Annotated in this window: 41 protein-coding genes and 1 riboswitch; of the genes, 21 read left to right on the top strand and 20 right to left on the bottom strand. The window is 69.6% G+C overall.

Annotated elements, in window-relative coordinates:
• Positions 1–548: IS30 family transposase (locus PUT80_RS40100; protein WP_275295258.1), on the top strand; the 548-nt coding region annotated here is incomplete at its 5' end.
• A gap of 65 nt (positions 549–613) precedes the next feature.
• On the opposite strand, the gene PUT80_RS40105 is transcribed toward PUT80_RS40100, so the two are convergent.
• Both PUT80_RS40105 and PUT80_RS40110 read right to left on the bottom strand, forming a co-directional pair.
• Positions 614–2,677: a phospholipase C, phosphocholine-specific gene (locus tag PUT80_RS40105; RefSeq protein ID WP_275295259.1), complete on the bottom strand. Its 2,064-nt coding sequence runs from the start codon at positions 2,675–2,677 to the stop codon at positions 614–616.
• Positions 2,678–2,814: 137 nt separating this feature from the next.
• Positions 2,815–3,780, bottom strand: a complete 966-nt coding sequence (locus PUT80_RS40110; RefSeq protein ID WP_275295260.1) for an AsnC family transcriptional regulator — start codon at positions 3,778–3,780, stop codon at positions 2,815–2,817.
• A gap of 111 nt (positions 3,781–3,891) precedes the next feature.
• Between PUT80_RS40110 and PUT80_RS40115 the strand changes: the two genes are divergently transcribed.
• Together PUT80_RS40115 and PUT80_RS40120 are read left to right on the top strand one after the other, a co-directional pair.
• The gene (locus tag PUT80_RS40115; protein ID WP_275295261.1) at positions 3,892–5,289 is read left to right on the top strand and encodes an FAD-dependent monooxygenase; all 1,398 of its coding nucleotides are present in this window, start codon (positions 3,892–3,894) and stop codon (positions 5,287–5,289) included.
• Position 5,290: 1 nt separating this feature from the next.
• Positions 5,291–5,926 (top strand): class I SAM-dependent methyltransferase, encoded by a 636-nt coding sequence (locus tag PUT80_RS40120; protein ID WP_275295262.1) that lies wholly within the window; start codon positions 5,291–5,293, stop codon positions 5,924–5,926.
• Between the two features lie 2 nt (positions 5,927–5,928).
• Here the strand turns inward: PUT80_RS40120 and PUT80_RS40125 are convergent, their stop codons facing one another.
• Both PUT80_RS40125 and PUT80_RS40130 read right to left on the bottom strand, forming a co-directional pair.
• On the bottom strand, positions 5,929–6,333 hold the full coding sequence (locus PUT80_RS40125; protein ID WP_275295263.1) for an SRPBCC domain-containing protein: 405 nt from the start codon (positions 6,331–6,333) through the stop codon (positions 5,929–5,931).
• Entirely contained in the window at positions 6,330–6,647 is a 318-nt protein-coding gene (locus PUT80_RS40130) for a metalloregulator ArsR/SmtB family transcription factor (protein WP_037820108.1), read from the bottom strand. The genes PUT80_RS40125 and PUT80_RS40130 overlap by 4 nt, the downstream gene beginning before the upstream one ends.
• Before the next feature lie 348 nt (positions 6,648–6,995).
• Here PUT80_RS40130 and PUT80_RS40135 point away from each other — a divergent pair, with 348 nt between their 5' ends.
• A complete protein-coding gene (locus PUT80_RS40135; RefSeq protein ID WP_275295264.1) occupies positions 6,996–7,721 on the top strand; it encodes a trypsin-like serine protease in 726 nt (241 codons plus the stop codon).
• Here the strand turns inward: PUT80_RS40135 and PUT80_RS40140 are convergent.
• The gene (locus PUT80_RS40140; RefSeq protein ID WP_275295265.1) at positions 7,711–8,799 is read right to left on the bottom strand and encodes an ROK family transcriptional regulator; all 1,089 of its coding nucleotides are present in this window, start codon (positions 8,797–8,799) and stop codon (positions 7,711–7,713) included. The two genes, PUT80_RS40135 and PUT80_RS40140, sit on opposite strands and share 11 nt — an antisense overlap.
• A 101-nt stretch (positions 8,800–8,900) precedes the next feature.
• On the opposite strand from PUT80_RS40140, the gene PUT80_RS40145 reads away from it, so the two are divergent.
• Positions 8,901–10,172, top strand: coding sequence for a YbiU family protein (locus PUT80_RS40145; RefSeq protein WP_275295266.1), 1,272 nt, complete (start codon positions 8,901–8,903; stop codon positions 10,170–10,172).
• A gap of 24 nt (positions 10,173–10,196) precedes the next feature.
• Here PUT80_RS40145 and PUT80_RS40150 read toward each other — a convergent pair whose 3' ends face one another.
• Positions 10,197–11,108, bottom strand: a complete 912-nt coding sequence (locus tag PUT80_RS40150; protein ID WP_275295267.1) for a LysR family transcriptional regulator — start codon at positions 11,106–11,108, stop codon at positions 10,197–10,199.
• 72 nt (positions 11,109–11,180) lie between these two features.
• Here PUT80_RS40150 and PUT80_RS40155 point away from each other — a divergent pair, with 72 nt between their 5' ends.
• On the top strand, positions 11,181–12,965 hold the full coding sequence (locus PUT80_RS40155; RefSeq protein ID WP_275295268.1) for a gamma-glutamyltransferase: 1,785 nt from the start codon (positions 11,181–11,183) through the stop codon (positions 12,963–12,965).
• Between the two features lie 142 nt (positions 12,966–13,107).
• Complete coding sequence (locus PUT80_RS40160; RefSeq protein ID WP_275295269.1) at positions 13,108–15,651, top strand: DUF5127 domain-containing protein; 2,544 nt, start codon at positions 13,108–13,110, stop codon at positions 15,649–15,651.
• A 6-nt stretch (positions 15,652–15,657) separates the two neighbouring features.
• Here the strand turns inward: PUT80_RS40160 and PUT80_RS40165 are convergent, their stop codons facing one another.
• Positions 15,658–17,154, bottom strand: a complete 1,497-nt coding sequence (locus PUT80_RS40165) for a long-chain fatty acid--CoA ligase (protein WP_275295270.1) — start codon at positions 17,152–17,154, stop codon at positions 15,658–15,660.
• 84 nt (positions 17,155–17,238) lie between these two features.
• Between PUT80_RS40165 and PUT80_RS40170 the strand changes: the two genes are divergently transcribed.
• Both PUT80_RS40170 and PUT80_RS40175 read left to right on the top strand, forming a co-directional pair.
• Complete coding sequence (locus PUT80_RS40170; RefSeq protein ID WP_275295271.1) at positions 17,239–17,898, top strand: TetR/AcrR family transcriptional regulator; 660 nt, start codon at positions 17,239–17,241, stop codon at positions 17,896–17,898.
• Positions 17,899–18,094: 196 nt separating this feature from the next.
• Complete coding sequence (locus tag PUT80_RS40175) at positions 18,095–21,577, top strand: ATP-binding protein (RefSeq protein WP_275295272.1); 3,483 nt, start codon at positions 18,095–18,097, stop codon at positions 21,575–21,577.
• 4 nt (positions 21,578–21,581) lie between these two features.
• On the opposite strand, the gene PUT80_RS40180 is transcribed toward PUT80_RS40175, so the two are convergent.
• Positions 21,582–23,156 carry a succinic semialdehyde dehydrogenase gene (locus tag PUT80_RS40180; protein WP_275295273.1) on the bottom strand — a complete coding sequence of 525 codons (1,575 nt, stop codon included), beginning with the start codon at positions 23,154–23,156 and terminating at the stop codon, positions 21,582–21,584.
• A gap of 16 nt (positions 23,157–23,172) precedes the next feature.
• On the bottom strand, positions 23,173–24,801 hold the full coding sequence (locus PUT80_RS40185) for a GMC family oxidoreductase N-terminal domain-containing protein (RefSeq protein ID WP_275295274.1): 1,629 nt from the start codon (positions 24,799–24,801) through the stop codon (positions 23,173–23,175).
• A 180-nt stretch (positions 24,802–24,981) separates the two neighbouring features.
• Between PUT80_RS40185 and PUT80_RS40190 the strand changes: the two genes are divergently transcribed.
• The 7 genes from PUT80_RS40190 to PUT80_RS40220 all read left to right on the top strand — a co-directional run bounded on the left by PUT80_RS40190 (position 24,982) and on the right by PUT80_RS40220 (position 30,477).
• Positions 24,982–25,170, top strand: coding sequence for a hypothetical protein (locus PUT80_RS40190; RefSeq protein WP_275295275.1), 189 nt, complete (start codon positions 24,982–24,984; stop codon positions 25,168–25,170).
• 138 nt (positions 25,171–25,308) lie between these two features.
• Positions 25,309–25,364: riboswitch (cobalamin riboswitch) on the top strand.
• Positions 25,365–25,420: 56 nt separating this feature from the next.
• Positions 25,421–25,630: a CbtB-domain containing protein gene (locus PUT80_RS40195; protein ID WP_009077103.1), complete on the top strand. Its 210-nt coding sequence runs from the start codon at positions 25,421–25,423 to the stop codon at positions 25,628–25,630.
• Between the two features lie 25 nt (positions 25,631–25,655).
• Positions 25,656–26,495: a CbtA family protein gene (locus PUT80_RS40200; protein WP_037820127.1), complete on the top strand. Its 840-nt coding sequence runs from the start codon at positions 25,656–25,658 to the stop codon at positions 26,493–26,495.
• The gene (locus PUT80_RS40205) at positions 26,492–27,157 is read left to right on the top strand and encodes a (2Fe-2S)-binding protein (protein ID WP_275295276.1); all 666 of its coding nucleotides are present in this window, start codon (positions 26,492–26,494) and stop codon (positions 27,155–27,157) included. Before PUT80_RS40200 ends, PUT80_RS40205 begins: the two co-directional genes overlap by 4 nt.
• Before the next feature lie 89 nt (positions 27,158–27,246).
• On the top strand, positions 27,247–27,447 hold the full coding sequence (locus PUT80_RS40210; RefSeq protein WP_037820131.1) for a hypothetical protein: 201 nt from the start codon (positions 27,247–27,249) through the stop codon (positions 27,445–27,447).
• A 111-nt stretch (positions 27,448–27,558) separates the two neighbouring features.
• Positions 27,559–28,020, top strand: coding sequence for a nuclear transport factor 2 family protein (locus tag PUT80_RS40215; RefSeq protein ID WP_275295277.1), 462 nt, complete (start codon positions 27,559–27,561; stop codon positions 28,018–28,020).
• A gap of 84 nt (positions 28,021–28,104) precedes the next feature.
• A complete protein-coding gene (locus tag PUT80_RS40220) occupies positions 28,105–30,477 on the top strand; it encodes an HAD-IC family P-type ATPase (protein WP_238607039.1) in 2,373 nt (790 codons plus the stop codon).
• A gap of 2 nt (positions 30,478–30,479) precedes the next feature.
• Here the strand turns inward: PUT80_RS40220 and PUT80_RS40225 are convergent, their stop codons facing one another.
• From PUT80_RS40225 to PUT80_RS40235, 3 genes are all read right to left on the bottom strand, one after another.
• A complete protein-coding gene (locus PUT80_RS40225) occupies positions 30,480–32,309 on the bottom strand; it encodes a DUF4236 domain-containing protein (protein WP_275295278.1) in 1,830 nt (609 codons plus the stop codon).
• Positions 32,310–32,367: 58 nt separating this feature from the next.
• Positions 32,368–32,637, bottom strand: a complete 270-nt coding sequence (locus PUT80_RS40230; RefSeq protein WP_275295279.1) for a DUF1918 domain-containing protein — start codon at positions 32,635–32,637, stop codon at positions 32,368–32,370.
• A 138-nt stretch (positions 32,638–32,775) separates the two neighbouring features.
• Positions 32,776–33,315 (bottom strand): MarR family transcriptional regulator, encoded by a 540-nt coding sequence (locus tag PUT80_RS40235; RefSeq protein ID WP_275295280.1) that lies wholly within the window; start codon positions 33,313–33,315, stop codon positions 32,776–32,778.
• 116 nt (positions 33,316–33,431) lie between these two features.
• Here PUT80_RS40235 and PUT80_RS40240 point away from each other — a divergent pair, with 116 nt between their 5' ends.
• The 4 genes from PUT80_RS40240 to PUT80_RS40255 are packed head-to-tail and all read left to right on the top strand — an operon-like array spanning position 33,432 to position 37,067.
• Complete coding sequence (locus PUT80_RS40240; RefSeq protein ID WP_275295281.1) at positions 33,432–34,352, top strand: ABC transporter substrate-binding protein; 921 nt, start codon at positions 33,432–33,434, stop codon at positions 34,350–34,352.
• A gap of 31 nt (positions 34,353–34,383) precedes the next feature.
• Positions 34,384–35,352, top strand: coding sequence for an aldo/keto reductase (locus tag PUT80_RS40245; RefSeq protein WP_275295282.1), 969 nt, complete (start codon positions 34,384–34,386; stop codon positions 35,350–35,352).
• Positions 35,353–35,409: 57 nt separating this feature from the next.
• Positions 35,410–36,303 (top strand): amino acid ABC transporter permease, encoded by an 894-nt coding sequence (locus PUT80_RS40250; RefSeq protein ID WP_275295283.1) that lies wholly within the window; start codon positions 35,410–35,412, stop codon positions 36,301–36,303.
• Entirely contained in the window at positions 36,300–37,067 is a 768-nt protein-coding gene (locus PUT80_RS40255; RefSeq protein ID WP_134736045.1) for an amino acid ABC transporter ATP-binding protein, read from the top strand. Before PUT80_RS40250 ends, PUT80_RS40255 begins: the two co-directional genes overlap by 4 nt.
• Positions 37,068–37,095: 28 nt before the next feature.
• On the opposite strand, the gene PUT80_RS40260 is transcribed toward PUT80_RS40255, so the two are convergent.
• The 8 genes from PUT80_RS40260 to PUT80_RS40295 all read right to left on the bottom strand — a co-directional run bounded on the left by PUT80_RS40260 (position 37,096) and on the right by PUT80_RS40295 (position 43,939).
• Entirely contained in the window at positions 37,096–37,833 is a 738-nt protein-coding gene (locus tag PUT80_RS40260; RefSeq protein WP_051729799.1) for an alpha/beta hydrolase, read from the bottom strand.
• The gene (locus PUT80_RS40265) at positions 37,830–38,255 is read right to left on the bottom strand and encodes a nuclear transport factor 2 family protein (RefSeq protein WP_037820151.1); all 426 of its coding nucleotides are present in this window, start codon (positions 38,253–38,255) and stop codon (positions 37,830–37,832) included. Before PUT80_RS40265 ends, PUT80_RS40260 begins: the two co-directional genes overlap by 4 nt.
• A 67-nt stretch (positions 38,256–38,322) precedes the next feature.
• Positions 38,323–39,315: an AraC family transcriptional regulator gene (locus PUT80_RS40270; RefSeq protein WP_275295284.1), complete on the bottom strand. Its 993-nt coding sequence runs from the start codon at positions 39,313–39,315 to the stop codon at positions 38,323–38,325.
• Positions 39,316–39,333: 18 nt separating this feature from the next.
• Entirely contained in the window at positions 39,334–40,800 is a 1,467-nt protein-coding gene (locus tag PUT80_RS40275; RefSeq protein WP_275295285.1) for a serine hydrolase, read from the bottom strand.
• A complete protein-coding gene (locus PUT80_RS40280; protein WP_275295286.1) occupies positions 40,797–41,609 on the bottom strand; it encodes an amino acid ABC transporter permease in 813 nt (270 codons plus the stop codon). The genes PUT80_RS40275 and PUT80_RS40280 overlap by 4 nt, the downstream gene beginning before the upstream one ends.
• Positions 41,606–42,244, bottom strand: a complete 639-nt coding sequence (locus PUT80_RS40285) for an amino acid ABC transporter permease (RefSeq protein WP_051729800.1) — start codon at positions 42,242–42,244, stop codon at positions 41,606–41,608. The genes PUT80_RS40280 and PUT80_RS40285 overlap by 4 nt, the downstream gene beginning before the upstream one ends.
• Positions 42,245–42,257: 13 nt before the next feature.
• Entirely contained in the window at positions 42,258–43,178 is a 921-nt protein-coding gene (locus PUT80_RS40290) for a transporter substrate-binding domain-containing protein (protein WP_275295287.1), read from the bottom strand.
• Positions 43,179–43,192: 14 nt separating this feature from the next.
• The gene (locus PUT80_RS40295) at positions 43,193–43,939 is read right to left on the bottom strand and encodes an amino acid ABC transporter ATP-binding protein (RefSeq protein WP_043837532.1); all 747 of its coding nucleotides are present in this window, start codon (positions 43,937–43,939) and stop codon (positions 43,193–43,195) included.
• 94 nt (positions 43,940–44,033) lie between these two features.
• Here PUT80_RS40295 and PUT80_RS40300 point away from each other — a divergent pair, with 94 nt between their 5' ends.
• The gene (locus PUT80_RS40300; RefSeq protein ID WP_051172918.1) at positions 44,034–44,906 is read left to right on the top strand and encodes a MurR/RpiR family transcriptional regulator; all 873 of its coding nucleotides are present in this window, start codon (positions 44,034–44,036) and stop codon (positions 44,904–44,906) included.
• The last annotated feature ends 280 nt before the right edge of the window (positions 44,907–45,186 follow it).

Below are 45,186 nucleotides of genomic sequence, written 5' to 3' on the forward strand. Positions count from 1 at the left end.
GCGAACAACGCCGGCCCCGCTTCGCCGAACCCATGGTCATGATCAGCGACCGGCCCGCCGAAGCCGCCGACCGCGCCGTCCCCGGCCACTGGGAAGGCGACCTGATCATCGGCAAGGACAACGCTTCCGCCATCGCCACCCTCGTCGACCGCTCCACCCGCTACACCCTGCTCGTCGCGCTGCCCCACGGCCGCGGCGCCGACGCCGTCCGCGACGCCCTCGCCGACACCGCCGCGACCCTGCCCGCACACCTGCGCCGATCCCTGACCTGGGACCAGGGCAGCGAAATGGGCCGCCACCACGAATTCACCGTCGCCACCGGCATCCCCGTCTACTTCTGCGACCCCCACAGCCCCTGGCAACGCGGCAGCAACGAAAACACCAACGGCCTGCTGCGCCAGTACTTCCCCAAAAGCACCGACCTCTCAGTCCACACCCCCGAACACCTCGCCGCCGTCGCCGCACAACTCAACCGCCGACCCCGCAAAACACTCAACTGGGACACCCCAGCCGAACGCCTCGCTACACTCCTCGCCGAAACCAGTTGAACCACCCGCGTTGCAACAACCCCTCGAATCCACCCAGATTCCCTGAGGGTTCCCCTCACGGACGATCAACTGGTCGCGATAGCCGGGTCGCTTGTTGAGGCCTGGCCGGTCTCCGCGTGGCCAGCGAAGCGCCGGACGTACTTTCCGTCGTGATCCGCCTTGACCGTGATGTCGTACCAGCCGTTCGCGACGCCCCACTTCGGCACCGCGCGCGAGGTGCCCGGGGCCAGCGTGTACCGGTAAGCCTCCGAAGGCGCGTATGCGTCCACGCCGGTGAAGGTGACCGTCCGGCTGGTCGGGTTCTTGAACGTCACCGTCACATAGCCCGCGTCGTGCCGTGCGGTGACTTCCGGGCCCAAGCCGCCGATCGTCCCGGCCTGTTCGCGGAGCCAGCCGTTGGGACCGAAAACCGAGTACTGGTACCAGTCTCCCGCGCCGCTCGGCAGATGCCAGCTGTCGGTGACCGACTTGCGGCCTTCCACCGTGTACGGCCACGGCCCGTCCGAACGCATCCGGGACGTCACGTGGAATCCGGCTCCGGCGTCGCCGAGGTTGGCGAAGGTGAAGTACATCCGGCCGTCGCGGGCTTCGGTGTCCGCGGCCAGGTCGTACGGCAGTGCGCGGGCTTTGCGGGTGCCGGGTTCCTGTTTCGGCAGCGAACCGTTCGACGGCGGCACCGGGTGGTAGGTCGGCGGGGTGCTGTGGTCGGCGGGCGGCTGGTAGTCGCCGGTGCCGGGCAGGGACGGGACGCCGCTGTTGGCTCCGGTGAAGTCGAACGCCGACGTGAGGTCCCCGCACACCGCGCGGCGCCACGGCGAAATGTTCGGATTGTGCACGCCGAAACGCTTTTCCACGAACTGGATCAGCGAGGTGTGGTCGAAAGTTTGCGAACAGACCCAGCCGCCGGTGCTCCACGGCGAAACGGCCAGCAGCGGCACGCGCGGGCCGAGTCCGTAAGGCATTGCTTTGGTGTACGACGCGGCCGCGCCGCCTTCGTACCATTCCCCGGCGACGCTCGCCGTCGATTTGCCCCAGTTCGCGTCGCGCGGCGGGTACGGCGGGACGACGTGGTCGAAGAATCCGTCGTTCTCGTCGTACGTGATGAGCAGGACGGTTTTGCTCCACACGTCCGGATTCGACGTGAGCGCGTCGAGCACGCCGGAGACATACCAGGCGCCGTAGTTGGCGGGCCACGCCGGATGCTCGCAGTACGCTTCGGGGGCCACGATCCAGGAAACCTGCGGCAGGCGGTTCGCTTTGACATCCGCGGTGAGGTGGTCGAAGAAACCGTCGCCCGCGCTGGCCTTCGTGCCGGTGCGCGCCTTGTCGTAGAGCGGCGTGCCCTGCGTGGATTTCTGGTACTGGGTCAGGTAAAGCAGCGAATTGTCGCCGTAATTGCCGATGTACGCGTCATCGGTCCAGCCCCACTTGTGCTCCTTGTCGAGGCCGTTGCCGACGTCCTGGTAGATCTTCCACGAAACCCCGGCCTTTTCCAGGATTTCCGGGAAACTGGTCCAGCCGTATCCGGATTCTTCATTGCCCAGCACCGGCCCGTTTCCGGAACCGTCGTTCCCCGTCCAGCCGGTGTACATGTAATACCGGTTCGGGTCGGTCGAGGACAGCATCGAGCAGTGGTAGGCGTCGCACACGGTGAACGCGTCGGCGAGCGCGTAGTGGAACGGGATGTCCTTGCGCGTCAGATACGCCATCGTGGTGCTGGTCTTCGCCGGGATCCACTTGTCCCACCGGCCGGTGCTCCACGCGGTGTGCGTGCCGTTCCAGTCGTGGTTGAGGTCCTCGATGAACGTGAGGCCCAGGTTGTCCTCGGCGGGCCGGAACGGCAGCGTCTCGGCGCCGGAGGAGTCGGCCTGGTGCCACACCGGTTTCCCGCTCGGCAGCGAAACCGGGCGCGGGTCGCCGAAGCCGCGGACGCCGTTGAGGGTGCCGAAATAGTGGTCGAACGACCGGTTTTCCTGCATCAGCACGACAACGTGCTCGACGTCCGCGAGGGTGCCGGTGCGCACGGCGGCCGGCACCGAAGCCGCCCGCGCGATGCTCGCGGGCAAAGCCGTGCCGGCCGCCGTGGCCGCGGCGAGGTGCATGAATCTGCGACGGCTGACCGATGACATCGATGTCTCCTCGAAAAGGCGGGGACAGTTTCGCGGACGCGTTCGGGAATTTCCCACCGGGAAAGGCCGAACGCATCATCGACGGATGATCCGCGCGCTGTCAACCGCCGACCGGGATGGCGCCCGTTCGTACTGCGTCACCGCCGGTTCGCTGCCTGTTTCACCGTCTTGATCACCGGTGCCGTTTCCACGTGGGTGACCGCGGGGAGCGCGGCGACGCTGGTGGTGAGGTAGCGGTACAGCTCTTGGTGGCTCGCGCACACCACCGTCGCGTACAGGTTGGTCGGGCCGGTGGTCGCGGCGGCGTACGCGACTTCCGGGTGCGCGGCGAGCGCGATGCCGGTTTCCTCCAGGGCCGCCGGGGCGACCGAAAGCCACAGCAGTGTCCGGATTCCCTTGCCGTACAACCGCCAGTCGAGGTCGAGGTCGAAGTACAGCACGTCCCGTTCGCGCAGTTCCGCCATGCGGCGGCGGACGGTGGTCGGGGACCAGCCGGTCGCGGCGGCGAGCTGTTCGAATCCGGCGCGGCCGTCGTCGGCGAGGGCGGCGAGGAGCTTGCGGTCGCCGTCGTCGAGTGTCGCCGGGCCACGCCGGCGGGGGAGCGGTGGCGGACGCAACCGGGCGACGGCGGCGTCGTCCAGCGTGCCGATTTTGGCGACCACGCTGTCGGACCCGCCGTAGAACGCGTGCAGCACCGAATGCGCGGTTACGCCTTCGACGCGTGGCGTGCGGGGCAGTTTGGCCAGCAGCAACGCTTCACTGTCGGCTGCGTTTTCGAGGCGGACCGTGCAGGTGATTTCGGTGCCGCCGGACGTCAGGCTCACCCACGCGGTGTCCGGCCGCCGCGCGAGGGCCTCGGCGACCGCGCCCGCTGCGGTGGGTGCGCACCGGATGCGCAGGAACCATTGCACCGCACCGGAAGCCGCCTCGTTGACGCCGCCGATGACCCGGACCGCTCCGGTCGACCGGAGCCGGGCGTAGCGGCGGGCGACGGTGCGATCCGACACGCCGAGTGCCTCGGCGATCGCGCTGAACGGAGCCCTGGGATCGATCTGCAGGGCGTGCACGAGCTGCCGGTCGAGATCGTCGTAGTCGGAATCCACCCCGCTGAGCGTACTCGTGTCGGAATCCGCCGCTATCCGGTCGCTTTCTGGCTCGCGGGCTCCTGGCAGGCCGAGAGTCGGTTCCGAACACCGACCCACGAGGGAGAGATCATGACTGCCGAGGTGCTTGTCGTCGGCGCCGGTCCGACCGGGATGACGATGGCGAACGAACTCCAGCTCGCCGGCGTGTCCTGTGTGCTGGCGGACCGGCTGCCGCGGGCCAGCGAACTGTCCAAGGCCGGCGGGCTGCAGTCCCGCACGCAGGAGGCGTTCGACCAGCGCGGCCTGCTCGAACCGCTGCTCGCCACCGGCGACTATCCGGTCACTACCGCGCATTTCGCGGGCACTCTGCTGCCGCTGGTCCGCGGGCGGCACCGGTTCCCGTGGCGGTCGGTCCCGCAGGTGGCGATCGAGGTATTCCTGGAGAAATACCTTGCGGCGCAAGGAATCCTGATCCGGAGAAACCACGAGCTGGTCGGTCTGGCCCAGGACGCGGACGGCGTCACCGCGACCTTCGCCGGCGGTGCGGTGATCCGGGCCCAGTACCTGGTCGCCGCCGACGGCGGGCGCAGCACGGTCCGGAAGCTGCTGGGCGCGGAGTTCTCCGGCCGTCCGGGGACGGCGACCACGGTGGCCGCCGACGTGCGGCTGAGCGCCGAGGTCCCGATGCACACGATCACCCCGGAGGGCTACCGCGCACAGGTGTTCCCGCTCGGCGTCGACGCCGAGGGACGGCCGCTGCGCCGGCTCACGCTCGGCGGACCCGGCTGGTCGCTGGAACGGGACGTCCCGGTCACCGAGGACGAACTCCGCACCGGGCTGAAGACGGTCTTCGGCGACCGGGTGGAGCTGGTCGAAGTCCGTTACGCGCGCCGGATCACGAACGCCGCGCTGCAAGCCGCGCAGTACCGCCACGGCCGCGTTTTCCTCGCCGGCGACGCCGCGCATGTGCATCTTCCCCTTGGCGCGCAAGGGATGAACACCGGAATCCAGGACGCGATGAACCTCGGCTGGAAGCTCGCCGCGGCCGTGCGCGGCACTGCGCCCGAGGGGTTGCTCGACAGCTACCACGCGGAACGGCATCCGGTCGGCGCGGCGGTGCTGCGCAACGTCCAAGCGCAGTCGCTGCTCCTGGACGACGGCCCCGACTCGGCCGCCGCCCGGTCGTTGTTCGCGGATTTGGTGGGGCTGCCTGAAGTTCAGTATCTGCTGGACGACCTGTTGTCCGGCATGGGAATCCGCTACGCCGTCCCGGGCAGCGAGGAGCATCCGCTGGTGGGGCTGCCCGCGCCCGACCTCGGCCCGGAACTGCGAACCGGACGCGGCGTTCTCGCCGACCCGGACGGACAATTCGGCGATCTCGCGACGCGGTGGGCGGACCGGGTGAACCGCGTTGAGACGGGTGCCGAAGCGATGCTGGTCCGTCCGGACGGATATGTGGCGTGGGCCGGTGATCCGGACGGTCTGGAGCCCGCGATTCGGCAGTGGTTCGGCGCGCCGGTGGGCTAGCGTGGCCGTCGTGCAGACGTGGCTGACCGACACCCGGACCTCGTACGACACCGTCGCAGCCAGCTACGCCGACCGGTTGCGCGACTCGATTGCCCGAAGCCCGTCGCTGCGCATGACGTTGGGATTGTTCGCCTCGCTGGTGCGGGAAACCGGCCCGGTGGCCGACGTCGGCTGCGGCACCGGGCACGTCACCGCGCACCTGAACGGCCTCGGTCTGGACGCGTTCGGCCTCGACCTCTCGCCCGGCATGATCGAGGTGGCGCGGCGGGACCACCCCGGGCTGCGGTTCGCGGTCGGTTCGATGACCGCGCTTCCGCTGCCCGACGCTTCGATGGCCGGGCTGTTGTCGTGGTGGTCGCTGATCCACGTCCCGAACGACGAGGTGCCCACCGCCCTCGCGCAGTTCCACCGCGTGCTGCGGCCCGGAGCGCCGGTCGCGATCGGCTTTCACGTCGGCGACGTGGCCCGGCTGAAGACGCAGGGGTACGGCGGGCATCCGATGCAGGTGCACGTCTATCGCCGGCGTCCCGCGCAGGTGTCGGAGTGGTTGCGCGAGGCCGGGTTCAGCGTCGAGGCGGAGTGGGTGGAGGAGCTGGACAGCGAAGTGCCGCAAGCGGTTGTCTACGCTCGCCGCTGAGTTCAGCCGAGGTTCAGTTTCGCCAGCCGCGGCAGCACGCCGTCGCGCCAGCCCGGGCCCATTCGCTCGCACGCGTCCGCCTGGCGTTCGTCGTCGAGGTCGAAGCCGGAGTGGTTCAGCAGGAGCCGGGTGCCCTGGCCCTCGGCGACGAGCGTCCAGGTGAGGGTCCAGTCGCCGTTGAAGGTGTAGACGAACTTCGACGGCGGCTCGGATTCGAGGACCCGGCAAGGGATCGAGCCGAACCCGGGCATGTCCAGGTGGAACTCGTGGCCGACGTCCGGGCCGATGCCGCCCGGTGCCCACCACTTGGCGTGCAGTTCGGGATCGGTGAGCGCGCGCCAGACCTTTTCCGGCGCGGCGGCGATGAACTGGTCGACCGAGATGCTGCCGATCCGGGCGTACGTCACGGGGTTTCCTCCTCGTTTTCCAGCAGGTCGGCCATGCTGCGCAGGCGGCCGCGCCAGAACCGTTCGAACGGGTGCAGCCATTCGCCGACCTGCTCGAGCGGATCGCTCTTCAGGTGGTAAAAACGTTGCCGCCCAACGGGTTCGTCGCGGACCAGCGAGGCGTCCCGCAATACCTTGAGATGCTCGGCGACCGCGGGACGGCTCAACTCGAACCGCGCCGCGAGGTCGCCGGCCGTGCACGGGCCGTCCGCCAGGATCTCCAGCAGCCGCCTCCGGACGGGACTGGCGAGAGCGAGGAAGACGTCGTCGGGCATGACGCTACGTTATGTCGGGAGTTTCCGACATGTCAACCAACGGGAGCGCAAACCTCGCGCGATCAGGTCCGCGACCCCGGGGAACTCGTCGAGAAAGCTCAAGTCCCAGTCCGGTCCGGGGCCCACTGCCCGGGCGAGTTCCTCGAACCGGCGGAACTCCTCGTCGGCGGACGTCATGGGCGGGTCACCTTCGCGGCCGAGAGTCTGATGAGCGACCAACGTAGGAGAATCCGCGTGCCCGCCGCAAAGGTTTTCCGGTTCCGGCCCGATCGGGTCACCGGGCAACCCCTCGCCAGCCGACGCGTCTTGCTGTTGTCACCGCGAAGCTGCCGAAAGGACGTCCTCCCCATGCACCTCCGCCGATGGGCCGTCCTGGCCTCCGCCGCCGCACTGATCGCCGTCGCGGCAGCGGCTCCGGCAGCGGCGGTGATCGGCGGTTCGGTCAGCCATTACGGACCGTGGGCGGTGCGGATGCTGGTCGACGGCAAGCCTGAATGCACCGGTACCGCGATCAGCCGGGAGTGGATCATCAGCGCCGACCACTGCTTCGCCGAGGCCGCGCAGCCCATCGCCGATTCCCGGATCGAGTTCCGCGTCGGCAATCTCGACCAGCGGCTCGGCACCGTGGTCAAGCCGGTCCCGGGGAGCCGCAACAACCACACGCTCGCCGACCTCATGCTGATCAAGGTCACCCCGATGGACGTCACCCCGGCGAAGCTGCCGGCAGGCGGACCGGTGCGGCCGGGCGAGACGGTTCGGCAGCTCGGCTGGGGCGCGACCTGCACCGGCGACGAGAACAGCTGCCAATCCGACGTGCTCAAGCAGGTGGACGCGAAGGTCATCGACCCCGACGATCCGCGCTGCGAGGGCATGACCGTCTCCGGCGGCACCGATTTCTGCGCGCTGACCACGACCGGCGTCACGGCGGGCGGCGACTCCGGCGGTCCGGTCATGTCCACTGCCGATCGCGACACGCTGGTGGGGGTCACCAGCAAATCCGACCGCAGCAGCCTCGCGGCCGACGGCGACGTCTTCGGTCAGCTGGACTGGATCGAGAAGACCATCAAGGGCTGACCGTCAGAACGGCGCTCCGCAGAGCGCGCACCGCCTCGTCGCGCGCGCCGGTCAGGGCGGGGGAGTCCGTGGCGCGCGGGGCGCGAAGCGGGACATGGCGCGGCAGTCGCGCGAAGCGGTCTGACACCGCGTCGAGCACGTCGGGGCCCCATGGACCGCCCAGCACGATGAGTTCCGGGTCGGACACCGTCACCAGAGCGAGCAGCACGCCGCAGATCGCCTCGGCGAGGGTCTCGAGGACGTCGTCGGATTTGATCGCGGTTCGCAGGGCGGCGACGTCGATCGTGGTCGAATCCGGTTGGCGGACACCGAGATCCGCGAAGACGTCGATGAACGTCGTCGCCTGACCGCCAGTGCCGCGCGTGAGGACGTGCGCGATTTCTCCGGCGAGACCGGCGTGTCCCCGCCGCACTTCGCCATCGGCGACGACCGCGCAGCCGAGACCTTCGCCGAGGAAGAGGTAGGCGAAATCGCCGGCGGCCTGTTCGGTGCGGGCGGCCCAGTTGACGTCGTTGTCCACGGTGACCGGGCCCGCCACCGCCGGCGCGAGGACGTCGGCGGGGGAGAGTTCCCCGAGCAGGAACGGGGAATCGGGCAGGTGGACGAGTTTCCCGGTGGCCCGGTCGACCGGATCGGCGGCGCTGACGACCGCGAGCCGGAGCGGTCCCGCGCCGGCGGCGACCCGGGCGGCGGCCTTGCGCAGCGCCTGGGCGACCTTCCGCGGACGCACCGGGCGGCCGAGGTCTTCGACGTGCCGGGCGAGCACCTCGCCGAAAACGTCGACGGCTTCGGCGACCGCGCCGTCGTGGCCGATGCTCACGACCAGGGCCGTGCCGAGGTCGTCGGCCAGTGCGTAGTAGGTGCCGACGCGGCCGCGGCCGGTGGTGCGTTCGCCGGTGTCGCGCAGCAGGCCGGCCTCGGCGAGCCGGGCGACGCTGTCGCCGACCGCGGGCTTGGAAATGCCGGTGCGGGCGGCGATTTGCGCGCGCGTCAGCTGCCGTTCGGCGAGCAGCGCCCGCAGGACGTGCTCGTCGGTCAGCGACCGGAGCAGGTCGAGGGAGGGCTTGGCCGGGGTCATCGGCGCGAGTCTAGCCGATTTAGTCAGGACTGTTGCCTGAATCCGCGCGGGCGCCTTACCGTCGAATCAGTAAGGAGCCCTTCCTGAATGGAGCGAGCGTTATGCAGCTTCCCCCGTTGCCGCACTGGGAGACCGCGCCGGACGACCTCCCGGCCGCGATTCGCGAGACCAAGACCGCGCTGCGGGCGCGGATCGAGGCGTCCGGGCGCACCGTGGAAGAGGTGTTCGCGGTGATCGAGGCTCGCGTCGCCGCCGCGGTCGAGGAGATCGAGGCGGCGAAAGCACGCGGCGAAGAGATCTGGCCGGTGCTGGAGTACGCCGACATCGAGGCGGGCCGGGTCTCCGAAGACGACCTGCACCGGATCCGGAAGCGCGGCTGCCTGATCGTGCGCGGGCACTTCCCGCGCGAGCAGGCGCTGGCGTGGGACAAGGGGATCGTCGACTACGTCGAGGGCAACCGGTTCTTCGAGAACTACCGAGGTCCCGGCGACAACTTCTTCGGCAGCCTGGTCTCCCGGGCCGGGATCTACCCGATCTACTGGTCGCCGGCGCAGATGGAGGCGCGGCAAAGCGACCGGATGGCGCGCGTGCAGGCGTTCCTCAACGCGCGGTGGAAGTCGGAATCCGACGGCGTCCGATGGTTCGACCCCGGCCGGGATTCGCTGTACCCGGACCGCATCCGCCGCCGTCCGCCGGGGGCGGATTCCGGCGGTCTCGGCTCGCATCTCGACCCGGGCACGCTCGACCTCTGGATGACCGAGGCGTACCAGCGGGCGTTCCGGCATCTGTTCGACGGCACCGTCGAGTCCTACGATCCGTGGGACGCCGCGCACCGCACGGCCGGGCCGCAATTCGAGGGTTCGACGATGTGCTCGGTTTTCCGCACTTTCCAGGGCTGGACCGCGCTGTCGGACATGAAACACGACCAGGGCGTGCTGCACGCGGTGCCGATTCCGGAGGCGATGGGCTATCTGATGCTGCGCCCGCTGCTGGCCGACGTGCCCGAGGACGACATGTGCGGCGTCCTGGTGAACCACGTGTTCGCGGCCAGCGAGAAGTGGCATTCCTTGCTGCTGCGGGCTTCCAGCGGAATTCCGGACGTGCGGGCCGGGGATTCCGTGTGGTGGCACTGCGATCTGATCCACAGTGTCGCGCCGGTGAAGAACCAGCAGGGCTGGGGCAACGTCATGTACATCCCGGCCGCGCCGTGGTGCCCGCGGAACGAGGCGTACGCCGGGGCGGTGCGGGAGGCGTTCGAGACCGGTTCCAGTCCGTCGGACTTCCCACCCGAGCATTACGAGCGCTCCTGGCCGGACCGGTTCGCCCCGGAACAGCTGAACGCGACCGGACGGCGCGGCCTCGGGATCGGGTGAAAGCGGTCTAGTCCATTAGGGGCGTCATGGACGTTCAGGGCAAGACGCGCCGATGCTGGCGGTCCCGCCTGTGGCGATGTCCAGAAATGCTTGAGTCGCCGCGGTAATCGGCCCGGACCGGTAGATCAGCCACTGCGGGAGTGTTTCCGGCGGCGAAAACCGGAGCACCTCCGCACCGGCCCGGCGGGCCAGTTCGGCCCAGCCGTCCGGCATCAGGCTCGCGCCGATCCCGCGCAGCACCATTGGCAGTACCACGCTCCGGTCGCCCACCTCGGCCGCGATCGACAGATCCGGCACGGTCGCCGCGAGCCGGTCGAAGAAGCCGCGCACCGCGGTCGGCGACGTGGTGACCACGAACTGCATCCCGCTGAGCTCAGCCCGCTCCACGGCCCCGTCCGAGCCGATTCTCGTACCGGGCGGGGCGACCAGCAGCAGTTCCTCGTCCCGCAGGTGGTGCGCGATCAGACCCGGCCCGACCGGGCGTTCCGCGCTCCCGCACACCCCGGCCTCGCACCGGCCCTGCACCACCATCGCGACCACCTCGGCCGCCGACAACGCCGCCGACGTGCTCACCAGCACGCCCGGATACCGCGTGCGCATCTCGGAGACGATGCTGATCACCGGCTCCAGCGCGGACGACGACGTGGCCGCGACGTCGATCCGCCCGGCTGGTCCGTCGCCCGCCATCCGCGCGGCAGCGCGCAGGGCGTCCAGGTCGCGCAGCACCAGCCGGGCGCGTTCGGCGAGCAGTTCGCCGGCGTTCGACAGCACCGCGTTGCGCCCGACCCGGTGGAACAGCTCGACGCCCAGGTCCTGTTCCAGCTTCGCGATCGCCCGCGACAACGACGGCTGCGCCACCCGCAACGCCCGCGCCGCGTGCGTGAACCCGCCGTGCTCGGCGATCGCGACGAAGTACTCCAGCTGGCGGCGTTCCATAGCGATACGCTATCGGACTGGTGTCTCAGATGTCTTTGACGTACTGCCAGCCCGCGCGCGACGATAGGGCCCATGGTCCAGACGCGCCCGACGTTGCAGGGCACCTTCGGCATGGTGTCGTCCACCCACTGGCTCGCCTCGGCGGCCGCGATGGCGGTTCTCGAGGACGGCGGCAACGCCTACGACGCGGCGGTCGCGGGGGCGTTCGTGCTGCACGTCGTCGAACCGCACCTCAACGGGCCGGGCGGCGAGGTGCCGATGATCCTCGCCCCGGCAGGCGGCGCGCCGAAGGTGCTGTGCGGGCAGGGGCCCGCGCCGGCCGGCGCGACGATCGAGCACTACACCTCGCTCGGCCTGGACCTCGTCCCCGGCACCGGCCCGCTCGCCGCCGCGGTGCCCGGCGCGGTCGAGGCGTGGCTGCTCCTGCTGCACGACCACGGCACGAAGTCGTTGCGCGAGGTCCTCAAGTACGCCATTCACTACGCGGCGGACGGCCATCCGGCAGTCGAGCGCGTCGGCGCGACGGTGGAGACCGTTCGCGAACTGTTCGAGAACGAATGGACGACGTCGGCCGAGCTGTACTTGCCCGGCGGGGTCGCGCCGAAACCCGGTGGGCTGCTGAAGAATCCCGCGCTCGCCGAGACCTGGCGACGGCTGATCGCCGAAGCGGAGGCGGCCGGGAGCGACCGGGAAGCGCAGATCGAGGCGGCGCGGAAGGCGTGGCGCGAGGGGTTTGTCGCGGAAGCGCTCGCCGCCTTCGCCGCGAAACCGGCGATGGACTCGTCCGGCGAACGGCACGCGGGCACCCTCACCGCCGACGACATCGCCGCGTTCCGGCCGACGTACGAGGACCCGGTCACCTGCACCTGGAACGGCTGGACCGTCGCGAAAGCCGGGCTGTGGAGCCAAGGTCCGTCCTTCCTGCAGCAACTCGCGCTCCTGCCGGACGAGCTGGACTACGCGACGCCGGAGTACTACCACCGGCTCATCGAGGGCACGAAGCTCGCGATGGCCGACCGCGAGGCCTGGTACGGCGACAGCACGGAAGTCTCCATGGAGGCGCTGCTTTCCCCGGAGTACACCGAGACCCGGCGCAAGCTGATCGGCGAGCGCGCGTCCTTCGACCTGCGGCCGGGAAGCCCGGAAGGCCGCACGCCCCGGCTGAGCAGGCACGTGCACTACGTCGCGGGCGGCGGGGTCACCGCGTCGGCGATCGGGGCGGGGGAGCCGACCGTCGCGAAGGACGGCCTGACCCGCGGCGACACCTGCCACCTCGACGTCGTCGACCGCTGGGGCAACATGATCGCCGCGACCCCGAGCGGCGGCTGGCTGCAGTCCAACCCGGTGGTGCCGGAGCTGGGTTTCCCGCTCGGCACCCGGTTGCAGATGGCGTGGCTCGACCCGGGCCTGCCGAACTCGCTCGCCCCGGGCAAACGGCCGCGCACCACGCTCTCGCCGTCGCTCGCCCTGCGCGACGGCGTCCCGGTGATGGCGTTCGGCACCCCCGGCGGCGACCAGCAGGACCAGTGGAACTTCCACTTCTTCCTCGGCACCGCGCTGCGCGGCAAGGTCCGCGGCGGGCTCGATCTGCAAGGAGCGATCGACGCGCCGAACTGGCACACCGACAGCTTCCCGAGCTCGTTCTACCCGCGCGGCATGGCGGCGGGCAGCGTGACGGTGGAGTCGCGGATCGGCGCGGAGGTGATCGCCGCGCTGGAAAGCCGGGGGCACGACGTGACGGTCGGCGAGCCTTGGTCGGAGGGGCGGCTGTGCGCGGTGGCGAAGGACCCGGAAACCGGGGTCCTGTCGGCGGCCGCGAACTCGCGCGGGGCGCAGGGGTACGCCGCGGGGCGGTAGCGGGGATTGACAAGCGCTGTCCCGAAAAGGACAGCGTTTGTCAGTGCTTTCGGCAGATTTACAACGTTGTATCGCGGTGCCACACTGAGGTCGCTCGGTTTCTTCTTTCCCGTGTCCGGTAGCCGACCGAAAGAAGCTGTCGATGTCCTCCTCCGCATCTCCCCGCGAAGTCAGCCGCCGCGCCGCCCTGCGCTGGGCGGGCACCGGCGCGGCCGCCGGGGTCGCGCTCTGGTGCCTTCCGGAACTGGTCCAGTCCACCGCCGCCGCGGCTCCGGCGGGCACGCTGCGCCCGCCCGCGACGCCGCTCGTGGTGCGCTCGCCGTATCTCTCGACCTGGCAGGCCGCGGACACCCTGCCCGGCACCTGGTCGACGTTCTGGAACGGGCACATCACCGCGCTGTGCGGCATCGCCCGGATCGACGGCACCGCGTACGTGTTCGCCGGTGCGCCGCAGCTGCCGTCCGGTCCGAGCCTGACCCCGATGACGCAGAACTCCTTGCAGGTCACCGCGACCCGCTCGATCTACGAACTCACCGGCGGCGGCGTGGCCCTCACCGTCACCTTCTTCTCGCCGGTAGACCCCGGCAACCTCCAACGGCAATGCGTGCCGTTCGGCTACATCACCGTCGCCGCCGCGAGCACTGACGGCCGGGCACATAGCGTTTCGCTGCATTTCGACTCGTCGGCAGAGTGGCTGCAATGGGATTCGGCCACTCCGGTCGGCTGGCAGCACCAGGAATCCGGCGGCATCACCTCGCTCAGCGTCCAGGCCGCTTCGCCGACTGCGCTCGCCGAGGACGGACACGACCAGCCGCGCTGGGGTTCGCTCGTGGTCGCGGCGCCTTCGGCCGGGGTGACCTGGCAGATCGGGCAGGACACGGTCGTGCGCGCGGCGTCGGCGAACGGGGCAGCGCTGCCCGGGACGAGCGATCCGGACCAGCCGAGAGCGATCAACGACCGCTGGCCGGTTCTCGCGTTCGCCAAAGACCTGGGCACGATCCAGCCGGGCGCGGCAGCCGATCCGCTGGTGGTGGCGATCGGGCACATCCGCACGCCTGCGGTCAGCTACCTCGGTGCGCAACTGGCACCGTGGTGGACGCATTACTGGTCCTCCTGGCAGGACATGGTCGCGTGGTTCCACGCCGACTACCCGGCCGCGCTCGCCGCGGGGATCGCGCTGGACCAGCGGATCGACAGCGAAGCGTCCGCCGCGGCCGGCGACCATTACGCGGCGATCTGCGCGCTCGCCCTGCGCCAGGCGTTCGGCGGCACCGAGCTGGTCGACCGGAACGGCTCGCCGTGGGCGTTCCTGAAGGAGATCTCATCCAGCGGCAATGTGTCCACAGTGGACGTGATTTATCCGGCGCTGCCCGGCTACCTCCATCTCTCGCCGGATTTCGTGCGGCTGCTGCTGGAACCGGTGCTAGATTACGCGGAGCACGGCGGCTGGCCGATGACGTTCTCGGAACACGACATCGGCGCGTCCTATCCGAACGCGGCCGGGCACAACGACGGCAACGAGGAAAGCATGCCGGTCGAGGAATCGGCGAACATGCTCATCATGTCCGCCGCGGTCGCGCAGCGCCTGGATTCCTCGGCGGGAAAGGCATTCGTCAGCGCTCATTACGGAATTCTGCGGCAATGGGCCGAATACCTGGTGGGCAACACTCTCGATCCGGGCAACCAGAACCAGACCGACGACTTCACCGGCTGGATCGCGCACAGCGCCAACCTCGCGTTGAAAGGCATCATCGGGGTCGGCGCGATGGCCGTTCTCGCCGATGTCACCGGAAATTCCGCCGATGCCCTGCGGTACCGCTCGATTTCGCGGTCGTACATCAGCCAATGGACAACCTTGGCCGACGACGGCTCGCACCTGCGGATGGCGTACGACCAGCCGGGCACTTGGAGCCTGAAGTACAACGGTTTCGCGGACCGGCTGCTGGGCCTCGACCTGGTGCCGCTCGGCACTGCCGCCCGGGAAGCCGCCTGGTATCAGTCGAAACGAGGCGCGCACGGCGTCCCGCTGGACCTCCGCCACGACTACACGAAGGCCGACTGGGAACTGTGGACGGCTGCTTGGCTGACCGACCACACCGACATCCGCACGACGCTTGTCGAAGGCGTCTACAGTTTCGCCAACACCACTGGTTCGCGGGTTCCGTTCTCAGACTGGTACTTCGTCGCCGACGCCCGGCAATCCGGATTCCAAGCACGCCCGGTCGCCGCTGGATACTTGACTTTGCTGCCGCGCCCAGCCGCTTCGACGACGTCGTGGCGGCGAATCCAGAACCAGCGTTCCGGGAAACTGCTGGCGGTGCAGGACATGTCGCTTTCGGACACTGCCGATGTGACGCAATGGCAGGACAACGGCACGGTTGATCACGTGTGGACAGTCGTGGACAGCGGTGACGGAACGGTGCGGATCATGAACCGCAACAGCGGCAAAGTGCTCGCGGTGCACGACCAGAGCCTGGACAACGGCGCGCACGTGCAGCAGTTCCAGGACAACGGAACGCCGGATCACCTGTGGCGCATCGTGGACGCGGGCGGCGGCTGGTGGAAACTGGTGAATGTCCACAGTGGAAAGGTGATGGCGGTCGACCAGCAGTCCACTGCGGACGGTGCACAAGTGACTCAGTGGGACGACAACGGGACGCCGGATCACCTGTGGCGGTTCATCTGAGCCGGGTTACCGGGAGACGGAAGCGGCGGAGTCCGTGTATCGCGCGCGAAGTTCTCGCTTGAGCAGCTTCCCGGTGGCATTGCGCGGAAGCTCGTCCACCACCTCGACCCGGCGGGGACACTTGAAAGCCGCGATCCGTTCCCGGCAATAAGCGATCACCGCGTCCCCGTCGAGCGAGTCTCCGGCAGGAACCACCACCGCGATCACGGTTTCGCCCCACTGCGGATCCGGCGCGCCGATCACCGCGACGTCGGCGATGTCCGGATGCCGGTGCAGCACCTGCTCGACCTCGATCGGGTAAACGTTCTCGCCGCCGGAAATGATCATGTCCTTCTTGCGGTCCACCAGCGTCACGAAACCGTCGGCGTCGCTGCGGGCCAGGTCGCCGGAGTGGAACCAGCCGCCGCGCAGGGTTTCGGCGCTCGCTTCGGGCAGGCCCCAATAACCGGCGAAGACGTTTGGTCCGCGAAGCACCAGTTCGCCGACCGTCCCGATGGGCACGTCGTCGTCGCGTTCGTCCACGATCTGCGCCTCGACGTGCAGGAAGGGCCGTCCGACGGACCCGGCGTGCGAGCGCACGAACGCCGATTCCAGCACCAGTGCGGCGGGGGAGAGCTCGGTCATCCCGAAACCCTCCACAAAGGTCAGTCCTTTGCCCTCGTAGAATTCGATCACCGGCAGCGGGCACGGCGCGCCGCCGCACAGCAGATACCGCAGCCGCGACAGGTCGTAGGAATCGAAATCCGGGACCTGCGTCATCGCCGCCCACATCGCGGGCACCATGAAGTGGACGGTGACCTTCTCCCGCTCGATCAGCGCGAGTGTCTCTTGTGGATCGAACTTGCCCGCGACCACCACGGTGCCGCCCGCGTACAGCAGCGGCAGGGTGAACAGCGCCAGGCCGCCGATGTGGAAAAGCGGGGCGACCGTCAGCGTGATGTCCGAGGGGAGGATGCCTTCCCCGGAGGTGAGCACGTTGATCGCGTTCGCCTCGAGGTTGCCGTGCGTGAGCATGGCACCCTTGGGGCGTCCGGTGGTGCCCGAGGTGTACATCAGCACCGCGACGTCGTCCGGCCCGGTCGGTTCGGGCGCGACACGCCCCTCCTGGGCGAGTTCACTGTTGTTGACCAGCGTCCGAGCGCCGGAGGCCCCCTTCGCGAGCGCGGCGAAGGTGTCGTCGTGCACCACGACCACCGGCCGGGCGTCGTCGAGCAGATACTCGACTTCGGCCGCCGCGAGCCGGAAATTGATCGGCAGCGTGATCGCGCCGAGCCACGCCACCGCGAAAAGCGTTTCGAGGTAGCCGGTGGAATTCAACCCCAGCAAGGCCACCCGGTCGCCCTTGCGCACGCCCAGCTCGCGCAGCGCCGCCGCCCGCCCCGCGACCCGGCGTTCGAGATCGGCGTACGTGATCCGTTCGCCGGTCTCGGCGGCCACGAGCGCGACCGACTCGGGGGTGACGGTGCTGCGCCGGGCAATCCACTGCGCCAAGCTCGATGCCATGCCGAGACTCCTTCGTCGCCGGGGACCACGACGAAGGTAACCGTACGGACGGTCAGTGGTCAAACCTTCGGTTACAGTGGGCCGATGCCACCCAAAGGCCGCGCCGGGGACATCCTGGCGACGTTCACCCGCTACGTCGCCGAACGCGGGTACGACGCCACGAACTTCTCCGACATCGCCGGCGAACTGGGGCTGTCGAAGGGCACGATCGTGCACCACTTCGGCACGAAGGACCGGCTGCTCGCCGCGCTGCACGAGTCGTACATGCGCCGCAGGCTCGTTGAGGCCGCGCTGATCCGCGACCGCCTCCCGACCCCGACCCGGCAACTGGCCGGGCTGCTGTACGCGTTCGTGCTGTACCAAGTGGTGGACCGGGAGGCGACCGTCGCGTTCCAGCGCGAGGTCGTCCGGCTAGCCGACCACGAAGCGATGGCCGAGGGCCGCCGGATGCGCGCGGAATACCTCGACCTGGTGCGGGCGGTGCTGTCCGCGGGCGTCGAGTCGGGGGAGTTCCGCCCGTGCGACGTCGAGGTGCAGAGCCTGCTGATCTTCGGCTCGGCGCAATGGGCGTGGACGTGGTTCGAGCCGACCGGCCCGGTGTCGGCGGAGCAGGTGGGCGCGCAGTTGGTCGAGCTGGTATTGGGCGGCCTGTTGACGCGCCGCGCCCGGCTCAACGGGCTGACCGAGGCGGACGGCAAGGTGGTCCAGGTCGTGCGTCAGTCCATTGCGGCGGCGAAGGCTTGACCGGTGTCGGCGATCGAACTTGCCGAGTCCGTTCCGTTGAATTCGTAGTAATTCCGGATTCCTGCCCCTGAAATCGCAATTGACAAGCGAATCATTGCGGTTCGGCGAGTTGGAATATTCCACGGAATGGCCGCCGGAAAAGCAGATGATCGTCGCGGGTACAGTCGCGTCCGGGCAAGGGAACGAGGGGGTCTTGGTGGGCGACGGCGCTCGCGCGGCGGAAATCGTGCGATTCTGGCGGATGGTCGAAATGTTCACTCCGCAGGACGTGCCGAAGAAACCGAACACCCGGCCGGGCGCCGACAGCGATCAGGTGGTGTTCGACCTTTCTCCGCGCGGCCTGGCGCCCTGGGAAGAAGGCCATCCGGTGTGGCGCCTTCCGGTGCGACCCCGGACGACCTGGCAGTTCGCCGTGTACGGCGGCTTGTACGAACTGTCGGCGGTCCGGGACGAGCTCGTGCGGGTTCTGGGTCGCGACGCCAAGGAACCGGACGGGCGGCTCGACGGGAACACCGCGCTGCTGGCGTTCACCGTGGACGACAAGGGCTGCCTGGTGGAGAACTCCGCGACCTTGTCCGCCTGCGCATGGGCCGTCGGCCGCACGCGCTCGCCGGGGCCGGGCGCGCGGAACTGGCTGGACGGATTCGAGGCGGAGGAACGCGAGTTCGCCAGGCAGCTGGACCGGTTGGTCCCGCCGTCGGCGAAGACCGCTCCGCCGGAGGACGACGACCGTGCCGAGACGGGCGGATCGATGATGGGCAAGGTCGCGCGGGCCGCCGGGGACCACGTCAAGAACGCCGCGGCCGAAGCGTGGAAGACGGGGGCGAAATCCACCGGGACCGCGGTGACGACGGTGGCTGCCGCAGCGGTGGGTTCGGTCGCCGGCCCCGTCATCGGCGGGATCGCCGGCAGCGTCGCCGGCGCGTTCGCGGAGAAGCTGCTGACCCCGCGCACGCGAGAGAAGGCAGCGGAGAAGCAGCCGTCCGGCTCCGCGGCGGAGGAGCCGCCCCCGGAAGAGGAGGACGGCTGGCCGCGGCTCACCGCGGCCGATGTGCACCGGCTGGTGTCTTCGCTGGCAGGAGAGCTCGGTCTCGCCGCGTTGCGGCCGTCCGGGGTCCGCGTGAAGTGCGTCCGGGTGCCGGTCCGGGAGTCGGCCGAGGCGGGCGAGCAGAACTTCCTCAACAGCTTCATCGCGAAGGATCTGGGCAGGATCGAACAAGAGCTGCGAAGCGGGAACGCTGGCCCAGGTCTCCTGCGGTACCTGACCGCGCCGCACGCCCTTCCCGTCGCCGACCGGGTCGACGTGCGGGCAAGCCCGGACGCGGTCGTAGCGGGCGTGACCCCCGGCAGCATTCCGCCCGGCCGGTGGCCGACCGACGTCGGAAAGCCCCTCGTGCTGAGCCAGCAGTTCGCGGTCGACCGGATTTTCGCCGAACTCGCCGACAGCAGCGGGCTGTTCGCGGTGAACGGCCCGCCGGGGACCGGGAAGACGACGATGCTGCGCGACGTGCTCGCGGGCATCGTCGTCCGCCGGGCCGAACGGCTCGCCGCGCTGCACCACCCGGTCGACGCCTTCGCCGGGCAGGTCGGCAGCGTCGCCCTGAATGCGAAGCACACTGCTTACGTGTACCGCCCGCGGCCCGAACTGACCGGGTTCGAGGTGGTGCTCGCCACCGCGAACAACGGCGCGGCGGAGAACGTCACTGCCGAAATTCCCGGGGTCAAGGCTGTGGGCGGAGCCGCGGCCGAAGCACTGGACGCGGACTACTTCGCCGACCTCGCGTCGCACGTCCTCGACGCCCCGGCGTGGGGACTGATGGCCGCGACGCTCGGCAGCATGAAGAACCGGAACCGGTTCGCCAGCCGGTTCTGGTGGGGAGACGGCCAGAGCCGGCCGGAACCTGCCGGGCAGAACGGCTCGCCGGAGCAGGCGAAGAAGAAGCTCTCCGGAATGCTGCACATCCTCCAGCAGGCGCAACGGAAACCCGAAACGGCCGCGGACTGGGCCCGCGCGGTCAAGCGGTTCAAGGACGCTCTGGCCGACGTTCGGCGGCTCGCTGCGGAACGACAGGCAGTCGCCGACGCCGTGGCCGCGCATCCCGGATGCCGGGCCGCCCGCGACACGGCGGCGGACCAGGTCGTCGCGGCGGCTCGCCGGGGCGAGCACGCGCGAGGTCAGGTCACCACGGCGGAACGGGCGCTGGAGCAGGCCCGGAAGGTGTTCGCGGACGAGGACGAGGAGTCCAAGCACCACGCGCTCAGCCGGCCCGGCTTCTGGATCCAGCTGTCCACCTGGTTCAGAGCGGGCCGCGAGTGGGCGAGCCTCGCTGACGAGCTTCGGGGCCGTCGCGCGGCAGCGAAACAGGGGTGCGAACAGGCGTACCGGGTCGCGGCCGGCTGGCAAGCGGAGCTGGCTGCCGCCACCGCGGCCTGGCAGCAGGCGGTGCAGGTGAGGGACGCGGCCGAGCGGACGTTCGCCGATGTGTGCGCGCGCATCGAGCAAGGCCGCCGGCGCTGGCCGGGGAACGTGCCGTTCCCGCTGGATTTCGACAGCGACGACGAGTTCCAGGGCTGCGCGCCCTGGGCCGACGCCGAGTTCACCGCGGCGCGCAGCCGCCTGTTTCTCGAAGCGTTGCGGCTGCACAAAAGGTTCGTGCTCGGAGCCGAACCGCGACTGCGCGACAACCTGGCCGCGATCGAGGCGTACCTGAAGGGGCGGGTCAAGCCCGAGCCCGCCGTTCTGCTCGCGGCGTGGCAGGCGTTGTTCATGGTCGTGCCGGTAGTGTCGACCACCTTCTCGTCCCTGCCGCGGCTGTTCGCGGGACTCGGCCGGGAATCGCTGGGCTGGCTGTTCATCGACGAGGCGGGACAGGCGACGCAGCAGGAAGTCGTCGGCGGGATCTGGCGGGCCCGGCGGTCGGTGATCGTGGGCGATCCGCGGCAGCTCGAGCCGATCGTGTCGCTGCCGTCGTCAGCGCAGGAGGTCCTTCGCCGGCATTGCCAGGTGGACGAGCAGTGGTTGCCGGACGCCGCGTCGGCGCAGCAGATCGCCGACCGGATGGCACGGTACGGCACCGCGCTCGCGGACTCGGACGGCAGCGGCGCCGCCTGGGTGGGCGCGCCGCTGCGAGTGCATCGCCGGTGCGACCGGCCGATGTTCGAGATTTCCAACGACATCGCCTACGGCGGGACCCTCATGGTGTACGGGACCCGTCACGAGGGAGAGTTCCCAGGGCGGAACGGGTGGATCCACGTGCAGTCCGGCGCGTCGGAAGAGCACTGGCTGCCCGCCGAAGGCGAGGCGCTCGCCGACCTGCTCCGGCAGCTCCGGCGGGACGGCGTCCAGGCTCAGGACATCCGGGTGGCCAGCCCGTTCCGAGCGGTCGTGCGCGGTTCGCGCGGAATCGGCCGCGACGTGCTGGGCGAGGAGTTCGCCAAGACGAACGTCGGCACCGTGCACACCATGCAGGGCAAGGAATCCGACGTGGTGATTCTCGTGCTCGGCACCCCGGACCACCGGGAGCGGGCGCGAGCATGGGCCGCGGAGAAACCGAACCTGCTCAACGTCGCCGTTTCGCGGGCGAAGCGCCGGCTGTATGTGATCGGCAACCGTGAGAACTGGCGCAGCCAGCCGTACTTCAGCGTGCTCGCCGACCGGATACCGGTTCTCGAAGAATGACCGGCTACCGGATCCTGAGCCGCCGCATCATCTTCAGTCCGGAGAGCATTCCTTCCACGTACTTCTCGTATTTCTGCCCCGGCCGCGGGCTCATCACCGGCTTCTTCAACACCGCCAGGTTCTGCACGTCGGTGTACTTCAACAGCCCCTGATCCCCGTGCCGGGCACCGACTCCGGATGTCTTCACGCCGCCGGACGGAGTCCCCTTGGCGGCGTACGCCGTCGCCAGGCTGTCGTTCACGTTGACGTTGCCCGTCTCCAACCGGGCCGCCACCGCGGAAGCTGCGCGAAGGTCCTTGCCCCACACCGAAGCGTTCAGCCCGTAATCGGTGTCATTGGCCAATTCGACGGCCTCGTCCACCGTCCGGTACCGATGCAAGGCCACCACCGGGCCGAATGTTTCGGTGACGCCGCACAGCATGTCCTTCGTGACGCCTTCCAGAATGGTCGGCTCGAAGAACGCCGGGCCGAGATCCGGCCGGGGACGGCCGCCGCACAGGACGGTGGCTCCCTTTTCTACCGCATCGTCCACATGGGACTTGACCCGGTTCATGTGGTCCACCGAAACCAGCGAACCCATTTCCGGGCCGAAATCGTAAGCCGCCCGTACGTCGAGCGAAGAAGCCTTGGCGACAAAGGCTTCCTTGAATTCCTCGTAGCGCGACTCCGGCAGGTAGATCCGCTCGATGTGCATGCAGATCTGCCCGGTGTTCCCGAACGCGCCGAACACCGCGCCCGGAACCGCGTCCGCGAAATCGGCGTCCGGGAGCACGATCATCGGGTTCTTGCCGCCGAGTTCGAGACAGCAGCCGATCAGGTTCCGGCCGGCCTGCTCGCCGATCACCTTCCCGGTGGCGGTGGAGCCGGTGAACATGACGTAGTTCGCCTGGTCGATGAGCGTCGGGCCGACGTCCGGGCCCTCGCCGCACACGACCTGGAACAGGCCCCGCGGCAGCCCGGCTTCTTCGAGCAGTTGCACCCCGTACAGCGGCGAAAGCGCGGTCTTGTTGTCCGGCTTCAAGACCACCGCGTTGCCCGCCATAAGCGCCGGAATAGCGTCGGAAATGCCAGTGGCGAAAGGGAAATTCCACGGCGCGATGATCCCGACCACGCCCTTGGGCACCCGGATCTCGGTCGAGGACGACACGAGCGGCACCGGTCCGCCGCGCCGTGTCGGAGCCAGGAGTTTAGGCGCGCGCCGCAGATAATGGCTCATGATCATCGGCGGATCGCACGTTTCCTCGATCGCCATCCGCCGGTTCTTTCCGCTTTCGACCTGGATCAAGTCGGCGATCGTGCGTGCGCGGTCGATGAACAGCGCATGCGCGCGCCGGAACACCGCGAGCCGTTGTTTGAGCGGCGTCGCGGCCCATTTCTTCTGCGCCGTCCGCGCGGTGGCGAACGCCTGCTCGATGTCCGAGGGCGTCGATTGCGGCAGGTCCACCAGGACGTCGCTGGTGTAGACCTCGGTGAGCGGCCACACCGCGCCGCCCGAACCCGGCACGCGCGCGACGAGCCCGCGGAGGAATTCATCGGTCGCCGAAGCCGGGCGGGTGGGCCGGACCGGGGTGAGGGTCATGGGTCTCGCGCTCCCGTCAGTTGCCGGAAAGGACCAGCTGCGCGCCCATTTCGCCGATCATGATGCAGGGCGCGTTGGTGTTGCCGCCGGTGATCGACGGCATGATCGAGGCGTCGCAGACCCGCAGCCCGTCGACCCCGCGCACCTTGAGGTCGGGCCCGACGACGGCCAGGTCGTCCACGCCCATCCGGCAGGTGCCGACGCCGTGGTAGACCGACGTCGCGCGGTTGAGGATCGCGTCGCGCAGTTCCTGGCCGCGCAGCTGCTTGCCGGGGTGGATCTCCTCGTTGACCGAGCCCTTGAACGCCTTCGAAGCGAAGATCTCGCGCACCATCTCGGATCCCTCGCCGAGCACCTCGAGGTCGGCCGGGTCGGAGAGGTACTGCGGGTCGATCAGCGGCGCAGCGGCCGGATCCGCCGAGGCGAGCCGGATCGTGCCGCGGCTCTTCGGATAGATCAGCGTGGTGAGCACGGTCAGCGCCGGCCGCTTGTCGACCGGATGCCGGACCGGCGCGTCCTGGTTCGGCGACACGTACGCCCACGGCAGCAGGTGCAGCTGCAGGTCCGGGACGTCCGCGGCCTGCGACGTCTTGAGGAACGCGAGCGCCTCGAACACCGAGTTCGCCAGGAACGTCGAACCCGGCTTGAGCAGCTCGCGGGCCATCCCGCGGGCGAAATACGGTGCGGTGCCCTTGTTCTTGCACGAGGACACCTGGAATGTCAGCGCGTGGAACATGTGGTCGTGCAGGTTGTCGCCGACCGGCAGATCGGCGAGCACGTCGATGCCGTGCTCCTTGAGGTGCTCGGCGTGCCCGATCCCGGACAGCATCAGCAGCTGCGGCGACCCGACGAACCCGGCGGCGAGGATGACCTCCTTGCCCGCCCGGACCGTGCGGCGCGTGCCGTTGGCGTCGGTCACCTCGACGCCGGTCGCGCGGCCCTTCTCGATCACCACTTTCCGCACGAACACCCGGGATTGGATCTCGAGCGTCCGGGGCGCGAGGTGGTGCAGGTAGCCGCGCGAGGCGCTGTAGCGCAGGCCGTCGGCAGCGTTCTGCTGCATCCGGCTGACGCCCTCCTGCGATTCGCCGTTGTAGTCGTCGATGATGTCGCAGCCGATCGCGTCGGCCGTCGCGTCGAGGAACTGCAGCGTGCCTTCCTGCGGGATCTTGTTGCGGGTGATCTTGATCGGCCCGCCCGCGCCGCGGAAGGCGTTCTCGCCGTCCTCGAAGTCCTCCATGCGCTTGTACGCGGCGTTGACGCTGTCGGCGTCCCAGCCGGTGTTGCCCTCGGCCGCCCAGGAGTCGAAATTCGCCCGGTTGCCGCGGACGTAGACCATCCCGTTGACGGAACTGGAGCCGCCGAGCACCTTCCCGCGCGGCACCGGCATGCGCCGATCGAGAACATGTTTCTGCGGCACCGAGTTGAAGCCCCAGTCGCTCATTTTCTTCAGCTGGGGCACCGCGTGCAACGGGGCGACCAACCCCGGTTTGCGCAACAGCAGCTGCTCGTCGCTCTTGCCCGCTTCGAGCACGATCACGCTGGCCCCGGACTCCGCGAGCCGCCCGGCGACGGCAGCCCCCGAGCTGCCCGACCCGACGACCACGTAGTCGGCTTCGCTCTTCCGGGCCACCCTGGCTGCCATGTCCGCTCCTCGTCCCGCGCCCCGCCGAAACTATAACCTGTTCTAGTTCAGGCACGGTATAGCTTTCCCGCCGACCGCGCAACGCCTCGCGCGCGGACCTGATTGACTTGCCCCCATGGGGACCGAGGAAGCGAACCGCCGCATCGACGCCGCGCTCGCCGCCGGGGAGACGACGCTGGATTGCCGCTGACGGAAGTCCCGCGGCGGGTGGCGGACATCGGCGGTCTCGAGAAGCCGGAGGCCGACCGGGGCCGGCTCGTCGAGCTGCCGTGCTCGCTGGCCGGTCTCGGGCTCGCCGAATTGTTCGCCGACGGCAGCCGGCTGGCGGAGCTGCCTGCCTCGCCGGCGCGATGCCTGGACCCCGCGTGAGCGGCCTTGCTCCGTTCGGTGCGACCCCGCGCACACTGGCTGTGCAAACCAGGCGATAGCGGACACTCCGGACGCTCGGGCGATTGACGACCGGCGGGACACCGCCGTACGGTGCTTCTCGCGCGACGGCTTCCCGAAGCCGGTGAGATTCCGGCACGGTCGCGCCACTGTGTGCCCATCCCGGGCGAGTCAGGTCGAGGAGCCGTCGTCAGGTCCACCCGCAAGGGACGCGTCATCCCGAAGGAGAGCCATGGCCACCATTCCGGCCGACCGGTCCACCCCGGTCGTTCTGCCCGTGTCGAAAGCCGCGCTGCTGCTCGGCGCCACCATCGTCGGCGCGCTGCTGCTGTACTACTTCATCGGCGTCGACCAGGGCGCGGTCTCGATCTTCGGCAGCGACACGCACGTGCACGAGTTCGTCCACGACGCGCGGCACTTCCTCGGCTTCCCCTGCCACTGACGCGCCCGGAACGGACAACCGAACAATGCAGAACAAGCTGATTCTGCGCGGCCTCCTCGCCGGAGCGCTGGGCGGATTGCTGGCGTTCGTCTTCGCCCGGATCTTCGCCGAACCGCTGACCCAGGCGGCCATCGACTACGAATCCGGCCGCGACGAGGCGCAGATGGCGCTCGACAAGGCCGCCGGGATGCCGACCGAGCACGAGGGGCACGAGATCTTCAGCCGTGCCGTGCAGGGCAACCTCGGCATCGGGCTCGGCATGGTGCTCTTCGGCGTTGCGATGGGCCTGCTGTTCGCGGTGACGTACACCGTGCTGCTGGGCCGCGTCGGCCGGATCCGCGCGCGGGTGCTGGCGGTGCTCGTCGCCGGGGCCGGATTCCTGTCGCTGTACCTCGTGCCGTTCCTGAAATACCCGGCCAACCCGCCGGCGATCGGGCACGAAGCGACCATCGGCGCGCGCACCGGGCTGTACCTGACGATGGTCGTCGCGTCGGTGATCTTCCTGGTCGCGGCCGTCGTCGCGGGCAAGCGGCTCGCCCCGAAGCTGGGCAACTGGAACGCGACGCTCGTCGCGGGCGCCGGGTTCGTGGTGCTGTGCGCGCTGCTGATGGCGGTGCTGCCCTCGCTGGGTTCGCTCGCGAGCAACGTCGCCGAGTACGGCCCGCAGACCAGCGAAACCCCGCTGCCGCTCAAGGGTCCCGACGGCCAGATCGTGTACCCCGGGTTTCCCGCCGACACGCTCGTCGGGTTCCGGCTGTACTCGGTGCTGGCGCAGGTCATCCTGTGGGGGACCATCGCGCTCGTGTTCGGCCCGCTCGCCGAACGCGTGCTCGACCGCGGGCGCGCGGTTACCGTCGAGGCGTGAACCCGCTGACCGGACTGGGCCCGTTCTTCGCTGTCGACACGCATTCGGCCGAGGAACCGGCGGAGCCGTGGCGTCCGTTGTCCGAGGTTCTGGACGACGGCCCGGTGCTGCGCGAACGCGTCGCGCAGAACCGGGCCGTGCTCGGCGGCGATTTCGTGGAACTGCGGGTCGCGGCGTCGATCGCGCATCTCGGGCTGGCGGCGCGGATCCTCTCGCCCGCGCTGGGTCTTGCTGTTGGTGCAGGAGCGGTGCCGGACTACTCGACGGCGTGGTGGCAGCCGAAGCTCGGTGGTGCCTTTCCGTTGTCGTTGAAGGAAAACCTGCCGGTTGAGTCCGATGTGGTCAGTGCCTTCGCATCGCGGGTCTTGCGCGGTCCGTTGGCACGGTTGGACAAAGCGATGGCGCAGTTCTCGCTGGCGCGGAACGTCCGACGGGGGAACGTGGCGTCGGCGCTGAACGGGGCGGTGACGGTGCTGCGGTCCGAGCGTCCGGAGTGGACTGACCGGGTTGCCGGAATTGTCGCCGCGCTGGAGGAATTGCCGGAACTTTCCGGTACCGCGACTCGGGAGAACGGCCGATTCCGTCGCCGCAGCTGCTGTCTTTTCTATCGGGCGGCCCCGGACCGCGACGGCCCGAAATGCGGGGATTGCGTGCTGGTCTGAACTGCGCCGAATGCCGAAAACCTCCCGGTGACCCTGCAATCGAGACCTGAGCGAGGAACACTCGGGGACGAGAGCATCGGGAGGCCGTTATGCGCAGGTATCGCAACTACTGGACCTACAGCGTCGGCCTGCTCGTCGCGTGGGGGCTCGTCTTCCTGCTCACCGGCCTGCTCCGCGGCGGACACGAGGTGCAGCTGGTGCTGCCGGTGTTCGGCGGCTTCTGCATCGGCTGGGTCAGCACGACCATCGCGCGGTACGTCTACCCGCCGCCGAAGCAGTGGCTGAGCTGAACCGTCTCCCGGTCTCCGGGACGCGTGCCGCCGCTATGCCGTCGTGGTCCATAAGCTCGGCCCGGTGTTCTTCTCCTTCATCGCACTGACCGGTCGTTCGAGGAAACGCGGGTGATCCCCGTGGCGGAGTGGATCGCGCTGCACGATCTCGTGCACCGTTACGCCGCGCGCGTCGACGAGCGGGATTTCGCGGGCGTCGCCCAGCTGTTCGGCGACGACGGAGTGCTCGTCCTGCCGAATCCGCCGCGCGACTTCGGTCCGGTCCGGGAACATCGCGGTCCCGAAGGCGTGGTTGCCGCCCTGTCCGTCCTTGAGGAGGTGTCCCTGACCGCGCACAGCATCACCGGCGTCGTCTTCGACCCCGGCGACCATCCCGCCGCCGCGCGTGGACGGGTCACCTGCGTCGCCCATCACGTCAGCCCGCGCGACGGCCGATTCGCCGACGCGGTGTGGCATCTCCACTACCTCGACCGCTACGCGAAAACCGGCGGCGAATGGCGGTTCGCGCGGCGCGAGGTGCACCTCGATCTCATCGGAACCCGGGAGGTCCGCGCGACCCGCCTCGGCCGGTGAGCTGCGCCGAGTCACCCGAACGGGCGGACCCGCCAGGGGCGGCGACGTGACGGTTTTGCCCGGAAACTGCGTAAGGTCGAAGCCATGCCAGGGGACGACGGCCTGCTCACGCAGGACAGCACGCGCGGGCTCACCGCGGCCGAGGTGGCCGAGCGGGTCGCCGAGGGACGGACCAACGACGTGCCCTCGCGCACGAGCCGCAGCGCGTGGGAGATCGTCCGGTCGAATGTCTTCACCCGGATCAATGCGATCTTCGCGGTGCTCGCGGTCATCATCTTCTCCACCGGCTACCTGCTGGACGGGCTGTTCGCCGGGGTGATCGTGGCGAACAGCGTCGTCGGCATCGTGCAGGAGCTGCGCGCCAAGCGGACGCTCGACCGGCTCGCGATCGTCGGCCAGGTGCGCCCGCGCGTGCGCCGCGACGGGGTCAGCGGCGAGCTGGCCCCGGAGGAGGTCGTGGCCGACGACGTGATCGAGGTCGGCGCGGGCGACCAGGTCGTGGTCGACGGCGAGGTGCTGTCCGCGGACGCGCTCGAGGTCGACGAATCGCTGCTCACCGGCGAGTCGGACCCGGTGGTGAAGCGCGCGGGCGACCCGGTCATGTCCGGCAGTTTCGTGGTGGCCGGGAACGGCGCGTACCGGGCGACGAAGGTCGGCTCGGAAGCGTACGCGGCGAAGCTCGCCGAGGAGGCGGGCCGGTTCACCCTGGTCGATTCGGAGCTGCGGAACGGGATCAACAAGATCCTGAAGGTCATCACGTACCTGCTGGTCCCGGCGGGCGCGCTGTCGATCTACAACCAGCTCTCCGGTTCGCAGCAGCTGCCCGACGCGCTGCGCGGGATGGTCGCGGCGCTCGTCCCGATGGTGCCCGAGGGGCTGATCCTGCTGACGTCGGTCGCGTTCGCGGTCGGCGTGATCCGGCTGGGGCGGCGGCAGTGCCTGGTCAACGAGCTGCCCGCGATCGAGGGCCTCGCCCGCGTCGACGTCGTCTGCGCGGACAAGACCGGCACGCTCACCGAGAACACGATGCGGCTGTCCGAACTGCGGCGGCTGCGGGAAGCGGGCGAGGCTCCCGAGACGGTGCTGGCCGCGCTCGCCGCAGCCGACCCGCGGCCGAACGCCAGCCTGGTCGCGATCGCCGAGGGCTGCCCGTCCGCGCCGGACTGGACGCCGACCGCCGTGGTGCCGTTCTCGTCGGCGCGGAAGTGGAGCGGCGCGGCGTTCGGCGAGCACGGCGACTGGGTGCTCGGCGCGCCGGACGTGCTGCTGCCGGCCGAGTCGGAGGAACGCGCGGAAGCGGAACGGATCGGCGCGCAGGGCCTGCGGGTGCTGCTGCTCGGCAGGGCCGCGAACGCCGTCGACGCGCCGGACGGGCCGGGCAAGGTCACGCCGGTGGCGCTGGCCGTACTGGAACAGAAGATCCGCGGCGACGCTCGCGAGACGCTGGACTACTTCGCCGCCCAAGGCGTTGCGGTGAAACTGATTTCGGGCGACAACGCGGTGTCGGTCGGCGGCGTGGCCCGCGCGCTGGCCCTGCCCGGCGGCGAGGCTCCGGTCGACGCGCGGACGCTGTCCGAAGACCCCGGGAAGTTGGCTTCGCAGCTCGAAGAGACCGCGGTGTTCGGCCGCGCGACCCCGGCACAGAAGCGGTCGATGGTCGCCGCGTTGCAGGCTCGCGGGCATACCGTCGCGATGACCGGCGACGGGGTCAACGATGTGCTCGCCTTGAAGGATGCCGATGTCGGCGTCGCGATGGGCGCGGGCAGCCCGGCGACGCGGTCCGTTGCGCAGATTGTCTTGCTGGACAACGCTTTCGCGACCCTGCCGCATGTCGTCGGCGAGGGTCGCCGGGTGATCGGGAACATCGAACGCGTCGCGAATCTGTTCCTCACCAAGACGGTGTACTCGGTGCTTCTGGCGTTGATCGTCGGCGTGCCCGGGCTGATCGGGCAGGACGCGATGCCGTATCCGTTCCTGCCCCGGCATGTCACGATCGTCGGCTGGTTCACGATCGGGCTGCCCGCGTTCGTGTTGTCGCTGGCTCCCAACAACGACCGCGCGCGCCCCGGCTTCGTCGGCCGCGTGCTGCGAATGGCAATTCCAGCCGGGGTGGTGATCGGGGCGGCGTCGTTCGTGTCGTACATCCTGGTGCATCCGGGGCATGCGACCACTAACGCCGCGCAGGTGCAGGCGAGCACTACGGCGTTGATGACGCTGATGGCGTTGGCATTGTGGGTGCTGGCAGTGGTCGCGCGGCCGTACACGTGGTGGAAGGCGGCGCTGGTCGCGACCATGGCGGTGGTTTCGGCGTTGATGTTCCTGCTGCCGTGGACCCGGGAGATTTTCCAGCTGGATCCGAGCAACACCAGGTACACGCTGACGGCAGTGGGCTGCGCGGCGGTGGGGCTGGTGTTGATCGAGGTCGGGCGGTGGATCGGGAACCGGGTGGGGAAATAGCCTCAGCGCGGGGCAGGGTCGGTCTTCGGGAGCCGGAGGTCGATCTGAAATCCGCGGTCGCCGCTGGTGATGAACGCTTCGCACCGCGGGACGCCAGTGACGAGGTGCCGATAGCGAGCGCTCATCGCCGCGGTCAGTTCGCCGACGCGCTGACCGTCGAGCCGGACCTCGATCGCGTAGGAACCCTTGTGCTTGCCACTGGACACAGTGGACGGTGCGAGCTCGGCGGCGACGATTGTGCGCAGCACGCCGGAATGGTAGTGCCGCAAGGTTTTCTGATGGTTTTCCTCCTTGGTGACGGTGACCGTCCGCTCCGGTGCCAGAAGATCGGCCTCGGCGAGCAGATTGGTGATCTCCAGCGCGTCCGGGCCCGCGAGGTGCAGGTACATCCCGTAGCGGCGGCCGTTTCCGCCGCCGGTGATCCGCGCCGGGCAGGTGCCGGCGAAGCCGCTTTTGCCGAGCGCACGGAGAGCGGGCTGGTAACTGCGGGCGTCCGAACGGGACAGATAGCCGACGGTTTCCGTTCCTCCGGGGTGGATCGCGTCGACGCGGACGGCGTGGAGATCGTGCGGGTTCTGCGGTTCCGGCACGAGAAGCGCGACGGCCGGGAGGTGCTGGTCGAAGCCGTCACCGGCGGCGATCCCCCTCGCCGCCCGCTGCAGCGCGGGCTGGTAATGCGCTTCGCCGACGATCGCGATTCGTCCGTCCGCAGACAGCCGCCGCCGGATCAGCGGGGCGGCCGGCGCGTCCTGGATCCGACCCGATTTGGGCCGTGCCGCAGGCGGTGCGACCACCACCGGCGGTGCGACGGGCGCGGTCATCGCCCGCAACGATCGCGCCAGCGCCGAGCTGGCTCGCGGCGTCGAGAAGTCGAAGGTCGCGCGATAGCCGTTCGGCCCCGAAAGCCGCACCGATCCGTATTCGAGGACGGGGAGCCGCCGGTTGTTCTTGTAGCGCCGGTCCGGCCCGCCCTTGACGTTGACGTACTGCCAGGTGTGCCCGACGACGCGGGCATCGCCGGGCACCGAACCGCTCTCGATGAACCGCTGGACGTCCGCCTCGATCCGCAGCTCTCCGTACTGGACGTCGGCGTACTGCTTGCCTTCGCGCAGCAGAACCCGGTCGGGCAGGAAATAGACCGCCCGATGGCTCGTGGCGAGCGACGGGACGGCGATGTTCGCGGACAGCTGCGGCGGGCCGCCGATGCCGCGGTCCAGCGAGTGCCGCTTGACCAGCGCGGACGCTCCGGCGTTCACCTTGTGCTGACGCGTCGTCGACAACGCCCCCGACGCGACGACGTGCCACGCCCGCCGCGCCTCCCGCACCGGTCCGAAGGCGTCGACCAGTCCCTGGAACCGCTGCGCCTCCTCGGCGTCCTGCACGTCGTAGAACACCACAACGGTCCGCCGGATCCGGTCCTTGAAGAAAACCCACACCGTGAGCGGCACCCCGGCCAGCAGTGTCCACAGCGACGCGCCCGCCAGCGCGAGCGCGAGCACCAGGACCCACGGCCACCATCGCATCGACCGTGCCGCGGCATTGAGCTGGCCGACGAACTCGCTCGAATCGGCGGCCGCCATTTCGAGGGTGGTCGCGCCGGTGATATCGGCCATGACGACGTCGCTCGCGGGCAGCAGCGGCGGTGCGCTCGGAGCCGTTGACCGGGTCGTCGTCCGATAACTGACCAGCCCGCCGCCGAGAGTGACGTAAGCACCGCGCGGACCGGTGCCGACGCGGAACCCGGGCACGCCGACGGACGCGCCGAGCCCGGCCCGCGACATGCTTACCCGCAGCGGACCGACCTTGACCCTCGTACGCAGATAGAACGACATAGGCGACCTTCGACGGACGGCATTTGCCCGCTCTGGATCGCCGTGCGTGCGCCGGTTGTTACGTGCCGCTCGGGAGATGGTGCTGCAACGCGCCCAGCCCCTCGACCCGCTCCCGGGCCTGTTCGTCCTGCGCGGCCATCTCCGCGTCGGTCAGCACGATCGCGTCCGGGCCCGGGAAGACCGTCGATTCGTGGTCCGCGCCCTGCCAGCGGACGGTGAACGGCGGCCCTCCGTCGGGCGAGCCCACCGCCACGATGCGGCCCCGGTGCTCCGGCACGTCCACGTGGATTCCCTTCACGACCAGCCAGTCTCCGCGCTGTGCGTGCATGGTTCCTCCTCAGAACGACGTCGTCGTCCGCAGCGATACCTCGTCGCGCTGGGCGTGAAACCTCGGAGTAGTCCGATCAGGGGTAAGCAAGTGACTCGCGGGGGTCGGTTCGGCTCAGACGCTTGAGGAGTTCCGCCGTCACGCCCGCCGCTGCACGTCCTTGGTCTGCATCAACTTCGTCAGCAACCCGACCAGCTGACCCCGTTCCTCGGCCGTCAGCGTTGCCGCCCAATGCTGCTCTCCCGCGTTGTAGGCCGCGAAGCAGCGGGCGAACGTTTTCTGCCCCTCCGGGGTCAGGTGCAACAGCACCGTCCGCCGGTCTTCCCGCGACGGTTCCTTCCCGACCAGGCCGTTCGAGGCGAGGTTCTCCACCGCGGCTGACACGGCCGCGCGGCTCATGCCCGACAGGGCCGCCACCCGGCGCAGTTCCAGCGGGCCGGACGCCGACAGAACCAGCAGCAGCCGCAGACCGGTGCTGCTCAGCTGCGCCGATTCGTTCAGCTTGATCTCGCCGAGCCGGGCGTGCAGGTCGTAAGACAGCAGGTCGGCGGCCCGGTGCAGGGTCATCACCAGGCGCATCGCGTCCGGGTCGACCTCGGGCAGGGTTTCGCTCACCGAGCGGACCGCGTGGTCGACGAAGGTCCAGTAATCCGGTTCGGCGGCTTCGGGCTCCCTCACGCCTCTCGATCATGCCAGGTTCCGCGAGATTGTCAAAGGTTGAACGTCAAAGCCTTGACAATGTTCCGGAGCGGCTTCTAGCGTTCCCGGCGTCCGAGAGAGCAATGGAGGTCTCGATGCGACACCGAACCCGAGGGCGCGTCGCCGCCGCGTGCGCGGCACTCGTGGCGTTGAGCGGGTGTGCCGCTCCGCAGGAGCCCGCACCGGAAGGCGCGCAGAAGAAAGGGGCCGGCGCGGAGGCCGCGGTCCAGGTCGACGCCGGTCTCAGCGCGCTGGTGCCGCAGCGGTACCGGGACAAGAAGACGATCACCGTCGCGACCAGCGCGAGCGTTCCGCCACTCGCTTTCGTCGACAGCAAGAACGACATCGAGATCACCGGCGTGGTGGTCGACCTGACGAAGGCGTGGACGAAGCTGCTCGGACTGGACGTGCAGGTCGTGCGGACCGAGGGCGGCAACGTGATGCCGGGAGTCCTTTCCGGACGGTTCGACGCCGTGATGTCGGTGGGGGACTTCAAATCCCGGCAGGGCACGATGGATTTCGTCGACTTCCTGCGCGGCGGCACCGCGCTCATGGTCCGTTCCGGAAACCCGCACGGCGTCAAGGGAATCGACGATCTGTGCGGCCGGTCGCTGGCCATCGGGCGCGGGTCGATCGAGGAGACCGACGCGCAGCGGGTCAGCAAGGAGTGCGTCGGCAAGGGCAAGCCCGCGGTGAACATCAACGCCTTCGCCGACGGGCAGGCGATGGTGCTGGCCCTGCAGAGCGACCGCGTCGAAACGGCGTGGAACGACATCGCGCCGGCGAACTACCTGATCAAACAGAATCCCGGCCAGTTCGAGCTGACCGGCGACGGCGTGCACTGGCTCGCGCCGTACGCGGCCGGGTTCCGCAAGGACGACCAGCAGTTGCGCGACGCAGCGCAGCGTGCGCTGCAGAAGCTCGTCGAGGACGGCGCCTACCGCAAGATCCTCGACGAATGGGGGCAGGGCTCGATCGCCGTCGACCGGATCGCGGTCAACGGTTCCCGGTTCTGAGCCGCCCGGTCCACCGAAGAAGGAGAAACGCATGGATTACCGCCGCATCGGCCGCGAGGGACCCGAGGTTTCCGCGCTGTCGCTCGGGTCGTGGAACACCTACAGCCGGATGACGTTCGAGGCGGGCGTCGCGCTCGTCCGGCGCGCGTTCGACCTCGGCATCGATTTCCTCGACGTCGCCTATTACCGCGACAAACCGCATACCGAGGTGCTGCTCGGCCGGATCCTCGACGTCGTCGGGAAACCGCGCGAGGACTACGCGATCGCCGAAAAGGTGTGGTACTTCGACTATCCGCGCCAGCCGTTGGCCGAACAGCTCGACGAGTCCCTGGTCCGGCTCGGCACCGAGTACGTCGACGTCATCATCACCGAGCACCCCCGGCCGGGGATGGACGTCCCGGCGATCGCCGAGGAGCTCGCCGGGCTGGTCACCAGCGGCCGGGCCCGCAGCTGGGGCGCGCTGAACTGGTCGGCCGCCGATCTCAGCACCGCCTGCGACCACGCCGCGGCGAAGGGGATTCCGACGCCGCAGCTGGTCCAGCTCAAGTACAGCGTCGCCCGGCGGTCCGTCGTGGACAGCGCGGAGTACCAGAAGCTGTTCGCCGACACCGGGATCTCGCTGCACGCCTCCGACACGATGGAGGGCGGGATCCTCGCCGGGAACCTCGACCCCGGCCGCAAGATCGGCATCGACACCGGCGGCATCCGCGAGCGGATCAAGGAACTCGTGCCGCGGCTGCGGGAGATCGCGGCCTCGTTCGACGCGAGCCCGTCGCAGCTCGCGCTCGCGTTCTGCCTGGCGCAGCCGGCGACGGCGTCGGTGCTGTTCGGGTCCACCCGGATCGCGCAGATCGAGGACAACGTCCGCGCGGTCGAGCTGGCGGGCGAACGCGGCGCGGAGATCGTGGCCGCGCTGGCCGGGCTCGGCGTCGCGGGGCACGAGAACGACGCGCCCTATCCGCACACCGAACGGACGCTCGGCGAGTTCGTCACCGTCTGACCCTTCGGCGGCCGTCCCCGCGACGGCCGCCGCCCGGGCTGTCCCGAAGGAGTCCTCATGTCGATCCCCACCTCCACCCGCGCGCCGGTCGAGGCCCCGGCGGGCGTCCGGTTCGCCCGGCGGCGGCAGCCCGCGCGCTGGCTCACCGCGGGCGTCGCGCTCGTGCTGGCCGCGATGTTCGCGCATTTCCTGATCACCAATCCGCGCTGGGACTGGCGGCTCGTCGGGGGCTACCTGTTCTCGGCCGACATCCTGCGCGGCCTGCTGAACACGGTGCTGCTGACCCTGATCAGCAGCGCGGCCGGGCTGGTCGTGGGCGTCGTCGTCGCGCTGATGCGGCTGTCCGGAGACCCGGTCCTGCGCTGGGTCGCGACCGCCTACATCTGGTTCATCCGCGCCATCCCGGCGCTGGTGCTGCTCCTGCTGATCTTCTTCCTCGGCGCGCTGCTGCCGAAACTGTCGCTGGGCATCCCGTTCGGCCCGGAGTTCCTCAGCGTGCCGACGAACCGGCTGATCTCGCAGTTCTCCGCGGCGGTCGTCGGGCTCGCGCTGGTGCTCGGGGCGTACAGCGCGGAGATCTTCCGCGCCGGGATCCTGTCCGTGCCGGCGGGACAGCTGGAAGCCGCGACCGCACTCGCGATGACCGGGCGGCAGCGACTGCGGAGAGTCGTTCTGCCGCAAGCGATCCGCGTGATCATCCCGCCGCTGAGCAACGAACTCGTCACCATGTTCAAGAACACCTCGCTGGTGTCGGTGGTCGGCTACACCGAACTGCTCACCACTGTGCAGCTCATCTACGGCCGCACCTACCAGACGATTCCGCTGCTGCTGGTCGCCTGCCTGTGGTACCTCGTGCTGACCAGCCTCGCGATGATCGGCCAGCGCTACCTCGAACGCCGTTTCGGCCGCGGGTTCACCGCGGGCCGCCTGGGCAAGGAGAACTCGCGATGACGTTCCTGCGGCTGTCCGGCGTGCGCAAGAACTTCGGTCCGCTCGAGGTGCTGCGCGGCGTGGACCTCGACGTCGGCCAGGGCGAGGTGGTGTGCCTGATCGGCCCGTCCGGCTCGGGCAAGAGCACGCTGCTGCGCTGCGTCAACCACCTGGAGACGGTGGACGGCGGCGAGATCCGGCTCGAAGACGAGCTGATCGGCTACACGCGCAAAGGCGACACGTACTACCCGCTCAGCGACCGTGCCGCCGCTCGCCAGCGTCGTCGGTTCGGAATGGTGTTCCAGGGCTTTCACCTGTTCCCGCACCTGACCGTGCTGGAGAACATCCTGGAAGCGCCCACCCGGGTCCTGCGCCGGCCGCGCAGTGCGTGCACCGAGCAGGCGCACGAGCTGCTGGCGTCGGTCGGATTGGCGGAGAAGCACGCGGCGTATCCGCGCGAGTTGTCCGGCGGGCAGCAGCAGCGCGTCGCGATCGCGCGGGCGCTGGCGATGGAGCCGGACGTGATGCTGTTCGACGAGCCGACGTCCGCGCTCGATCCGGAGCTGGTCGGCGAAGTCCTCGGCGTCATGCGGCGGCTCGCGGAACGGACGATGACGATGATCGTGGTGACCCACGAGATCGGCTTCGCCCGGCAGGTGTCGGACCGCGTGGCGGTGATGGACGGCGGGACGATAGTCGAACTCGGCACGCCGGAGGAGGTTTTGGGAGCGCCGAAACACCGGACGACGCAGGCGTTCGTGCGGTCGCTGGGGGAGCGGGCCTGAGGGAGGGCCGGGCCGGCCCTCCCTCGTCTCAACGGCTCAGGTGAGCCAGGAACTCGTCGTTGAACCGTTGCCCGATCCGCTGCACCGCGTGCGGGCTGCCGGGGAACAGCACCCGCTTCGCGGGCAATGTTTCCGCCAGGGCGTCGGCGACTGCCTCGAATCCCGGAGTGCCGCCGCCGGTCACCACGAGTTTCGGGAACGACGCGCGGGCCAGCGCCTCCGCGGGGACACCCGTTTCCCAAGGCCGTTCCGTCATCAGATTGCGGGCGGCCTCCAGCAACGGGGGCGGAAGCGGCGACGGCAACGGCAGATCGACGTTCAACACCCGCAGGAACCGGGCCACGAACGTCGCCGGCTCGCTGTCTTCGGCAGCCGCCCAGCAGTTTCGAAGGGCGTCGGCGAGCCGGTCGGCGGCGGGGCGGCCGGCGCCGTTCGGCAGCGCGGGCGGTTCGACCACGGTCAGCGACCAGACTTTGCCCGGCGCGAGCGCGGCGGCTCGCATGGCCACCACTCCGCCCATCGACGTGCCGAGCAGGTGCGCTCCGTCGCCCAGGAGTTCGGCGACGTCGGCGGCGTCGCGGTCCGGGTCGATCCGGTCGGTCGGCGGGCTGGGCCGGTATCCCCGGCGGTACGGCGCGATGATCCGGAACCGGTCGGCAAGCACCTTTTGCTCGCTGAACGCGGCGGCGGCCGAATTCAGGCTGCCGTGCACCATCACGATCGGCGGGCCGGATTCTCCCCACCGTTCGACAGCCAAGCCGGTCATCGCGCGGCCGCCTCGGCCCGGGCGAAGACGCCGCGGTCGATGTCGAGGCGGCGGGATTCGAAACGCCAGCCGTCGGCGGTGCGGACCACGACGTCCTGGTAGACGCCGGTCGCGATGACGAACGGCGGTGCTTCGACCTGCAGTTTGGCGACCAGGCAGGTGACGGTCGCGCGGTCGGCTTCGCCGGTGACGACGTAGTTCGTCAGCAGGTGGCGGGCGCCGTCCTCCTTGCCCGCCGCGATGTGGCCCTTGATGAACTCGACCCGCTCGGCGCGGCCGGTGAAGGTGCCGTAGGTGGAAACGAACTGCCCGTCCGGGATCCAGGCATCGACCCACCCGTCGACGTCGTGGTTGTCGAGGGCGCGCATCTGGGCGTTCGAGAGCTCGACGATCGCGAGCTTGTCCTCAGTGGATAGTGGCATGACGGCGTTCTCCTCTGGCAGCGCGGATTTGCGTTGGGCAGAGTCTGCGCGGCCCGCCGTGCCGGGACTATCGCCTGCGCGAACTGCCGTCGTCGGTTTCGCGCAATACGGCAGACGGCGATTCGCCGAACCGGCGTTTGAACTGGGCGGCGAAATCGCCGAGATGCACGAAGCCGCAAGCGAGCGCGGTCGCGGTCACCGTGGCGCCGGCGGGATCCGCCGCGGCCAGCAACGCGCGGGCGCGGTCGAGACGCTGTTCGCGGAGCCATTCGCTGAGGGTCCGCCCGGTTTCGCGGCGGAAGCCGATCTGCAGGCTGCGTAGGGACACCCCGCAATGCCGGGCCACTTCGGCCATCGAAAACGACTCCGGCAGGTGCGCCAGCAGGTAGTCCATCGCGCGCCGGACCCGCGCCGACGAGGGAGCTTTCGTCTCGGCGGCAAGGGTTTCGCTGAGGGTGTTCGGGTGGCCGAGCAACAGGGCCTCGGCCAGCAGCGCCTCGAGATGCCCGGGCCGCGCGCCCTCGGCGGAAAGGTGGATCGCCGCTTCGACCAGCGCCAGCACGCCGGGGGAGACGGTGTCCGCCCGGAGGTCGAACTGCACCGCGACCGTGCCGGGCGTCCCGGCGAGCAGTGCGGCGGTCCGCTCGACCAGCGGCCGGTCGAGGCGCAGCACGACCTGGTCGAACGCGTCGTCGAAGTCGAGCCGGAACGAGCGGTACGGATTCACCACCGACGCCGACCCCGGCCGCAGCACCGCGCTCGTGGTGCCGTAAGCGAACCGCGCCCGGCCGCTCACCGGCAGCGAAAGCAGGAATTCGTCCTGTTCGGGAGCCAGTTCCGAGATGCGCACAGCCGCGCCGTACCGCAGCCGGTTCACCGAAACCGAGCCGGCGGCGAGGTGATCGAGCCGCGCGGACAGCCGGCGATCGCGCACCAGCAACGCGTGCGGACGCAGGGCGGTGCTGCACGCGCCGACGACCTCGTCCACGTCGTCGGCGGCGCTCACCATCCGTCGCCCGCGCGTCCGCACGAGCTCGGCGATCCCGGCCACCCGGCTCATCCGCGGGATCGTACGCCGTCAGACGAGCTTGGCGGTAACCACCGGACGCCCCGTCGGCCCACTGTTCACATTGGTCCGACGGTGCCACCGCAGTTGGCCGTCACCGAACTCGATGGTGACCGTGTCGTGGAACGGTGATTCCACGAAGTACCACTCCAGCACCAGCACCCCCGGGGAACGCCACTGCGCGGCAGCGAGGACACGCGTCGAGTCGGCCTGGTACGAGTGGTGCAATTGCCAGGTGGTGACACCAGTGTCCGACTCGACCCACGTGGACAGTCCACAACGGACTGAGTGACAGCCGCGATCGTCGTCCAACGCCACCACAAGGACATCACCGTCCACAGTGAACGAGATAGCGGACAGTCCGTCCTCATTGGACTCACATTCGTACCGCTGGCCGTCCAATTCGACGGTGGTCGGCGAAAGCGCGGGAGCAGCAACAGCGAGTTCGGTAGCCAACGAAGCATCGGCGGCAGGGGAAGGAGTGCCGGTAAAAGCGGGCACCAGCAGGTCATGCACCAGACCGGACAGCAGTCGGTGCTTCCCGTGCGTGATGCTGCCTGTCGTGGCGACAACGGCGTCGTATTGGGGGAGTACGAAGACGTCCTGGCCGAACATTCCAGACGCCCGGTATCCGCCGTCGGCGTCGAGCCACAGTTGGTATCCGTAACCCTCCGGGCGTTCGTCTCCGGCGGAGGCGGACGGGACGAATTCGGTGCCGTTCCAGCTTCCGGCGTCGGCGTTCTGCACGTGCCACGCGGTGGCCTCGCGCACCCATCCGGCGGGCAGGATCCGGTCGCCTTGCCAGAGGCCGTCGTGCAGGTGCAGGACGCCCCATTTCAGGAAGTCGATGCTGCGCAGGCTCAAGCCGTTCCCGCCGGAGCAGATGCCTTCCGGGTCGGTGTCCCAGGTGTGTCCGGTGAAACCGAGCGGCTCGAACAGTCGTGGCTGCAGGTAGTCGTACACAGACAGGCCTGATGCCCGTTGCACGATGGCGGACAGCATGTGCGACGTCGCGCTGGAGTAGGTGAAAGTCTTGCCCGGCGGCAGATCCACGGGGGTGCGCAGGTATTCCCGCACCCAGCTGGTCTTCAGCAGCCGCCAGGTCTTGCCGGACAGACCGACGCGGTGGCCGGTTCGCATGGTCAGCAGGTCTTCGACGGTGATGGCGCGCAGGTGCTCCGACGCGTCGGTCGGGACAAGTTCCGGGAAGAACGAGACCAGGCGGTCGTCCAGGCGCAGCAAGCCTTCGTCCAGGGCGAGGCCGATTGCGGTGCCGACAAAGGACTTCGTCGCCGAGTGTGTCGTGTGTGGACGGTCGCTGCGGTAGGGCCACCAGTAGTGTTCGAAGGCCAGCTTGCCCGAGCGGTAGACGAGCAGGCTGTCGAGCGAGATTCCGTCGGCGGTCAGCCGGTGCAGGAAGCCGCGCACGCGCTGGGCGTCGAGGCCCGCGGCGGACGGGGCGGCGGAGGGGAAGGTCACGAAGGCTCCTGGACGAGTGTTTTCTTGCGGTTCGCGAGCCGTTCGGCGACCCGCGAGAGGGCGATGTTGACGACGATGTAGAGCAGCCCTGCTCCGACGTAGGCCTGGATGAAGTCGCCGCTGAACTCGCCGAGCACCTTGCCGTTGTTGAGCAGTTCGGCGATGCCGACGACGTAGCCGAGGCTGGATTCCTTGATCACCCGCACGGTCTGGCTGATCAGCGCGGGCGCGAGCGCGCGGGCCGCCTGCGGGAGCACCACGAACGTCATGACCTCCCAGTGCCGCAGTCCGATCGCGTGCCCGGCCTCGCTCTGGCCGCAGCCCACGGCGAGGATCCCGGCGCGCACGATCTCGGCGAAGATCGCCCCGGCGTGCGCGACGATCGCCAGCACCAGCTGCCAGAAGATCGGCACCCGGACGCCGAGGATCGGCAGCCCGAACATGAAGAAGAACAGGATCAGCAGCAGCGGCATCGCGCGGAAGAACTCGATGACCGCGGCGGACGGCCAGCTCAGCCACCGCTTCCGGCTCAGCCTGCCGAGTGCGAGCAGCACGCCGATCGCGACCGACAGCACCGTGGACACCAGGCCGACCAGCAGTGTCATCGCCAAGCCCTGCACCAGGAACCGCAGCATCGCGCCGTCGACGAGGATCGCCCAGCGGGCCGGGTCGAGCTGGCCGGAGGCGCCGAGTTTGACGAGGACGAGGGCAAGCAGTCCGAGCAGCACGAGTCCACAAAGGATGGACACAGTGCGCAACCGGGCCTTGGCTTTCGGGCCGAGTGCGTCGAAGAGGATGTCGTCGTTCACCGGAGCACCCGGACCTTTCGCTCGACGAGCCGCACGACCCCGCTGACCGCCAGGTTGATCACGAGATAACCGCAGGCCGCGACGGCGAAGGCCAGGATCGGTTCGGCGGTCTCGAGGTTGAACGAGCGGGTTTCGAGGGTCAGTTCGTCCACGCCGACGGCCGCGCCGAGCGCCGACCCCAGCGCGACGTTGATCAGGATCGTGCCCAGCGGCTGCACCATCGCGCGGAACGCTTGCGGCAGCAGGACATCGAGCACGACCCGGCGGAACGGCAGCCCGATCGCCCTGGCCGCCTCGACCTGCCCGCGATCCACCGCGCGGATGCCCGAACGGACGGTTTCGCAGACGTACGCGCCGAAGTAGACGCCCAGCGCGAGCACGAGGCACCAGAACAACGGAATCAGCACACCGGCGTCGGGCAGTCCGAAGATGAGCAGCACGGCGATCAGCAGCAGCGGCGAATTGCGGACGAGGTCGACGTACAGCCGGCCGGCGGCGCGCAGCGGCCGGACCGGGCTGATCCGGCAGATCGCGACAACGCAGCCGAGGACGAGCGCGAGCGGGAAGGCGCACGCGGTGAGCAGCAAAGTGGTGGTGAAACCGCCGAGGATTTCCCCGGCGTGACCGGAAAGCACGGGTGATCTCCCTTCAGGAGCCGGGGACGGAGCCGGGCACGGGCGGCTCGGGGGCGGGACCGGACACGAGCGGGCCGACGGTCTGCTCCCACAGCCGCCGCCAACTCCCGTCGGCGGCGATGCGCCGCAGGAATCCGACGACGATCTCCTTGAACGCCGGGTCGTCCTTCGGCAGCCCGATGCCGAAGGGGCTGCTGCCGTACGTCGCGGGCGTCATCCGCAGCCGCGCGTCGACCGCCGCTTTGCCCAGCAGGATCGCGGTGTTCGCCGACCACGCTTGGACCCGGCCCTGCCGGACCGCGGCGGCGCACTGGCTCGACTCCTCGAACACCACCGCACGCGCCTGCGGACACGCTTTCCGAAGCGCTTCCTGTGCCGCGCCGGGCTGTACCGCGACGTCTTTCCCGGCCAGCTCGCGCACGGCCGTGACCCGCGGACCGTCCGCCGCGGTGACGATGCCGGAGCGCGCGAGGTAGTACGGCCCGGCGAACGAGACGAGCCGCGCCCGGCTTTTGCTGATCGTGTAAGTACAGACGGCGACGTCGACGGATCGGTTCTGCAGGATCGCTTCGCGTGTGTCGGCGCCGCCGGTGATGCTGTCCACCTCGGGCGTGCCGAGCAGGTATTTGGCCAGCAGCTGGGCGATTCCGATGTCGAAGCCGGTGATCTTGCCGGTCGCCGGGTTCATCATGCCGAACCCGGGGGTGGTCACCGAAGCGGACTGCCGCAGGACGCCTTGGTCGCGGATCCGGCGCAGCGTCGGCGTTTCCGGCAGATCGACGCCGACCGGTCCGCGCGCGACGGCGTCGGCCTGGTCAAGCGTGGCGTAGGCGGGATTGCCTGCTGTGCGGGTGGTTCCGCCGCTGCACGAGGCGAGCAACGGGACGGTGCCGGCGGCGAGCAGCGCGGCTCGGCGGGTGAGGGGAGCGGACACGAGGGCCTCCAGGCTCAGTGGCTGAGCACGCGGGCGAGGAAATCGCGGGCGCGTTCGGTCTGCGGCGAGCCGAAGAAGACATCCGGCGCGGCGGATTCGGCGATCCGGCCGTCGGCCATGAAGACGACGCGGTCGGCGGCCTTGCGGGCGAAACCCATCTCGTGGGTGACCACGATCATCGTCATGCCGTCGGCGGCGAGCGCGGTCATCACGTCGAGCACCTCGTGGATCATCTCCGGGTCGAGCGCGCTGGTCGGTTCGTCGAACAGCAGCACGCGCGGCTCCATCGCCAGCGCGCGGGCGATCGCGACCCGCTGCTGCTGACCGCCGGACAGCTGTGCGGGGTACTTGTCCCCGTGCGCGCCGACGCCCACCCGTTCCAGCAGCTCGTCAGCCCGTTTGCGCGCGTCGTCGCGGCTGAGCCCGCGCACGCGGACCGGGCCGAGCATCACGTTGTCCCGCACGGTTTTGTGCGCGAAGAGATTGAAGGACTGGAACACCATGCCGACGTCGGCGCGCAGGCGGGCGAGGTCCGCGCCCTCGGCGGGCAGCGGGCGGCCCTCGATCTCGATCGAGCCCTCGTCCGCGGTCTCCAGCCGGTTGACGCAGCGGCACAGCGTCGATTTCCCGGACCCGGACGGGCCGATGACCACGACGACCTCGCCGCGCCGGACGTCGAGGTCGATCCCGGTCAGCACCCGGGCCGATCCGAACGACTTGCCGACGCCGCGCAGCCGTACCAGGGGCTGATCTGTGCTCATGAGTGCTCCTCGTCGAGCCGGCGGGTAGGGTTCACTACACAACGGAGAGCCCTCCGGCATCTTGTAGTAGCCACTACGTCCAGTCAAGGGTGTCATGTCCACTACCTATCTCGGCGGCGACCACTTCGACGACCACGTCCGCGCCCGGCTCGACGACCTCAAGCCGGCGGAACGCCAGGTCGCCCGGTTCATGCTGGCCAATCCGAACGAGGTGCTGTTCTCGTCGGCGGGCGACCTCGGCGCGGCGGCCGGGACCAGCGACGCGACCGTGGTCCGCACCGCGAAAGCGCTCGGCTATTCGGGGCTGCCGGAGCTGAAACGCCACCTCGGCCAGACGTTCACCGCGCGCACCGAGCCGACCGTCCGGCTGAGCGCGGCGATGGAGAACCTCGGGTCGACCGGTTCGCGCCAGATCGACCGGGTGATGGCCGACAGCGCCGAGCGGCTGCAGGAAATGCAGCGCCAGCTCGCGCCGGAAGCGGTCGAGGAGGCGGCGCGGCTGCTGCTCGCCGCCAGGATGGTGTTCACCTGGGGGCTCGGGCTGTCGTCGGTCTGCGCCGAGTACGCCGCGTTCCGGCTCGCCCGCCGCGGGCTGGTCACGCGGCACTGCGACGACACCGGCTTCCGGCTCGCGGACGCGATGCTCCCGCTGAGTGCCGACGACGCGGTGCTGGTGTACGTCCCGGCTCGGCAGAACCGCGACGTCGAGCTGATCCTGCGCTACGCGGAGGAGGTCGGCGCGCCGGTAGTGCTCGTGACGAGTCAGCTGTCCGCGGACCTCGAATCCCGGGTCCGCGTCGTGCTGCCGGCGCCGGATTCCCCGACGAAGTTCACCGGCGAGACTCTGACCGCCTCGATCGTGACCGACATCCTCGCGCACACCATCGCGGGCCGGGAGCCGGACCGCGCGAAGACGGCCGCGGACCTGCTGACCCGGCTCCGTGCGGACCTCGGCGAGCGGAAGTAGCGCTCGCCGGGCGGCGATCGCGGTTGTCGTCGCGATCGCCCCCCCCGCGAGGTCGGCCGACCGGCCGTTGCCCGCCCGCCTCACGAGGTCGTGGTGCTCTGGGGCTTCGGGTTGTGCGGTCTTGCGCCCCAATGTGGCATTGGGTGCGTCAGATGCACCCAATGCCACATTGGGGCGCTCGCCACCGTAGGCAGCCAGCCCGGTGTCCGCTCTGACCGGCATAACCCTCACGACCCTGGCCAGCCGCGGCAAGCTTCGCCCGCCGCCAGATCGGAAGAGC

This window comes from Amycolatopsis sp. La24 (assembly GCF_029087445.1).
GTDB lineage: Bacteria > Actinomycetota > Actinomycetes > Mycobacteriales > Pseudonocardiaceae > Amycolatopsis > Amycolatopsis nivea.

Excerpts from the sequence above, each read along its gene's own strand:
- PUT80_RS40105 (WP_275295259.1), bottom strand. The coding sequence starts at position 2,677 with ATGTCATCGGTCAGCCGTCGCAGATTCATGCACCTCGCCGCGGCCACG.
- PUT80_RS40115 (WP_275295261.1), top strand. The coding sequence starts at position 3,892 with ATGACTGCCGAGGTGCTTGTCGTCGGCGCCGGTCCGACCGGGATGACG.
- PUT80_RS40130 (WP_037820108.1), bottom strand. The coding sequence starts at position 6,647 with ATGCCCGACGACGTCTTCCTCGCTCTCGCCAGTCCCGTCCGGAGGCGG.
- PUT80_RS40135 (WP_275295264.1), top strand. The coding sequence starts at position 6,996 with ATGCACCTCCGCCGATGGGCCGTCCTGGCCTCCGCCGCCGCACTGATC.
- PUT80_RS40140 (WP_275295265.1), bottom strand. The coding sequence starts at position 8,799 with ATGACCCCGGCCAAGCCCTCCCTCGACCTGCTCCGGTCGCTGACCGAC.
- PUT80_RS40145 (WP_275295266.1), top strand. The coding sequence starts at position 8,901 with ATGCAGCTTCCCCCGTTGCCGCACTGGGAGACCGCGCCGGACGACCTC.
- PUT80_RS40150 (WP_275295267.1), bottom strand. The coding sequence starts at position 11,108 with ATGGAACGCCGCCAGCTGGAGTACTTCGTCGCGATCGCCGAGCACGGC.
- PUT80_RS40155 (WP_275295268.1), top strand. The coding sequence starts at position 11,181 with ATGGTCCAGACGCGCCCGACGTTGCAGGGCACCTTCGGCATGGTGTCG.
- PUT80_RS40160 (WP_275295269.1), top strand. The coding sequence starts at position 13,108 with ATGTCCTCCTCCGCATCTCCCCGCGAAGTCAGCCGCCGCGCCGCCCTG.
- PUT80_RS40165 (WP_275295270.1), bottom strand. The coding sequence starts at position 17,154 with ATGGCATCGAGCTTGGCGCAGTGGATTGCCCGGCGCAGCACCGTCACC.
- PUT80_RS40170 (WP_275295271.1), top strand. The coding sequence starts at position 17,239 with ATGCCACCCAAAGGCCGCGCCGGGGACATCCTGGCGACGTTCACCCGC.
- PUT80_RS40180 (WP_275295273.1), bottom strand. The coding sequence starts at position 23,156 with ATGACCCTCACCCCGGTCCGGCCCACCCGCCCGGCTTCGGCGACCGAT.
- PUT80_RS40185 (WP_275295274.1), bottom strand. The coding sequence starts at position 24,801 with ATGGCAGCCAGGGTGGCCCGGAAGAGCGAAGCCGACTACGTGGTCGTC.
- PUT80_RS40195 (WP_009077103.1), top strand. The coding sequence starts at position 25,421 with ATGGCCACCATTCCGGCCGACCGGTCCACCCCGGTCGTTCTGCCCGTG.
- PUT80_RS40200 (WP_037820127.1), top strand. The coding sequence starts at position 25,656 with ATGCAGAACAAGCTGATTCTGCGCGGCCTCCTCGCCGGAGCGCTGGGC.
- PUT80_RS40210 (WP_037820131.1), top strand. The coding sequence starts at position 27,247 with ATGCGCAGGTATCGCAACTACTGGACCTACAGCGTCGGCCTGCTCGTC.
- PUT80_RS40220 (WP_238607039.1), top strand. The coding sequence starts at position 28,105 with ATGCCAGGGGACGACGGCCTGCTCACGCAGGACAGCACGCGCGGGCTC.
- PUT80_RS40225 (WP_275295278.1), bottom strand. The coding sequence starts at position 32,309 with ATGTCGTTCTATCTGCGTACGAGGGTCAAGGTCGGTCCGCTGCGGGTA.
- PUT80_RS40230 (WP_275295279.1), bottom strand. The coding sequence starts at position 32,637 with ATGCACGCACAGCGCGGAGACTGGCTGGTCGTGAAGGGAATCCACGTG.
- PUT80_RS40240 (WP_275295281.1), top strand. The coding sequence starts at position 33,432 with ATGCGACACCGAACCCGAGGGCGCGTCGCCGCCGCGTGCGCGGCACTC.
- PUT80_RS40245 (WP_275295282.1), top strand. The coding sequence starts at position 34,384 with ATGGATTACCGCCGCATCGGCCGCGAGGGACCCGAGGTTTCCGCGCTG.
- PUT80_RS40250 (WP_275295283.1), top strand. The coding sequence starts at position 35,410 with ATGTCGATCCCCACCTCCACCCGCGCGCCGGTCGAGGCCCCGGCGGGC.
- PUT80_RS40255 (WP_134736045.1), top strand. The coding sequence starts at position 36,300 with ATGACGTTCCTGCGGCTGTCCGGCGTGCGCAAGAACTTCGGTCCGCTC.
- PUT80_RS40260 (WP_051729799.1), bottom strand. The coding sequence starts at position 37,833 with ATGACCGGCTTGGCTGTCGAACGGTGGGGAGAATCCGGCCCGCCGATC.
- PUT80_RS40265 (WP_037820151.1), bottom strand. The coding sequence starts at position 38,255 with ATGCCACTATCCACTGAGGACAAGCTCGCGATCGTCGAGCTCTCGAAC.
- PUT80_RS40270 (WP_275295284.1), bottom strand. The coding sequence starts at position 39,315 with ATGAGCCGGGTGGCCGGGATCGCCGAGCTCGTGCGGACGCGCGGGCGA.
- PUT80_RS40295 (WP_043837532.1), bottom strand. The coding sequence starts at position 43,939 with ATGAGCACAGATCAGCCCCTGGTACGGCTGCGCGGCGTCGGCAAGTCG.
- PUT80_RS40300 (WP_051172918.1), top strand. The coding sequence starts at position 44,034 with ATGTCCACTACCTATCTCGGCGGCGACCACTTCGACGACCACGTCCGC.